The 56,827-nt window shown below is 63.4% G+C and carries 52 protein-coding genes (1 of these 52 running past the window's edge); 27 read left to right on the top strand and 25 right to left on the bottom strand.

The genetic code is table 11. The annotated features are described in order from the left end of the window. The 3 genes from AC1RJW_RS04580 to tssK all read right to left on the bottom strand — a co-directional run. Positions 1-1,901 carry the 5' portion of a sensor histidine kinase gene (locus tag AC1RJW_RS04580; RefSeq protein ID WP_493043802.1) on the bottom strand. It extends 265 nt beyond the left edge of the window, so only the first 1,901 of its 2,166 coding nucleotides appear in the window; its start codon is at positions 1,899-1,901; its stop codon lies beyond the left edge, outside the window. After that, positions 1,898-4,948, bottom strand: coding sequence for an ATP-binding protein (locus tag AC1RJW_RS04575; RefSeq protein ID WP_493043800.1), 3,051 nt, complete (start codon positions 4,946-4,948; stop codon positions 1,898-1,900). The genes AC1RJW_RS04580 and AC1RJW_RS04575 overlap by 4 nt, the downstream gene beginning before the upstream one ends. Positions 4,949-5,113: 165 nt before the next feature. Beyond that, positions 5,114-6,460 carry a type VI secretion system baseplate subunit TssK gene (tssK, locus tag AC1RJW_RS04570; RefSeq protein WP_493043798.1) on the bottom strand — a complete coding sequence of 449 codons (1,347 nt, stop codon included), beginning with the start codon at positions 6,458-6,460 and terminating at the stop codon, positions 5,114-5,116. 175 nt (positions 6,461-6,635) lie between these two features. Here tssK and tssF point away from each other — a divergent pair, with 175 nt between their 5' ends. The 7 genes from tssF to AC1RJW_RS04535 all read left to right on the top strand — a co-directional run bounded on the left by tssF (position 6,636) and on the right by AC1RJW_RS04535 (position 15,866). Next, entirely contained in the window at positions 6,636-8,441 is a 1,806-nt protein-coding gene (gene tssF, locus AC1RJW_RS04565; RefSeq protein ID WP_493043796.1) for a type VI secretion system baseplate subunit TssF, read from the top strand. Next, positions 8,405-9,430, top strand: coding sequence for a type VI secretion system baseplate subunit TssG (gene tssG / locus AC1RJW_RS04560; RefSeq protein ID WP_493043794.1), 1,026 nt, complete (start codon positions 8,405-8,407; stop codon positions 9,428-9,430). The genes tssF and tssG overlap by 37 nt, the downstream gene beginning before the upstream one ends. Before the next feature lie 29 nt (positions 9,431-9,459). Further along, entirely contained in the window at positions 9,460-9,714 is a 255-nt protein-coding gene (locus AC1RJW_RS04555; protein WP_070289305.1) for a PAAR domain-containing protein, read from the top strand. Positions 9,715-9,726: 12 nt separating this feature from the next. Then, positions 9,727-12,321, top strand: a complete 2,595-nt coding sequence (locus AC1RJW_RS04550) for a type VI secretion system Vgr family protein (protein ID WP_493043791.1) — start codon at positions 9,727-9,729, stop codon at positions 12,319-12,321. Further along, positions 12,318-13,775 carry an esterase/lipase family protein gene (locus AC1RJW_RS04545; RefSeq protein ID WP_493043789.1) on the top strand — a complete coding sequence of 486 codons (1,458 nt, stop codon included), beginning with the start codon at positions 12,318-12,320 and terminating at the stop codon, positions 13,773-13,775. Before AC1RJW_RS04550 ends, AC1RJW_RS04545 begins: the two co-directional genes overlap by 4 nt. 400 nt (positions 13,776-14,175) lie before the next feature. Continuing rightward, positions 14,176-15,303: a T6SS immunity protein Tli4 family protein gene (locus tag AC1RJW_RS04540; protein ID WP_493043787.1), complete on the top strand. Its 1,128-nt coding sequence runs from the start codon at positions 14,176-14,178 to the stop codon at positions 15,301-15,303. Positions 15,304-15,386: 83 nt separating this feature from the next. After that, complete coding sequence (locus AC1RJW_RS04535) at positions 15,387-15,866, top strand: GNAT family N-acetyltransferase (RefSeq protein ID WP_493043785.1); 480 nt, start codon at positions 15,387-15,389, stop codon at positions 15,864-15,866. Between the two features lie 4 nt (positions 15,867-15,870). Here the strand turns inward: AC1RJW_RS04535 and AC1RJW_RS04530 are convergent, their stop codons facing one another. The 6 genes from AC1RJW_RS04530 to AC1RJW_RS04505 all read right to left on the bottom strand — a co-directional run bounded on the left by AC1RJW_RS04530 (position 15,871) and on the right by AC1RJW_RS04505 (position 19,363). Further along, positions 15,871-16,053, bottom strand: a complete 183-nt coding sequence (locus AC1RJW_RS04530) for a hypothetical protein (RefSeq protein WP_493043783.1) — start codon at positions 16,051-16,053, stop codon at positions 15,871-15,873. After that, positions 16,046-16,423: a DUF2750 domain-containing protein gene (locus AC1RJW_RS04525; protein WP_493043781.1), complete on the bottom strand. Its 378-nt coding sequence runs from the start codon at positions 16,421-16,423 to the stop codon at positions 16,046-16,048. The genes AC1RJW_RS04530 and AC1RJW_RS04525 overlap by 8 nt, the downstream gene beginning before the upstream one ends. Continuing rightward, positions 16,413-16,697, bottom strand: coding sequence for a hypothetical protein (locus AC1RJW_RS04520; protein ID WP_493043779.1), 285 nt, complete (start codon positions 16,695-16,697; stop codon positions 16,413-16,415). Before AC1RJW_RS04520 ends, AC1RJW_RS04525 begins: the two co-directional genes overlap by 11 nt. Position 16,698: 1 nt before the next feature. After that, positions 16,699-17,088, bottom strand: coding sequence for an Imm1 family immunity protein (locus AC1RJW_RS04515; protein ID WP_493043777.1), 390 nt, complete (start codon positions 17,086-17,088; stop codon positions 16,699-16,701). Next, positions 17,085-18,725 (bottom strand): SulP family inorganic anion transporter, encoded by a 1,641-nt coding sequence (locus AC1RJW_RS04510; protein WP_493043775.1) that lies wholly within the window; start codon positions 18,723-18,725, stop codon positions 17,085-17,087. The genes AC1RJW_RS04515 and AC1RJW_RS04510 overlap by 4 nt, the downstream gene beginning before the upstream one ends. A gap of 68 nt (positions 18,726-18,793) precedes the next feature. Then, the gene (locus AC1RJW_RS04505) at positions 18,794-19,363 is read right to left on the bottom strand and encodes a TetR/AcrR family transcriptional regulator (RefSeq protein WP_493043773.1); all 570 of its coding nucleotides are present in this window, start codon (positions 19,361-19,363) and stop codon (positions 18,794-18,796) included. Between the two features lie 126 nt (positions 19,364-19,489). Here AC1RJW_RS04505 and AC1RJW_RS04500 point away from each other — a divergent pair, with 126 nt between their 5' ends. The 3 genes from AC1RJW_RS04500 (at position 19,490) to AC1RJW_RS04490 (ending at position 23,776) form a co-directional block, all read left to right on the top strand. Next, positions 19,490-20,464, top strand: coding sequence for an SDR family oxidoreductase (locus tag AC1RJW_RS04500; protein WP_493043771.1), 975 nt, complete (start codon positions 19,490-19,492; stop codon positions 20,462-20,464). A gap of 3 nt (positions 20,465-20,467) precedes the next feature. Next, entirely contained in the window at positions 20,468-21,343 is an 876-nt protein-coding gene (gene ku, locus AC1RJW_RS04495) for a non-homologous end joining protein Ku (RefSeq protein WP_493043769.1), read from the top strand. Between the two features lie 120 nt (positions 21,344-21,463). After that, positions 21,464-23,776 (top strand): PAS domain S-box protein, encoded by a 2,313-nt coding sequence (locus tag AC1RJW_RS04490; protein ID WP_493043767.1) that lies wholly within the window; start codon positions 21,464-21,466, stop codon positions 23,774-23,776. Here AC1RJW_RS04490 and ligD read toward each other — a convergent pair. Next, positions 23,760-26,258, bottom strand: a complete 2,499-nt coding sequence (gene ligD / locus AC1RJW_RS04485) for a DNA ligase D (protein WP_493043765.1) — start codon at positions 26,256-26,258, stop codon at positions 23,760-23,762. The genes AC1RJW_RS04490 and ligD overlap by 17 nt on opposite strands. A gap of 210 nt (positions 26,259-26,468) precedes the next feature. Between ligD and AC1RJW_RS04480 the strand changes: the two genes are divergently transcribed. The 8 genes from AC1RJW_RS04480 to AC1RJW_RS04445 all read left to right on the top strand — a co-directional run bounded on the left by AC1RJW_RS04480 (position 26,469) and on the right by AC1RJW_RS04445 (position 33,302). After that, positions 26,469-26,780 carry a hypothetical protein gene (locus tag AC1RJW_RS04480; RefSeq protein WP_077406305.1) on the top strand — a complete coding sequence of 104 codons (312 nt, stop codon included), beginning with the start codon at positions 26,469-26,471 and terminating at the stop codon, positions 26,778-26,780. A gap of 223 nt (positions 26,781-27,003) precedes the next feature. After that, complete coding sequence (locus AC1RJW_RS04475; RefSeq protein WP_493043762.1) at positions 27,004-27,345, top strand: hypothetical protein; 342 nt, start codon at positions 27,004-27,006, stop codon at positions 27,343-27,345. Between the two features lie 41 nt (positions 27,346-27,386). Beyond that, the gene (locus AC1RJW_RS04470) at positions 27,387-27,725 is read left to right on the top strand and encodes a hypothetical protein (RefSeq protein ID WP_070289292.1); all 339 of its coding nucleotides are present in this window, start codon (positions 27,387-27,389) and stop codon (positions 27,723-27,725) included. 278 nt (positions 27,726-28,003) lie between these two features. Further along, on the top strand, positions 28,004-30,172 hold the full coding sequence (locus AC1RJW_RS04465; protein ID WP_493043760.1) for a TonB-dependent siderophore receptor: 2,169 nt from the start codon (positions 28,004-28,006) through the stop codon (positions 30,170-30,172). Between the two features lie 15 nt (positions 30,173-30,187). Then, positions 30,188-31,423, top strand: a complete 1,236-nt coding sequence (locus tag AC1RJW_RS04460) for a PepSY-associated TM helix domain-containing protein (protein WP_493044205.1) — start codon at positions 30,188-30,190, stop codon at positions 31,421-31,423. 63 nt (positions 31,424-31,486) lie between these two features. Further along, positions 31,487-32,503, top strand: coding sequence for a serine hydrolase domain-containing protein (locus tag AC1RJW_RS04455; protein ID WP_493043759.1), 1,017 nt, complete (start codon positions 31,487-31,489; stop codon positions 32,501-32,503). A gap of 121 nt (positions 32,504-32,624) precedes the next feature. Beyond that, positions 32,625-32,978, top strand: a complete 354-nt coding sequence (locus AC1RJW_RS04450) for a hypothetical protein (RefSeq protein WP_493043757.1) — start codon at positions 32,625-32,627, stop codon at positions 32,976-32,978. A 54-nt stretch (positions 32,979-33,032) separates the two neighbouring features. Further along, positions 33,033-33,302, top strand: coding sequence for a hypothetical protein (locus AC1RJW_RS04445; RefSeq protein ID WP_474291878.1), 270 nt, complete (start codon positions 33,033-33,035; stop codon positions 33,300-33,302). Between the two features lie 65 nt (positions 33,303-33,367). On the opposite strand, the gene AC1RJW_RS04440 is transcribed toward AC1RJW_RS04445, so the two are convergent. From AC1RJW_RS04440 to AC1RJW_RS04415, 6 genes are all read right to left on the bottom strand, one after another. Next, entirely contained in the window at positions 33,368-33,925 is a 558-nt protein-coding gene (locus AC1RJW_RS04440) for a fasciclin domain-containing protein (protein WP_493043755.1), read from the bottom strand. Positions 33,926-34,103: 178 nt separating this feature from the next. After that, positions 34,104-35,546 carry an efflux transporter outer membrane subunit gene (locus AC1RJW_RS04435; RefSeq protein ID WP_493044204.1) on the bottom strand — a complete coding sequence of 481 codons (1,443 nt, stop codon included), beginning with the start codon at positions 35,544-35,546 and terminating at the stop codon, positions 34,104-34,106. 44 nt (positions 35,547-35,590) lie between these two features. Beyond that, a complete protein-coding gene (locus AC1RJW_RS04430; protein ID WP_070219500.1) occupies positions 35,591-38,791 on the bottom strand; it encodes an efflux RND transporter permease subunit in 3,201 nt (1,066 codons plus the stop codon). A 2-nt stretch (positions 38,792-38,793) separates the two neighbouring features. Next, entirely contained in the window at positions 38,794-40,038 is a 1,245-nt protein-coding gene (locus tag AC1RJW_RS04425; protein WP_070289289.1) for an efflux RND transporter periplasmic adaptor subunit, read from the bottom strand. Positions 40,039-40,309: 271 nt separating this feature from the next. Further along, the gene (locus AC1RJW_RS04420) at positions 40,310-41,170 is read right to left on the bottom strand and encodes an alpha/beta hydrolase (RefSeq protein WP_176376031.1); all 861 of its coding nucleotides are present in this window, start codon (positions 41,168-41,170) and stop codon (positions 40,310-40,312) included. Further along, complete coding sequence (locus AC1RJW_RS04415) at positions 41,167-41,352, bottom strand: hypothetical protein (protein ID WP_176376032.1); 186 nt, start codon at positions 41,350-41,352, stop codon at positions 41,167-41,169. The genes AC1RJW_RS04420 and AC1RJW_RS04415 overlap by 4 nt, the downstream gene beginning before the upstream one ends. Positions 41,353-41,527: 175 nt before the next feature. Here AC1RJW_RS04415 and AC1RJW_RS04410 point away from each other — a divergent pair, with 175 nt between their 5' ends. The 3 genes from AC1RJW_RS04410 to AC1RJW_RS04400 are packed head-to-tail and all read left to right on the top strand — an operon-like array spanning position 41,528 to position 43,916. After that, complete coding sequence (locus tag AC1RJW_RS04410) at positions 41,528-42,487, top strand: LysR family transcriptional regulator (protein ID WP_493043752.1); 960 nt, start codon at positions 41,528-41,530, stop codon at positions 42,485-42,487. Beyond that, positions 42,484-43,461 (top strand): D-2-hydroxyacid dehydrogenase, encoded by a 978-nt coding sequence (locus AC1RJW_RS04405; protein ID WP_493043750.1) that lies wholly within the window; start codon positions 42,484-42,486, stop codon positions 43,459-43,461. Before AC1RJW_RS04410 ends, AC1RJW_RS04405 begins: the two co-directional genes overlap by 4 nt. After that, positions 43,458-43,916 carry a hypothetical protein gene (locus AC1RJW_RS04400; RefSeq protein WP_493043748.1) on the top strand — a complete coding sequence of 153 codons (459 nt, stop codon included), beginning with the start codon at positions 43,458-43,460 and terminating at the stop codon, positions 43,914-43,916. The genes AC1RJW_RS04405 and AC1RJW_RS04400 overlap by 4 nt, the downstream gene beginning before the upstream one ends. A 3-nt stretch (positions 43,917-43,919) precedes the next feature. On the opposite strand, the gene AC1RJW_RS04395 is transcribed toward AC1RJW_RS04400, so the two are convergent. The 7 genes from AC1RJW_RS04395 to AC1RJW_RS04365 form a co-directional block, all read right to left on the bottom strand. Then, positions 43,920-44,423: a DUF1993 family protein gene (locus tag AC1RJW_RS04395; protein ID WP_493043746.1), complete on the bottom strand. Its 504-nt coding sequence runs from the start codon at positions 44,421-44,423 to the stop codon at positions 43,920-43,922. Between the two features lie 60 nt (positions 44,424-44,483). Further along, the gene (locus tag AC1RJW_RS04390; protein ID WP_493043744.1) at positions 44,484-45,365 is read right to left on the bottom strand and encodes a CE1 family esterase; all 882 of its coding nucleotides are present in this window, start codon (positions 45,363-45,365) and stop codon (positions 44,484-44,486) included. 75 nt (positions 45,366-45,440) lie between these two features. Then, positions 45,441-46,664 (bottom strand): sensor histidine kinase, encoded by a 1,224-nt coding sequence (locus AC1RJW_RS04385; protein ID WP_493043742.1) that lies wholly within the window; start codon positions 46,662-46,664, stop codon positions 45,441-45,443. After that, the gene (locus AC1RJW_RS04380; RefSeq protein ID WP_493043740.1) at positions 46,657-47,361 is read right to left on the bottom strand and encodes a response regulator transcription factor; all 705 of its coding nucleotides are present in this window, start codon (positions 47,359-47,361) and stop codon (positions 46,657-46,659) included. Before AC1RJW_RS04380 ends, AC1RJW_RS04385 begins: the two co-directional genes overlap by 8 nt. Continuing rightward, entirely contained in the window at positions 47,358-47,897 is a 540-nt protein-coding gene (locus AC1RJW_RS04375; RefSeq protein ID WP_493043738.1) for a GNAT family N-acetyltransferase, read from the bottom strand. The genes AC1RJW_RS04380 and AC1RJW_RS04375 overlap by 4 nt, the downstream gene beginning before the upstream one ends. Before the next feature lie 18 nt (positions 47,898-47,915). Further along, a complete protein-coding gene (locus tag AC1RJW_RS04370; RefSeq protein WP_176376040.1) occupies positions 47,916-48,263 on the bottom strand; it encodes an SMI1/KNR4 family protein in 348 nt (115 codons plus the stop codon). Then, the gene (locus tag AC1RJW_RS04365; protein ID WP_493043735.1) at positions 48,260-48,823 is read right to left on the bottom strand and encodes a GNAT family N-acetyltransferase; all 564 of its coding nucleotides are present in this window, start codon (positions 48,821-48,823) and stop codon (positions 48,260-48,262) included. The genes AC1RJW_RS04370 and AC1RJW_RS04365 overlap by 4 nt, the downstream gene beginning before the upstream one ends. Before the next feature lie 139 nt (positions 48,824-48,962). Between AC1RJW_RS04365 and AC1RJW_RS04360 the strand changes: the two genes are divergently transcribed. The 5 genes from AC1RJW_RS04360 to AC1RJW_RS04340 all read left to right on the top strand — a co-directional run bounded on the left by AC1RJW_RS04360 (position 48,963) and on the right by AC1RJW_RS04340 (position 53,520). After that, positions 48,963-50,546: a diguanylate cyclase gene (locus AC1RJW_RS04360; RefSeq protein WP_493043733.1), complete on the top strand. Its 1,584-nt coding sequence runs from the start codon at positions 48,963-48,965 to the stop codon at positions 50,544-50,546. A gap of 14 nt (positions 50,547-50,560) precedes the next feature. Beyond that, positions 50,561-51,322 carry a CPBP family intramembrane glutamic endopeptidase gene (locus AC1RJW_RS04355; RefSeq protein WP_493043731.1) on the top strand — a complete coding sequence of 254 codons (762 nt, stop codon included), beginning with the start codon at positions 50,561-50,563 and terminating at the stop codon, positions 51,320-51,322. Between the two features lie 9 nt (positions 51,323-51,331). Next, positions 51,332-51,997 carry a hypothetical protein gene (locus AC1RJW_RS04350; protein WP_493043729.1) on the top strand — a complete coding sequence of 222 codons (666 nt, stop codon included), beginning with the start codon at positions 51,332-51,334 and terminating at the stop codon, positions 51,995-51,997. A gap of 10 nt (positions 51,998-52,007) precedes the next feature. Continuing rightward, positions 52,008-52,805, top strand: coding sequence for a DUF6624 domain-containing protein (locus AC1RJW_RS04345; RefSeq protein ID WP_493043727.1), 798 nt, complete (start codon positions 52,008-52,010; stop codon positions 52,803-52,805). Positions 52,806-53,013: 208 nt separating this feature from the next. Then, positions 53,014-53,520 carry a P-loop nucleotide/nucleoside kinase family protein gene (locus tag AC1RJW_RS04340; protein WP_493043725.1) on the top strand — a complete coding sequence of 169 codons (507 nt, stop codon included), beginning with the start codon at positions 53,014-53,016 and terminating at the stop codon, positions 53,518-53,520. Here the strand turns inward: AC1RJW_RS04340 and AC1RJW_RS04335 are convergent. Next, positions 53,517-54,662 (bottom strand): alpha-hydroxy acid oxidase, encoded by a 1,146-nt coding sequence (locus AC1RJW_RS04335; protein WP_493043723.1) that lies wholly within the window; start codon positions 54,660-54,662, stop codon positions 53,517-53,519. The two genes, AC1RJW_RS04340 and AC1RJW_RS04335, sit on opposite strands and share 4 nt — an antisense overlap. Before the next feature lie 80 nt (positions 54,663-54,742). Further along, the gene (locus AC1RJW_RS04330; protein ID WP_493043721.1) at positions 54,743-55,711 is read right to left on the bottom strand and encodes a phytanoyl-CoA dioxygenase family protein; all 969 of its coding nucleotides are present in this window, start codon (positions 55,709-55,711) and stop codon (positions 54,743-54,745) included. Between the two features lie 115 nt (positions 55,712-55,826). Here AC1RJW_RS04330 and AC1RJW_RS04325 point away from each other — a divergent pair, with 115 nt between their 5' ends. After that, positions 55,827-56,699, top strand: a complete 873-nt coding sequence (locus tag AC1RJW_RS04325) for a helix-turn-helix domain-containing protein (protein ID WP_493043719.1) — start codon at positions 55,827-55,829, stop codon at positions 56,697-56,699. The last annotated feature ends 128 nt before the right edge of the window (positions 56,700-56,827 follow it).

Below are 56,827 nucleotides of genomic sequence, written 5' to 3'. Positions count from 1 at the left end.
GCCTGCACGGGCGCCTCGGCCGCCTGCGCGGGGATGCAGAAACGGAAGGTGGCACCCTGCCCGGGCGTCGACTCCAGCGTCAGTTCGCCTTTCATCAGCTGCACGAATTCGCGCGAGATGGCCAGGCCCAGGCCCGTGCCATCCTTCGGTCCCGCGCTGTCGGCCTGCACGAAGGGCTCGAAGATGCGCTGCTGGTCTTCCGGGGCGATGCCGATGCCCGTGTCGCTGACGGCGAACGACAGCATCCATTCATCGCCGGCGCGCGGCGCGCCGCGCACGCGCAAGGTCACCTCGCCGCCGCCGGCGAACTTGACGGCGTTCGACATCAGATTCAGCAGCACCTGGCGCAGGCGCGTCGCGTCGAGCAGCACGGCCGCCGGCAGGTCCGCGCAATCGAGGCGCAGGGCCAGCCCCTGCTGCTCGGCGCGCATGCCCAGCATGTCCATCACTTCCTGCAGCAGGGGCGCCAGCGCCACCACGGCCGTCTGCGCCTGCAGGCGCCCCGCCTCGCCCTTCGACAGTTCGAGGATTTCATTGATCAACGTCAATAAATGATTGCCGGAACGGTGGATGATGGCCAGGTTGCGCTTTTCATCGTCCTGCATGTTGGGCGAGGCGGCCATCAGGCGCGAAAAGCCGATCACGGAATTGAGGGGCGTGCGCAGTTCATGGCTCATGTTGGCCAGGAAGGTGCTCTTGGCGCGGTTCGCCGCCTGCGCCTGGCTGACGGCCACCGACAGGGCGCTCGTGCGCTCGGCCACCAGTTCTTCCAGGTGATGGCGGTGGCGCAGCAGTTCCAGTTCCGCCTCGCGGTGCGCCGTGATGTCGTAGTTCGAGCCCACCAGGCGCATGGGCCGGCCCTGCCCGTCGCGGAAGATCACGGCATCGGCCTTGATGTAGCGGATGGCGCCATCGGGCCACAGGATGCGGTACTCGTGCGTAAACGCCTGGCCGGCGCCCAGCGCGGCGCGCAGGGCCTCCTTGGCGGCCGGCACGTCGTCCGGCATCAGCGCCGCGCGCCAGATCGCCGCCGGCGCCATGCCGCTGCCAGGATCGGCCTTGAACTGCGCATACATCTGCTCATCCCACTGCAAGGCATCGCTGCGGACGTTCCAGTCCCAGATGCCGATGCTGGCCGCGCCGGTGGCCATCTGCACGCGCTCCTCGCTGCGCTGCAGGGCGCGGTAGCGGCTGTCGAGCAGCGCCACCATGTCGCGGATGGAGCGGTACAAGGTGCGCAGCTCGCCCAGGAACCACGCTTTCGGCGGCGTGCCGAACGCTTCGCCCTGCCCTGCCTGGATGCCGGCCGCATACTGGCCGATGGCTTTCAAGGGCTTGAGCATCAGACACCACATGAGCAGCCAGATGCTGGCCACCAGGATCACGTCGAGCGCCACGATCATGGCGCCGATGCCCAGCGCGCGCTGGCGCAGCTGCGCGTGCAGCAGGGCCGGCGTCGCATACACGGCAACGCTGCCGATGACCTGTCCGCCCATCGTCACGGGGCGCCGCTGCACCAGCCAGCCGGGTTCCGCGGACAGCGAGGAAAAGCTGCCGATGGTGCCGGACGCAGTGCGGCGCAGCACCAGCGCTTCCTTGCCGATGCCCGGCGTGAGGGAGCTGGCCACCAGGTCGCGCTTGCCCAGCATGCTGCGCATGATGGCCTGCATCTGCTTTTCATCGAGATTCCACAATGGCAGTTCGATGGCCACGGCCAGCTGGTCCGCGCTCACGGACAGGCTGCGCTGCAGCTGCTGCCAGCGCTGCTCGCGTTCGGACTGGTAAAACAGCACGGCAAACACCAGCAGCAGCGCGGTGACGACAAAGGTCAGCGCCACGCTGACGGCCAGCACGATGGACACGCCGCCCAGGCGCGCGCCCTTGGATGCGTGCAAAGTCATGCGTCTTCGCCCTGCGGCTCGCTGGCCGGCTGCGCCAGCAAGGCGCACAGCGGCTGGTACTGGTGCTGTTCCAGCATGGCGGCGATGTGCGCGGTCAGCTGCGGCAGGCTGGTCGCCACGCCGGCCAGCACGATGGCGCTGCGCCGCAAATCGAGGGCTTGCACGGATTCGAGCAGCGCCTGCCGCTCGGCCCCGCCCAGCTGGCCCAGCGCCTGTTGCAGATCGAAGGCGGCGGCCGGCACGCGCGGCGCCGGGGCGGCAGCGCGCTGGAAGCGCAGGCCCAGCTGCTGCTCCAGCATGGCGTACAGGTGTTCCTGCTCGATCGGCTTGCGCAGGAAGCCGTCGGCGCCGGCCGCCAGCGCCTCCTGCTTTTCCTCCTCGAAGGCGGAAGCGGTCATGATCACCAGGCGCGGCTGCACCAGCGCCGGCTGCGCGCGCAGCCAGCGCGTCAGCGCCAGGCCGTCCAGGTCCGGCATGCGCCAGTCGCTGAGCACCATGTCGTAGCGCTGCGCCGCCAGCATGGCTTGCGCCTGCACACCGCCCGCTGCCTCGTGCAGCTGGAAGCCCAGCGGCGCCAGCAAACCGGCCAGCAGCTTGCGGCAATTGTCGTCATCGTCGACCAGCAGCACCATGCGCCCGCGCTGGGACGGCGGCAGGCGCGCCACGCGGCCCGGCGCCAGCGCCGCGATGGCCGGCTGCTGCAGCAGCGGCGCGTGCAGCGCGAAACTGAAGCGGGAACCGGCGCCCAAGGTCGATTCGACGCGCAGCTCGCCGCCCATCAGGCGCACGAATTCGCGCGAAATGGTCAGCCCCAGTCCCGTGCCGGCCTGCGCCACGGCGCTGTCGGCCTGCACGAACGGTTCAAAGATGCGTTCCAGGTCCTCTTCCGCGATGCCGCTGCCCGTATCGCGCACGGCAAACACCAGCGCGACTTGCCCATCGTCGCCCGCCTGGCAGGCCAGCGACAGGGTCACGCTGCCCTGCTCGATGAACTTGAGCGCGTTCGACAGCAAATTGAGCAGCACCTGGCGCAGCTTGGCGCCGTCGAGGCGCACCAGCGGCGGCACGCCGGAACGCTCGAGCCGCAGCGCGATGCCCTGGTCGCCCGAACGCATGCGCACCATCTCGAGCACCTCGTCGAGCAAGCCATTCAAGTCCACGGGCCCCGCCTGCAGCTGCATGCGGCCCGCCTCGATTTTCGACAGTTCCAGGATATCGTTGATCAAGGTCAACAAGTGGTGGCCGGCGCGGTTGATGATGGCCAGGTTATGCTTTTCTTCCTCGAACATGCTGCTCGAGTCGGCCATCATCTGCGAAAAGCCGATCACGGAATTGAGGGGCGTGCGCAATTCGTGGCTCATGTTGGCAAGAAAAACGCTTTTCGCGCGGTTCGCCGATTCGGCCTCGGTGACGGCCACCGACAGCGCCGCCGTGCGCTGCTGCACCAGTTCTTCCAGGTGATCGCGGTAGCCGAGCAATTCCTGCTCGCTTTGCTTGCGCTCGGAAATGTCGACGATGCCGCTGCGTACCAGGCGCCGCCCTTCCATCGGCAAGCGCACCAGCCGCACCTCGCAGGGAAAAATGCTGCCGTCGGCGCGCCGCACATGGCGCTCGACCAGGATGGGTTCGCCCAGCATGGCGCGGCGCAGATGCTCTTCCACCATCAGGCCCAAAGGCAGGCCGTCGGGCTGCTCCGTGCTGTACAGGTCGAACGGCCCGCGCGCCAGCAGCGCTTCGCGCGACATGCCCAGCATGCGCTGCGCGCTGCTGTTGGCGTCGATGAAGCGGTCCTGGTCCAGGTCATACACGACGATGGCCTCGGGCGCATGCTCGACCAGGATGCGGAAGCGCTGTTCGCTCTCGCGCGCCTCGCGCTCGGCACGGCGCAAACGCCGCCGCTGCAGCAGCAAGGCGCTCAGCAAGCCGGCCATGACGATGAAGACGCCACCCGCCAGCAGTACTGCGGCGCGGTGTTCGTGCCACAGCTGCGGCGGGCGGTTGAAGAACAGGGTGTGCGGCGGCAGCTGGCTGATGTCGGCATCCCAGCGCTGCAGCTGCTCCCAGTCGTACATCGGCACCGGACGGACCGGCGGCAGCAAGGCGCCCGGCGCGGCAGGCGCCTTGCCGTCCAGCACGACCAGCGACATCTGCGCCACCTGCTGCGCGGCCCGTTCGATGTGCAGGATGGAGCCGCCCAGGATGCCCTTGCCGACCGTCGCGTTATACATGCCGAAGGACGGCACATTGGCCAGCCGCGCCAGCTGCACGGAAAACTGCACGGGCGTGGCGATGTTGCCGTCCACGTCGCGGTTGACATTGCCCGCCACCAGCAGCGTATTGGCGGGCAAATGCGCCACCGCCGCGCGCATCTGCTCCAGGGACAGGTTGTCGAGATACCGCATGGCCACCTTGCCCTGCCACGCCAGCGCCGCCTGCTGCATGCTGCGCTTCAAGGCCTGGTCGGCCTCGCTGGTGCCGACGGCCATGACGATGGTTTTGGTCTCCGGGAACAGCGCCATGGCTTGCGCCAGGGTGCCGGGAAAATCGACATTCGCCTTTTGCTGCCAGATGGAAGCCGGGCTGCCGGCCGGCAAGGCCTTGCCCGAGGTGTTAATCGCCAGCACGGGCACGCCGCGCGCCAGCGGCGCCAGGTCCGACAGCAAGAAATCGAGCGCCGGCTGCTGCATCGCGATGATCAGGTCCGCCTTGCGCCCCATCATCTGGGTGTATCTTAAAAGCAACAAATCACGCATCTCATTGCGCAGCGCCGGGTCGCCCTGGGTATTCAGGTTCAGGTGCTCGACCATGATGTCTTCGCTGGCCAGGCCCGCGGCGGCCATGGCGGCCACATAGGTGCGCGTGTACGATTCCACGCCGGCGCGGCCGTAATCGTAGGCGTTGAGGAACAGCACGCGCTGCCCCTGGTGGGCCGGCGTCGCGGCCTGAACGGCGGCAGGCGCCGCGGCGGCACAGAACGCCAGCAGCAATGCGCGGCCGCAGCGGCGCACCGCTGCCCCGCCCATCCCGCCGCCTGGCACTTCACGCATCACTCGCCATGCCCATGCTCACCCTCGCCTGTCACCATGTTTCAACCATGCGCCGACGATTCAGCCACCGACACTTACAAAAACATGATAACGTCAACTGCGGGGGCAAGTCTATTGCTTAGGGCAATCATTTGTCACTACACCCGCTCGCAAAGCCCACCATCGTTACGCGGCGGTGCCGCTGATACCGAACAATTCCAGCTTCAGCCCTTTTATGCCAGACGGCACATAGATCGCAATCGCCTGTGCCTTGATCATGCTGTCATAAATACTGCCCTTGCTTTCGATCGAAAAGTAATACGTATTGGGCCGCACCGGCACCTCGGCGGGAACCTGCGCCATATGGCGCAATTCGGCTCCCGGCAGCGCTCTGCCCAGTAGCAGTTCAATATTGTCCGGAGATGAAATCTTGAACTGCAACGGCACCGTGGCGACCAGTTCCAGCGCCGGCATATCGGCATTTACCGCAAGACAGAGTTCGGTCTGACGATCGATGCGCGTGGCATCGAGCAAACCGTGATAGTGGGTGTTTTGTTGCGCGTCGTTCGATAGCGCGATCGGGAAGTAACGCGACAGGAGCACAGTATCGATCAGGTCGCGAATGATGCCATCGAGCTTGCCGAAACCGGGAGCCGCGTCATCGTGACAATAAGACGGCAAGTCGCTCAGCGTGTATTTCTTCGAAAACGTCATCAATCCACCGGCCAATGCCATCAATTTTTCAAACAAATGCACGGGATGGTGGCGCCGGTAACTGGCGCAATGACTGAGCGTGGCGCTGGCCGCGCTCAAGGTATGGAGCATCCAGAACGAGGAAACATCCCCGCCATGAAATTCCACCATATTGTTACCGGGTTGACGATGGCGGCTGTACAGCGCCTCAATTTTCGCGCCCATGCGGTCGATCAGCGAATCGAGCATTTTCTGCAGCGAAGACTCGGCACTGATGGTCAGGCTTGGCGGAATGAAGGAGGCATCGATTTCAAAGCCGCCGTTGCCAGCGCGGTACAAACGGATCAGCGGGATGGCAAGGTAATCATGCAGAGGGTCCAGTTGGGACAGCAGATACACGCGTTTCTTCAGGTAGGCCACGTCTATGCTGACTGCCTCGCTGTACAGATCCGGTGTTTCGATATCCGCCTGGACATAGCGAGCGCCGGCAGAATGCAAATTGCCGCCATGTGCCTGCAGCGCAGGCAGCGCGGCATAAAAAGTAAAACCATGTTCGCTCGAAGGCAGCTTGGACAGGTCAACCGCACTGGGCAATACATCGCCCAGCGGCGCTTCAAACAGTTCGCCATCCTGAAAGACGAGCGACATGGCATCCGCCCGCAGGCTATTGTTGGCCAGTGCATCCATATTCCAGCTGACGCCATGCACGCCCCATAAATGTGGATTGATTAATGAAGCCAGACGCTGCAGGCGCGCTTCATGGTAGCGGTCCAGCTGCTGGAATTGCTGGGGACCGATGGCCAGGCCTTCGGACCAAAGTAATTTGGATGGCAATGTCATTGCGTTCTCCATGTTAACCGTCGGAATCTTTCTGCCTTGCCAGTCTGATGTTGCCAGCGTGGGAGTCCTTGATGTTGCGCAGCAAGCTTGCTCAATTATTTGCGCAAACGCAATTTACCCTTGAGCAAACGCTCGGATACTGGCCATTCCACCGCCAGGACACAGGAAAAGAGAGATGGAGGACTTGCTGCCGTATTTCGAACGCGAGCTGGTGATGCTGCGGCGACATTGCCGTGAGTTCTCCGAACGCTATCCGAGAATCGCCGGCAAATTGCACATGTCCGGCGAGTCGTGCGAAGACCCGCACGTGGAACATTTGATCGAATCGGTGGCCATGCTGGCGGCACGTATTTCAAAACGGCTCGATGACGACTATCCGCAATTTACCGAAGCCTTGTTCGAAGCCCTGTTCCCGCATTATCTGCGTCCATTCCCGTCTTGCAGCATCGTGTGCCAGTCCGCCCCGGCGGCTGGCGCGGGCGTATTGCACCTGCCGGCCGGCAGTGAAATGGACGCTACGCCTGTACGTGGCGTGCGCTGCCGCTTCAAGACGGTCTACGACATGACGACCGGTGCATCGGTACTGGACAGCGCGGTTTTCGATGCGATGATCAAGGCGCCGCAAGGCGTACGCCTGCCAGCATCAGTCAGCTGCTCGCTGAACATCGGCATCCGGCATCTCGATGCGGCGCCCGCATCGCTGCGCGTTTTCATCGATGGCGAAGCTTCTTTTTCCGCTGCATTGCGCGATGCCTTGTTCATGCAGACAGTCTGCGCTTTTGTGTCGACCGACGCGGTGCAATGGATGGCATTGCCCGCCGTGCCCTTGACGCCCGTCGGCTTCGCCGACACGGATGCATTGATACCTTTCGGCGCCCGTTCGCAGCCGGCATACCGCATCCTGAGCGAGTATTTTGCGTATCCGGAAAAATTCAATTTCTTTGACATCGATATCGCGGCGCTGGGCACCGCCCTGCCGTCCGGCAGCCAGCGCCTTACCCTGCATCTGTGCATGGCCGGTTTGCGGCCCGATTCCCCTAGGGCGCGCATGTTGTCCAGCATTTCCAGCGACAACTTAAGACTGGGCTGCAGTCCGGCAGTCAATCTCTTCCGCCAGGAAGGCGTGCCGATCTCCGTCACCCGGCAGAAAACCGACTATTCCGTGCTGGCCCATGCTACCCATGCGCATGGCTACGAAGTCGTCACTGTCGACGCGGTGCGTTTGCTGCGCCAATGCGGCAGCGAAAGCACGCTGACCGAATTTCGCCCGCTGTACAGCCTGCGCCATGGCGAGGGTACGTCTCAACAGGGCCATTACTGGGTCATGCGCCACGATACGGCTTTGGCCATCAAAAGTCCTGGCCACGAAAAGAAAATCACGCTGGTCGACAGCGATTTCAATCCCCTGATCCATGAAAAGGCCAGCCTGTCGCTGTCGCTGACATGCAGCAACCGCGATCTCCCGCTATCGCTCAAATACGGCCAGCCGCAAGGAGACCTGCAGCCATGCGCTGGCGGCCCCATGCTGCGATTGCTGCGGCGCCCCAGCCGGCCGCGACGCTTTTCGCCGGGCGCGGGCCTGCACTGGCGCCTGATTTCGCATCTGGCGCTGAATCATCACGCGCTGGTCCAGGAGGGTCTGCCGGCGCTGCGCGAAATGCTGACACTGTATGACCTGTCCCAATCGGCCACCTCGCAGCGCCAGATCGGCGGCATCGTCGCACTGGCGCACTCGCCGACCACGACATGGCTGCGGCACCGGCGCGGCACCTCTCTGGCGCATGGCGTGGAGGTGCGGATCACGCTTGACGAGGAAGCCTTTATTGGCAGCGGCATGCACCTGTTTGTGCAGGTGATCGATCACTTCCTCGGGCTGTATGTACAAATCAACAGTTTCATCGAACTGGTGGTGCTGTCACTGCAAAGCGGAGAGGAGCTGATCCGATGCAAACCAAGAAGCGGATTGCAGAGTCTGGTGTAATCCACCACTTGCTCGCCGAACCTTACCGCTATCAGTTCGTGCAGGCGGTGCATATTCTGCTGTGCTGGCTACGTCGGCAGAACGTGTCCCATGCGCAAGCCTTCAGCCAGGTGCTGCGCTTCAAGAACAGCTTGTCGCTGAGCTTTCCAGCCAGTGAAATCGAGCGACTCTCGCTCGACGAGCATGAACAACTGATCCTGATACCAACTTTCATGCGGTTTCTGGGCGTCGGCGGCACTTTGCCCTTGCACCACTCGGAACGCATCGCCGCCTACCGCTTGTCGGGCAAGGACGCTGGCGTCTCGGCCTTCCTCGATATCTTTTCGCACCGCATGCTCACGCTGTATTACGAGGCGTGTGAAAAGTATCGGCTGGAATCCATGCTCCAGACCCAGGCAAGAGATGCGCAACTGCCTTTGTTGACGGCACTGGCCGGTGTGCAGCGCAATGCGCTGCCGTCGAGCGCTGAACCTGATGCCGTGACGCAGGACGTCGCGGCCTGGTACGCGGGTCTGCTGCGCTGCCGCCCCGTCTCCGCGCAAGCAATTGCCCCCGTGCTGGCCGAATACTGTGGCGTACCAGTCGCCCTGCAACAATTTGTCGGGGGCTGGGACTATCTGGAAAAAAACCGGCGCAGCCTGCTGGGCAGTGCCAACTTCACCCTGGCGCGCGGCGCAACGCTTGGCCTGCGGCTGTGGCGTCAGGACATGCGCATCTGCCTGCATATCGGCCCGCTGGATCCCGCCGGCCTGCAACGCTTCCTGCCGCGCAGTGCAGGTGCGGCGGCTTTGGCAAAGATGCTGGCGCTGTTTGGCGTACCGGATTTGCAATATGAAGTGCGGCTGATACTGAGTCCGCCATGCATCAGGCCCCTGCTCCTGAGCGCCAGCCCTTCAGACAGGCGGCGCCTGGGCTGGACGACGTTCTTGCAGACGCCACAAGGCAAGGTACGCGGCGCCGAGGTGCGCTATTTGCTGCAGCTGGACTGAACAGTTCATCCCTGGAAAGCGAGGCTAGCATGAAACATGCGGGACGCGGCGTCATCCGGCTCGGAGACGCGACCGATCACGGCGGCAAGGTCACCAGCGCATCGTCGGGCAGCACCGTGATGGGAAAGACGGCGGCGCTGGCCGATGACACAACCTTCTGCCCCAAGTGCAAGGGCAGCTTTCCCATCACGCCGGACGGCGCCGGCGCAAAACACATGGGCAAGCCGTACGCCTATGACGGCGATGCCACCGCCTGCGGCGCCCGCCTGATCACATCGCTATAAGGGAGGCAGGACATGCATGCAAGCATCCAGGCGGCCCTATCGGCCTTCGACCTCGCCGCGCAAGAGCGGCGCCTGCTGAAGATCGAATTCCCCCATGCAGATGGACCGGCAGGCGCCATCCTGCTGGTCAATTCGCTGACCGCCAGGGAAGAGGTGTCGCGCGACTTCCGTTTCGAAGCCGAGCTGCTGTCGGACGACGCGCACATCGCGCTCAAGGCCATGATGGGCCGCATGGTGACCATTTCCATGGTGCGCGACGATGGCACGCTGCGCCACTTTAACGGCTATGTGGGCGAATTCTGCCTGCTGCGCGCCGACGGCGGCTTCGCCTGGTACGGGATGGTGCTGCAACCTTGGCTGGCCTTTGCCCGGCTGCGCCAGGACAACGTCTCCTTTCATGGCCAAAGCGTCATGCAGCTGACCGAAACAACGTTTGCGCACTACGGGCAGCGCGACTGGAAAACCAGCATCCATGGCGACGATCCACAGATCACCTGCGCCAACCAGCACAATGAAACCGACTACAACCACCTGCACCGGCGCTGGGAAGCGCTCGGCTGGCATTACTGGTACGAGCACCGTGCCGATGGCCATACCTTGTGGCTCGCGGACAACAGCACCCTGGCGGACATGATCGCCACGGCATCCGGCGACGGCGCCATGCGCTTTCACTCCGAATCGGGCTCCCTGGCAGACGATGGCCTGCAGCAATGGCAAGCCATACGCCGGATCGGCTCCGGACAGCTGACCTTGGCCAGTTTCGACTATAAGAATCCGCAGCCACGCCTTGCCAGCGGCTACTCCCTGAATCGCCAGGGCGATGTCTTTGCCCACGAGTTGCATGAAGATACGGGCGCCTATGGCTATAGGAATATCGATGACGGGGAATCCCTGGCACAGCGCCGCATGGAAGAAAACGACCATCTGCGCCAGTATTTCGAGGCGGCAGGCAATCACCGCGGCGCGCAGCCCGGCCTTTGTTTCCGGCTCGATGGCCATTTCAGCGCCGAGGAAAAGCGCTATCAGCCTGGCCAGGAACGCCCGGACAGTATTGCCGAACGCGAGTACCTGATCCTGTCAGTGGTGCATAGCGCCAGCAATAACTATCAGGCGGGCCCCAGCGCGCCATCGGATTATGCGAACACGCTGGTGTGCGTGCGGCGGGACATCCGCTGGCGACCCGGGCGCGGCTACAACAGCACACCGTGCGTGGTTGCCGGCGTGCAGACGGCCCTGGTGGTCGGGCCGGCCGGGGAAGAAATCCATACCGATGCCCTGGGACGCATCCGCCTGCAATTTCACTGGGACCGCCTGGGCAAATTCGATGAGCGCAGCTCGCCATGGATACGGGTCATGATGCCGATGGCGGGACCGCAAATGGGACAGATCACCTTGCCCCGCGTGGGCCAGGAAGTGGTCGTGCAATTTCAGGATGGCAATATCGACCACCCCATCGTCATCGGCGTCGTCTACAACAGCGCCAATCCGCCGCCGTGGCAACTGCCGCAGCAGCGCGCCCTGTCCGGCGTGCGCAGCCGCGAACTTGGCGCCCGCAGCGCCAACCACCTGGTACTCGACGATACCAAGGGGGCGATCCAGGCACAGCTGCGCAGCGAGCACCAGGACAGCCGGCTTTCATTGGGCAACATCACGCGCATCGACGACAATGCCGGCCGCACGGAAGCGCGCGGCGCGGGCTTTGAATTGGCCAGCAACGCCTGGGGCGCCCTGCGCGCTGCCAAAGGCATGCTGATCACCACAGAAACACCGGCAGGAACGGGATCGGTCAAACAGCTCGACGAAACGCAGTCCCGCCTGGCGCAGGCACGCCAACTGCATGAGGGACTGGCCGGCATGGCCGTCGACGCAGGCGCGCAGGACAGTACCGCACAACAGGGCTCCGTGGCAGACGCCATCCAGCGGCAAAACACCGCCATCAAGGGCAGCGGCGGCGATTTCCCGGAATTATCGGAACCACATCTGCTGCTGGCCAGCCCGGCCGGCATCGAACTGAGCACTGCCCAGTCCATCCACCTGGCCGCCAGCGAGCACGTGGCGCTCACCAGCAGCAAGCATATTTCACTCGCCAGCGGCGACAGCATGTTTGCCAGCATCGCCAAAACCTTCAGCCTGTTCGTGCACAAGGCCGGCATGAAACTGATCGCCGCCAGCGGCAAGGTGGCCATCCAGGCCCAGAGCGACGAGGTGGAAATCATCGCCCGGAAAGTGCTGTCGCTGATCAGCGAAGCGGACTGGGTCAACATCAAGGGCAAGAAAGGCGTACGCCTGCATGGCGCCAGCCACATGCTGGAAATCAGCGACAAGGTGCAGTTCTTCACCTCCTCCCCCGTGCTCTTCAACGGCAACCTGGAAACCCTGGCGCCGAAGAGCGTGTCGCAGGAATTTAATGAGAGGCCACACAGCAGTTTTGATCAGGAAGTGTTGCTGGTGAATGCCGACGATACGCCGGCTGTTGGCCTTGCTTTTGAAATCCTGCGTGATGACGGCAACATGGCCGGCAAAAGCGCGGAAGACGGTTCCACGCAACTACAAAAATCCACGGGCATGGACAGCTACATCATTCGCTATAAGGGAGAACTGCCATGAGCAAATGTGAGGACTTGAATAACCGCGGCAATCATCCTGCCAAGTTTAGTCAGGGCGTGGGAGGGTGGGCGGAACTCGCTGTTTCGATGACGGAAACAAAAGATACTGTTCGGCATGACGTCACCGTGCCGCCAGGCAAAGTCATTCCTGTCATTTTCCTGCCAGGCGTGATGGGTAGCAATCTAAGGATGAGCAAGGTTCGCCAAGAAGAATTGCGCCGTCCAGACAATCGGGCTTGGCGACCAGACGATATGATGGGTGCGGGAGGCAAGACGGCGGTCCTCACAGGCAACGGCTTGGGTGGCTGGTTCAAAGATGCATCGCCACGGCAGCGTCAATTGGTGTTTGATCCCACAGAAACCGAAGTCGAGTATTACCACTATACCGAGAGCAATAGCCGCTTCGATCCAGATGGTGCGGAAACCAAAGCTGCAGATGCACGGCATCAAAATGTGCCAGATAGTCTTTTCCCCATCCCACCCTTGATTGGATCCTTTGGGATATCTCCAGGAACGGGACCATTGCAAGCTCAAGCACGCGCCCGTCAAAGTCCCGCCCAAATAGCACGCTGGCGCGGGTGGAGTGAGGTGCTTTTCGACGGCGCATACGGAACCATGTTGCGCACCACAGAGCAGCATCTCAACAATATGATTTCCAACGGAGAAGTACATCCGTTCTGGCACAGGAGAAGTGGCCTTGGTGCCATGCTAATGCAAGACCCAACAGCTTTTGGTGCGTCATCTGGCAAGGCCATTAATGTCAACGACTTGAAGAAAATTTCGCCCTGTTGGTATCCCGTGCACGCGATGGGCTACAACTTCATAAAGAGCAATGGTGAATCTGCTATCACCATTGCAGAGAGAATACGCGGCCTAGTCAAAGGCTACAAAAAACGCGGATTCAAATGTAGTGAAGTCATTCTCGTCACGCACAGCATGGGTGGTTTGCTGGCCAGGGCGTTGATACACCCCTGCTATGGAAATATGCTTGACGATAAGGATGTGAAAATCCTCGGCATTTATCACAACGTGATGCCGACCATTGGCGCCGCAGGAGCGTATAAACGAATGCGTTTTGGCTTTCAGGAAAGAGAAGGTTCAATAGCAGAAATAGAAGCCAGCATTCTAGGTATCGACGGTATACATGCCACGGCCATTCTAGCAAATGCACCAGCGCCACTGGAAATGTTGCCAGGTGCGGCATATGGCCAGCATTGGCTGAAAATTGTAGATGCACAGGATAAAGTTTTATGGAGCTGGCCTCGCGACAAAGCCACTGCACTGGAGAGCATTTACCTTCAGCCACCCACTGCATGGTGGCGACTAATCAATCCAAACTGGGTAAATCCGGCACGCATATCATCCGATAATGGAGGCGGCTTAGAAATGGCAATGAACCGATTAAAATTAGCCGCAGAATTTCTATCATCCATAGAAAAAAACGTTTCACCCTAACACTTATGCAAGCTATTGCGCATCGAGGAATTTCTTAAGTTATGGTGATGTCGTATTTAAATTAATTGACGGTCTTCGCAGCGGCTCTAACGATCCATGGAATAAATTTGAGCCGCTACCTGAAAAATGGAAATTACTTGAAGATAATGCAAAGGGACAACTCCTGGTCCAAGCCGGAGGGAAACGCTTAAAATTGCAGCTACAGCCAGCTAGTGCACGCGGTGACGGAACCGTACCATCAGATCGTTCTGCTCAACACATCACGGGTACATTGTTCGTACACGGCATGGCAGCAGAGACTGGTTATGAACACCAGAATAGTTACGCCGATTTAAATGTACTCGCATCTATGCTTTATTCTATCGTGCAAATTTCCAAAAAAGCAAAGTGGGATTAAATCATGGGGAATAAAACAAAAATGAAGGAAATTTCAATCATCACATTTGTGATAATCACATTTATTTCCGGATGCACACAAAAAAATTTAGATAAGGAACCCCAGATGCCTGACAATTTAAAAATCAGCAAACGTCTTGAAGTACTTTTTCTAAAAACAAAAATTGTCTGTTTCGGACGTTACGCTATAGAAATCCCAAAGGAGGCTGAATTGATATACGGAAACATATCATTCCCGTCAAGAATTGAAGTTATAAAAGGCGGAATTTTTGCAAAAGATGAAAAAATAGCAGAAGACATAAGAAAAATAAAGATGAATAGCCAGTCTTCTGAAATCATATCCAACGGAAATGGCCCCATAGAAAATAGCTGGCAATTTCGCTATTTTGACAATAAATTTTCCAAAGAAGATGGCAATGTTTTATTCAGTACGTATGTCAACAAAGGAGATATCACATTCGTTCTTACCGGCTCCATCCCCAGAAATGGAACGGTTAAAAGTGCGGCCACCACACAGTTAATGCGCGCGAATAGTCTGCGCCTGCGTCACCAAGATGAAATTCCTACCGAACCCGGTCATTGCTTAGAAGGTGGTTTCATGAGCGACAATAAGTATGACAATCAAGAAATGGCGGACGCAGGTCTGTATTTTCCCAGCCTGCCAGACGTGACATTTTCCATCACTGCGAATAAAGACGCCTACGGCGATTATCCTCCTGCCGAATATGATGCAAAAGTACGCGGGAAATTATCATTACTTGCTCGCATCCAGGAAGCAAAAGACCAGCAAGGCAAGAACTACCCCCCTCGTACTCTGCTACGCGAAGGCAAGCGTGACGTGCAGCATTGGCATGGCGAGGAATCGTTGATACGGCGTACCGATGGCGTGCATGATTTTGAATGGACACTGGTGGGTACGCCGCGCGATATCGCTTATCCAGCGGTATTGGAAGCATCCATGTACACCAAAGTCGCCCACAACATGGTCGGCGCCGCCGAAGCCGCGTCGCTGACGGACGAAGAGGCCATCGCCTTGTGGGACAAGCTGCTGTCCGGCCTGAAGTTCCGGGTGAAGGTGCCGGGGGCGCCGCCGGGTTCGTATTACATCGATCCGGACAAGCCGGCGCAGTGATGGACGCACGACCCCGGCAGTAGGCCATGCTGGCGTGCTGCAGTCTATTGCGCTAGCATGCTCCTTTTGCCCGGAATGCCCCCATGCCCATCACCCTGCGCCCCGCCCTGCCCTCTGATATCGACGCCCTGTGGACCCTGCGCACGGTGGCCGTGCGCGTCAGTTGCGCCACGCACTATGCGCCGGAACAGATCGCCGCGTGGACGGCCTCGCCCGTGCCGCCGGCGTATGGCGCCATGCTGGCTGCCGGCGGCGGCATCGTGGCGATGCAGGACGAGGCCATCGCCGGCTATGCCATGCTCGATGCGGACAAGCAGGAAGTCGATGCCGTCTTCGTCGATCCCGCGCGCGCGGGACTCGGTATCGGCAAGCGCCTGCTGGCGGCGCTGGAGCAGCTGGCGCGCCAGCGCGGCATTGCCCATTTACACCTGTCCGCCTCGCTCAATGCAGAGCCGTTTTACCGGGCCGCCGGTTTTGTTGCCTTGCGCGCGGAAGCGTATGCGCATCCCAGCGGCATCAGCCTGGCCAGCGTGGCGATGGAAAAGGCGCTGGCGGCGGCCTGAGCCTTCAGTCTGCTGCCGCAGCAGCGCCGGCCTCGGACTCGGCCAGGCATTGCTGCAGCTTCGCGATCAGGGCGCGCACCTCGTCGTCGCCCAGGTCCAGCGGATCGCCGTGCGCACCGACGGCGATCAGGCAGATGGCCGAGCCGTCATACCAGGCATCCAGGCGTTCATCCTTGCCTTCACTCATATTGTTCTGCCTCACGTTGCAAATCCATCAATAGATCAGCCGGCGCCGCGATGGCGCCCGGTCCTTGCGGCACGGGGAACACGGACGCCAGCTGGCCGTTGCCTGCCATGCCCGGCAGCCACTTGCTCAAAAAATCGTCGAGCGCGATGGCGCGCGGCTGGAAATGTTCCCACTCGCCGCTGGCGCACGCTTGCGCGTATGCCGCTTCCGGCCAGAACGGTATCGCCACCTTGGCGCCAGCTTGCGCCGTGGCCCAGCCGTCGTCGTGCAAGCCCCACACTTCTTGCGTATCAGCTACCTTGCGCACAAAATAGCCATGGCGTTCGGCGAACGGCAGGCCCATCACCTGCTTGAACTTTTCAGGATGCACGGTTTTCCCCTAGCTCGTCCCATACCCGCAGCTGCGGCGTGCACCAGCCCGTCACCATGTCGAGGGCATCCAGTATCACGTCTTCCCGCGCCTCATCCTGCGCGCCGTCCTGCGCAGACGCGCGCAATTCCTGCAGCAAGCCGGCCACTTGCGCCGCCGTCACGCCGCTGGTCTTGTAGCGCAGCAGGATGGCGCGCAGCGTCAATAAACCTGCCCGGGCATCGAGCGCCGCCAGCAAGTCTCTGTCGATCTCGGCGATGATGGTGTGCGCCATATCAATCCGCCTCCCAGGCGATGGCGGCCGGCCGCGCGCCGCCCGTCCTGAAAAAATCGGCAAAGGCACGCCGGCAGTGTTCCACGTCCACGCTCCAGGCTTCCGGATATTCGTCCACCTGGCCATTTGCCAGCAGATAGCTGCAAACGCCGTCCGCCTCCTCGTCGCCCAGCGAGTGAAAACTCCGGTCATCCTGGCCCGACAGATACATCAGCCAGGCGTTGCCGCCATTGCGCAGCATGCACAGGGCCGGGCCCTGCTCCGCATCGGTTGCCATGGTCAGCCACAGCTCGCACTGGGCCGGGGCGCGCGCTTCCTGCAGCATTTGTTCCAGCGCAAGGATATCGTCGACGGCACGCGCCTCGCCATGCAGATTCAATTCCATCGTCATGTTGTGCTCCCGCTCAAATCGTTCGTCGCCAGCGCCGTGCTCAGATACAGCTTGCCGCTCAGGTCTTGCAGCAGGCTGCTCTGGCGCAGGCGGTCCATCACTGGGCCCTTCACTTCGGCCAGGTTCAGGCTGATGCCGCGCTTGGCCAGCGTGCTGTTGAGCTCGATCAAGCCCAGCAGGGCCGTGCTGTCGATCTGATTGACGGCAGACAACACCAGCACCAGGTGGCGCGCCGTCGGGTGGCCGCGCAGCTCGTCTTCCACGCGCTCCGTGACGGCTTCCACGTTGCCGAAGAACAGGCCCGCATCGATGCGCAGCAGCAAGACGTCAGGCAAGGTTTGCGCTTCGTAGCGCTCCACGTTGCGGAAGTGCTCGCTGTTCGGAATACGCCCCAGCACGGCGATATGGGGACGGCTGGCGCGCCAGATCAGCGTCCCCATCGACAGCAGCACCCCGATCACCACGCCCGCTTCCACGCCCAGCACCAGCACGCCGGCCGTCGTCGCCAGCAGGGCCAGCGCATCGCTGCGGTCGTAGCGCCACGACAGTTTCAAGGTATCCCAGTCCAGCAGGCTGCTGACGGCAAAGATGATGGTGGCGGCCAGCACGGGCAGCGGCAGCAGGGCCAGCCAGCCCGTGGGCGCCACCAGCGCCAGCGCCAGCAGGCCCGCCGTGATGATGCTGGCCAGGGGCGTGTTCGCGCCCGCCTGGAAATTGACGGCCGAGCGGGAAATCGAGCCCGTGACGGGAAAGCCGCCCGACAGCGCGCTGGCCACGTTGGCCGCGCCCAGGCCCAGCAGTTCGCGGTTCGTATGCAGCTTTTCACCGCGCTTCTGCGCCAGGGTCTGGGCGGCGGACATGCTCATCAGAAAGATGATGAAGGCGATCAGGAGCGCCGGCGACAGCAAGGTACGCCAATGGGCGCCGGAGGTGGCCAGGTTCAGCCCGGGCAAGCCGCTGGGCACGTGACCCGTCGTCTGCACGCCCATCGCTGCCAGGCCGCCATAGGCGACGAGCGCGATGCCGGCCAGCACCAGCGCCATCGGCGCCAGGCGCGCGCCCACATCGGCCGCCACCTTGTTCAGCCCGCAGCGATGCAGCAGGCGAGACGCATAGCGCTTGGCCAGCCACAGGAACAGCAGGCCGGACAGCCCCAGCACGAGGCTAGGCGCATGCCAGTGGGGAAGCGTTGCGCCCAGCAGGGGCGTGATCTGGCCCCAGATGATCAGGATGGCGGCGCCGTTGCTGAAACCGCTGATCACGGGACGCGACAAAAAGCTGGCCATGAAGCCGAGGCGCAGCACGCCGCACAGCAGCAGGACCAGGCCGCTGATGAAGGCCAGCTGGGCGGCCAGCACGATATACAGGGAGGAGCCGGGGTCGGCCAGCGGCGCCAGGGCGGCGGCCGTCATCAGGGAAACGATGGCCATCGGGCCCACCGATTGCGTCATGCTGCTGCCGAACAAGGCGTACAGCACGGGCGGCAAGATGCTGGCATAGATGCCGACCACGGGCGGCAAGCCCGCCACCAGCGCGTAAGCCATGCCTTGCGGCACCATCATCATGGCGACAACGATACCGGCGGTGATGTCCCCGGCCAACAGAGGACGCCGGTATTGCCTGAGCCAAAGCAGCATGATGTGTTCCCAAAATCTGAAAACCGAAGCCTATCATGCGACGAGGCCGGCTGACAGGGGGAAAGCCATCAGTCTGGCAGCAATTGCGCCTTCACGGCATCGAGGATTTCTTGCGACAGCGCTTCGTCATCGACGGAGCGGGCCAGCACCATGGCGCCCACCATGGCGGCAAACGTGGCGATCGCCTGCTGGCGCCGTTCTGCCGACGCGCCTTCCGGCAACAAGCCTTCCAGCAGCGCGAACTGCTGCCGCGTGGCTTGCGTAAACACGGGGCGCGCGCCGGGCGACATGCGCGCCACGTCGACGCCCATGGCCGCCGCCGGGCAACCTCCGCCGGGCTGGTCGCGGTGCCGGGTGGTCAGATAGCTGTCGATAATCGCCGGCAGCGCCCGCTGCGGGTCGCTGGCAACCTTCGCCCGCCAGCCTTCCAGCGATTTCTCCAGGGCATGCTGGCACGCCTCGATCATCAAGTCTTCCTTGGACGCGAAATGGCCATAGAAGCCGCCATGCGTGAGGCCCGCGTTCTTCATCAGGTCGGCCACGCCGATGCCGTCATAGCCTTTTTCGCGGAACAATCTTGCCGCTACGTCAACGATGCGCTCGCGGTTCAGCGCCGCCTGCTCCCTGCTCACTTTCATGTTGCCTCCTACATTTATGTCAATCATCATATAACTTTACGCCCGTTTGCGCCACTCTGTTAGCAAGCGCACCGTTTGATGCCGGCGCCGCGCCGATACTGGATCTTCGTTTCCAGGGAGGCCAGCATGAACGAAAACAAGGACCAGTCCGCCGGCAACTTGCAGCGCGCCATCCAGCAGGAGCAGGATGGCCGCGATGCCGCCAAGCCAGGCAAGGAAAGCAAGCAGCCCGTGCAGACGGGCCACCGCAGCCAGCCGGCGCCTCCCCTGCCTGCCCAGCACCTGGCCAAGCCGGGCATCGAAGCGCAGATGGCATTGAAACCGCGCTTCCTGGCGCCTGATTATTGCGGCAGCGGCAAGCTGGCCGGCATGGTGGCCATCATCACGGGCGGAGATTCGGGCATCGGCCGCGCCGTGGCCGTGCTGTATGCGCGCGAAGGGGCCGATGTCGCCATCATTTACCTGAACGAACATGCGGACGCCAACGAAACGAAGCGCTACGTGGAAGCGGAAGGCCAGAGCTGCCTCTTGATTCCCGGCGACGTGCGCGACCAGGGCTTTTGCCAGCAAGCCGTCAGCCAGGTGCTGGAGAGGTTCACGCACATCGACGTGCTGGTGAACAACGCCGCCTTCCAGGAACACGCCGAATCCCTGCTGGAACTGAGCGAAGAGCGCTTCGACCTCACCATGAAAACCAATGTGTACGGCTACTTTCACATGGCCAAGGCCGTGCTGCCCCATTTGCAGCGGGGCGCGTCCATCATCAACACAGGTTCCGTGACGGGCTTGCAGGGCTCGAAACACCTGCTCGACTATTCCACCACCAAGGGCGCCATCCATGCGTTTACCATGGCGCTGGCCGGCAACCTGCTGGACAAGGGCATCCGCGTCAACGCCATCGCACCCGGCCCCGTCTGGACGCCGCTCAATCCGGCCGACAAGTCGCCCGAGGAGATCCAGAAATTCGGCCAGGACACCGACATGCGCCGCCCGGCCCAGCCCGAGGAACTGTCGCCCGCCTACGTCTTCCTGGCCTCGCCCGCCTGTTCCAGCTACATCAGCGGCATCGTCCTGCCCGTCACCGGCACGGTAGGAGACTAGGCGATGGCGCGCGCACTGTGGAAAGGCGCCATCAGCTTCGGCCTCGTGCACATCCCCGTCGAGCTGATTTCTGCCAGCCTCGACCATGAACTGGATTTGTCCATGCTGGACCGGCGCGACTTCGCCCCCATCGGCTACAAGCGCTACAACAAGCAGACGGGCAAGGAAGTCGAGTGGGACGACATCATCAAGGGCTATGAATACAAGACGGATGAATACGTGGTGCTGTCCGACGAGGATTTAAGGCAGGCGAACGTGAAGGCCACGCAAACCATCGACATCCTCACCTTCGTCGATGCGGCGGAGGTGCCGCTGACCTTTTACGAGCACCCGTATTACTTGCTGCCGGCCAAGGGCGGCGAGAAAGTCTATGCGCTGCTGCGCGAAACCTTGCGCAAGGCCAATAAAGTGGGTATCGCCAGCGTAGTCATGCGTACCAAGCAGCATTTGTGCGCGCTCGTCTGCGTGGGCGACGCCATCGTGCTCAACACGTTGCGCTACGCCGATGAGCTCCGGCCCACGGATGACCTGGACTTGCCCGCCAGCCCCCTGAAGGCGGCCGGCATTTCCGAAAAGGAACTCAAGATGGCCCTGTCGCTCGTGGAAGGCATGAGCGAAGCGTGGAAACCGGAGCAATACCACGACAGCTACCGCGAAGACGTGCTGGCGCTGGTCAAGAAGAAAATCAAGGCGAAACAGACCAAGACCATCACGCCGCCCGCCCCCGAGCAGGAAGTAGAGCACGGCAGCAATGTGATCGACCTGGTCGCCCTGCTGCAGCAAAGCCTGGGCAAGAAGGCGCCCGCCGCGCCGGCCCGCAAGCGGACGGCCTCGGCCACCGCCCGCAAAGGGGCGCCCGCCAGGCGCAAGGCAGCCTGAGCCGCAAGACCCGGCCCGGAGGCAGCGTCAATAATATAAATGCATTGACTTTGATCAGGCTTCTCGCTACGTTATGCACAGGCCTGCCAGCCGGCAAGCCCTGTCACGCGTGCGGAAAAAATGGATGCCGAGTTAGATCAGCTTATCCTCAGCGGCGCCCCTGGCGGCGTTGTCATCACGAACGAAGAGCATGCCGTCGTGCGCTGGACGGTGGGTGCCCAGCGCATCTTCGGCTATGCCAGCGACGAAGCGCTGGGCCGCACGCTGTGGGAACTGATCTCCCTGCCCGGACAAGCCGAAGCGGCCCTGCTGATCGACGAACAGCTGACCCTGCACGGCAGCTACGACCGCGAATCGCTGCGGCGGCGCAAGGATGGCGAACTCATCCATGTTGACGTGGCGTGCCAGGCCGCACAGGCCGGGGCGGATGCCCCCCGCTACCTGATTTCCACCATGAAGGACACGACCTTGCTGAAGGCGGCGCGCGACGCCCAGTTCGTCGAGGTGCGCTACCGCGTGCTGTTCGAATCGACGCCGGACAGCGTCATCATGGTCAATGCCACGGGCGCCATCGTGCTGGCGAACCAGCAGGCGCAGCGCCTGTTCGGCTACGCGGAAGGCGAATTGAACGGCAGGCAAATCGATAGCCTGCTGCCGCAACGCCTGCGCCATTCACACGTGGCGCACCGCGCGCGCTATTTCGACCAGCCCCGCACGCGCACCATGGGCGCCGACCTGGAGTTGCTGGGTTTGCGCAAGGACAACGTCGAGTTCCCCGTCGAAATCAGCCTGTCACCCATCCAGACGGAAATCGGCACCTTCGTCATCAGCGCCATCCGCGACGTCAGCGACCGCCGCCGGGCCGAGCAAAAGTTCCGCGGCCTGCTCGAATCGGCGCCGGACGCCATCGTCATCGTCAACGGCGATGGCGAGATCGTGCTCGTCAACTCGCAGACGGAGCGCCTGTTCGGCTACTCGCGCGCGGAGTTGCTCGGGCGCAATGTCGAAGTGCTGATCCCGGCCCGCTACGCGATGGATCATCCGCAACACCGGCAAGCCTTTTCCACGGCACCGCGCGCCCGCTCCATGGGCGCAGGACTGGAACTGTACGGCTTGCGCCGCGATGGCACCGAATTTCCCGTCGAAATCAGCCTGTCGCCGCTGGAAACGGACGAAGGCGTGCTCGTCTCGTCGGCCATCCGCGACATCTCCGAGCGCAAGCGCATCGAACGCACGCTCAACGAACAGAAAGTCGAGTTGGAGCGGGCCAGCCAGGCGAAGGACCGTTTTCTCACCAGCATGTCGCACGAGCTGCGCACGCCGCTGAACGCCATCCTCGGCTTTGCCCAGCTGCTGGCCAACGAAGCGCTGCCCGCGACCGTGCTGCAAAAACGTACTTTCGTGCAAAACATCGTCACCTCGGGCCGCCACCTGCTGACCCTGATCAATGAAATCCTCGACCTGGCGAAGATCGAATCAGGCAGCCTGAGCCTGTCGATGGAAGCGGTGACGCTGCCCACGCTGATCGAGGAAGTGCGCGTGATGGTGGAAGAACAGGCGCAGCAGCGCCAGATCCACCTGATTTTTCCCGCCTGCGACGCGCTGACGCTCAGGGCCGACCATACGCGCCTCAAGCAAGTGTTGCTGAACCTGCTGTCGAACGCCATCAAGTACAACCGTCCTGCCGGCAAGGTGGAGCTGGAAATCTCGCAGCCCGATGCGCTGTGCGTGCGCATCGCCATCCGCGACACGGGCAAGGGGCTCGATGACGCGCAGATGGCCGAACTGTTCCAGCCGTTTAACCGCCTGGGGCAGGAGGCCGGCAGCGAAGAAGGCACGGGCATCGGCCTGGTCGTCACCAAGCGCCTGGTCGAACTGATGGGCGGGCGCATGGGCGTGCACAGCTGCCTCGGCGTGGGCAGCGTGTTCTGGATCGAACTCGACACCATGGACGCGCCGCCCGACAGCATGCCGCCGGACACGGAAGGGCCGTCCGAGCCTGCCGGCGACGCCGCGGACGATGCCAGCGGCCAGGCCCTGCTGCTGTACGTGGAAGACAATCCGGCCAGCCTGCGCCTGGTGGAAGACATCGTCAGCTTCCTGCCCCACCTGCGCATGATCTCGGCCACCGACGCGCGCCAGGGTATCGCGCTGGCGCTGGAACGCCATCCCGATGTCATCTTGATGGATATCAACCTGCCCGGCATGAATGGCAACCAGGCGCAACGCATCCTGCGCAACGATCCGCGCACGGCGCACATCCCCGTCATCGCCCTGACGGCCAACGCCATGAAGGGCGACATCCGGCATGGCCTGGCCGCGGGCTTCTTCCGCTACCTGACCAAACCCGTCGAGATTCCCCAGCTCAACGCCGCCATCGACGAAGCCCTGCAGCTGGCGCGCGCCACCTTGCCATTCAAGCCGGGGGCGTAAAGGCCAGCTTTTTCATCGCCGCATCGAGCCCTTTCGCGCTGCGCGCATAGCCAGCCCACGGCGCGTTGCCCACGTCGAGGCGGCTGTGGACGTTGCCCACGTTCCATTGATCGCCCGCCTTCAGCTTGTCGAGCTCATCCCAGGCCAGCGGCACGGAAATGCCCAGTCCCGAACGCGTGCGGGCCGACCACGCACACACGGTGGTGGCGCCCCGCCCATTGCGCAAATAATCGATGAAGATCTTGCCGACCCGGTTCGACGGTCCGCTTTTCAGCACAAAACGCTGGGGTATCAGCTGCGCCATATGCGCCACGATGGCTTGCGAAAACGCCTTGACCGTATCCCAGTCGTGTTTCGGGCGGATCGGCACGACCACGTGCAAGCCCTTGCCGCCGCTGGTTTTCAGCCAGGCGGGCAAACCCAGTTCCGTCAGGAAGGCGCGCAGCAGCACGGCCGCTTCGCGGATGGCGGGCCAGGCCACGCCCTTGCCCGGGTCGAGGTCGAACACCAGGCGGTTCGGTGTGTCGTAGGCGCTGGCCAGCGCGTTTTGCGTGTGAAATTCCACCACATTCCACTGCGCCGCCGACAACAGGCCCTGTACGCTGGCCACTTCCAGCATGGAAGCATGCTCGGCATCGAGGCCGGGATCGAGCTGCCTGACGCCGGGCATGGTCGACGTGTCCGCATGCTTCTGGAAAAACAGCTCGCCGCCCACGCCGGCCGGCGCGCGCACCAGCGACACGGGCCGGCCCCGCAAATGCACGAGCATCAGCTTGCCCACCAGCGCGTAATAACGCACCAGGTCGATCTTCCTGGCGCCGCTGTCCTGGTCGATCACCCTGTCCGCATGGCTGACCTTGAAACTGGCCGGCAAGACGCTGTCCGGCGTGGCTTGATGTTGCATCGTCTTCTCCCTGTCGATTTGCTGTGGCCGCTCGCGCACGATGGCGGCCGGCTGTTTGTCCTGGCGCAAGCCGTGAAACACGGCGTGGCGCACGGCGCCGCCGCTGGTCCATTGCGCAAAACCGACCTCGGCCACCAGCTGCGGCTGGACCCAGATGGGCTGGCGCACGCCGCCCGCCTTGCCCGCGAACGGGCTCGCCTCGATGGCCAAGGCGTCGAGGCGGCGCCGCAAGTCGCGCAAGGCCGCATCGTCAAAGCCGCTGCCCACATTGCCCGCATAGCGCAGCTTGCCCTGTGCATCGTGCACGCCCAGCAGCAGCGAACCGATGCCTTCGCGCGCGCCCTGCGGCGCCGTGTAGCCGCCGATGACGAATTCCTGGCGCAGCCCGCATTTGAGCTTGATCCAGTCGCCGGAACGCCGCGTGACGTAGGGCGAACCGCGGCGCTTGCCGATCACGCCTTCCAGCCCCAGGCGGCAGGCATGGGCCAGCAGTTGCCGGGGCCTGGCGTCAAGCGCACCGCTGAAGCGCACCAACGGCGAGGCCGGCAAACTCTGCAGCAACTGTTCCAGCAAGGCCCGGCGCGCCTCGACGGGCTGGCCCCGCAGATCATGGCCGTCGAAAAACGGCACGTCGAACAGGTAATACACGATCTCGCTGCTCGTGTCAGCCTCGAAGGCGCGCTGCAAGGCGCCGAAATCCGGGTGGCCGCCGGCGTCGTTGACGACGATTTCACCGTCATACCAGCCTTGCGGCAAGCCCAGCTGCTCCAGCGCCTGGCGCAGCTTCGGCAGTTTGGCCGTCCAGTCATTGCCATTGCGCGTGATCAAACTGACCCGTTCGCCATCGCAGCGCGCGAGGATGCGGTAGCCGTCGAATTTCACCTCGAAAATCCAGTCTTGCGCGTCCGGCGGCGGCGCATCGACGAGGGTGGCCAGCTGCGGCGACAGGGTGGCGGGCAGCCTGACGGCGGGCGCTGCCGCCTGCTGCGCGCTTTGTTTGCGCTTGGGCATGGCCTTGTGCTTGACGCTGTCCGGGAACTCGTCGACGACAGAAAATTCCAGCGCCGGCCGGGCATATTCGTCTTTTTCCTTGATCAGCAGCCAGGCGGGCTGCTTTTCGCTGCGTTTATCGCCCTTGCCCTTCATGCGCACCAGCACCCACTTGCCATGCATCTTGTGGCCGTACAGGGTGAATTTCAGCTCGCCGGACGCCAGCGCAGCGCGCGCATCGGGCGTGGCCGGCTGCGGCTGCCACGTGCCCTTGTCCCAGATGATGACCTTGCCCGCGCCATACTGTTTTTCCGGAATCGTACCTTCAAAACCGGCGTAGGCAAGGGGATGGTCTTCCACCTGCACCGCCATGCGCTTGTCGCGCGGGTCGTAGCTGGGCCCTTTCGGCACGGCCCAGCTTTTCATCGTGCCGTCCAGTTCCAGGCGAAAATCGTAGTGCAGGCGGCTGGCCCAGTGCTTCTGGATGACGAAGGCGAGCCCCTCGCCCGCCGCCTCGCCGCCCTCCGCAGGCTCGGGCGTGACGGCAAAATTGCGCTTGGCTTGATAGGTTTTCAAGGCGGCTTTCATGGCGGACCCATGCGGTGACGATGGCATCGAGTCTAGGCCGCCAGGGGCTGGGGCGCGGTACGCCAGCTAACAGAGTGCCTGCCCCGGCAAATGTAAGTGTTTGTAATTGAGAGAAAACGTGTCAACGCAATTGCCCTACGGCGCGTTTTTGCCTCAGTGACAGGGGATTGATCTCCTGAACTACAACCCCACTTCTCGAGGAACTGCACCATGAAAAAAGTAATCGCTACTCTGATCGCCGGCTTGTTCGCTACCGCAGCCTTTGCTCAAACGCCAGCCGTGCCTGCCAAGGCCGAAGCCAAGCACACCAAGGAAGTGGCTAAAGCAGAAGCAAAAGAAACCAAGGCCGTCGTGAAAGCCGATGCCAAGGAAGCCGCCGTCGCCGCCGATGCGAAAGCCGATGTAGCCAGCGCCAAGGCCGATGCCGCCGCCACCAAGGCCAAAGCCCATCACAAAGCGAAAAAAGCCAAGGCCAAGGCTGACGAAGCCAAAACTGAAGCGACCGCAGCAGCAGCCAAGTAATCCCTTCCGCGCATTTTTTGCGCCACACAAAAAAGACAGCTTCGGCTGTCTTTTTTCGTTTTCATGCCGGCATCACACAGCAACATCCGATAAAACACCTGATTGTAAGAAAGTGTAAACAAGGTCAACGACAAGCTTCCGGGGCGCGTTTTATGCTCAGTGACACGGGAATCATCCCGGCACCAACAGACGTACCAGACAAACCACCACTGAGGACTGCACCATGAAAAAAGCAATTGTTACCCTGATCGCCGGCCTGTTCGCTACCGCTGCCTTCGCCCAAACGCCTGCAGCCCCAGCAGCTCCGGCAGTGCCCGCCAAAGTGGAAGCGGCCCACACCAAGGCCGTCGTGAAAGCCGATGCCAAGGAAGCGCAAGCCGTCGGGAAAGCGGACGCGAAAGAAGCGAAAGCCGTCGTCGCCGCGAAAACGGAAGTCGCCAGCGCCAAAGCGGAAACAGCCACCACGAAAGCCAAGGCCCATCACAAGGCCAAGCACACGAAAGCCAAGGCTGACGCCAAGCTGGCTTCGGCCACCGCTGAAGCAGCACCGGCAGCAGCCAAGTAATCATCGACACACCTTCGCTTACCAGTCACCAGGACAATACAATGAAAAAAGTTATCGCCACCCTCGTCGCCAGCCTGTTCGCTACCGCAGCCTTCGCCCAAACCCCTGCCGCCCCGGCAGCGCCGGTTCCCGCCAAAGCGGAAGCGGCCCATACGAAAGCCGTAGCCAAAGCGGAAGCCAAGGAAACCAAGGCGGTCGTGAAAGCCGACGCCAAGGAAGCGGCCGTCGTCGCCGATGCGAAAGCCGACGTGGCCAGCGCCAAGGCCGACGCCAAGGTCAGCAAGGCCAAGGCCCATCACAAGGCCAGCAAAGCCAAAGTGAAAGCGGATGCAACGAAAGCGGCAGAGGCCGTTCCGGCAGCGCCAGCGCCAGCGAAGTAATCGCGGCAATCGCCACAGGAGCGGGTCCGCCGGGTCTGCGCTTCCGTGGCGGCTTCGCCCGCAGTACCAAAGACAGCTTCGGCTGTCTTTTTTTTCGCGTCCGGCACTGGCGGCGCATGACCGATACTTACGCTCGCAAGCAGAAGCTTTCGACGTAAAACCATGTAAAGATGTAAAAAAACAACGCTTTTCAGTCACAAAAATTTCCCATCCTGACGGCCGCTCAAATAGAATTGAGAATTATTCTCATTCTCATCTTTGATTCAGGAGCCGTTTCAATGCCAGGTCGCACCGTTCTTTCCGCCGCACCGTCCACCCCATCCTCCCCCGCCGCGCTGTCGTTGCGCCCGCTGGCCCTGGCCATTTCGCTGGCGCTCGGCGCCGGCATGGCGCATGGCGCCGACGGCGCCCCCGCCGATGACGCTGGCGAAGAGACGCCCGTGATGCAAACCATTACCGTCACGGGCAGCAGCGACGCGACCGCCTACACGGCGCGCAAAAGCGCCTCGGCCAGCAAGTTCGACCTGTCGCTGCGCGAGACGCCGCAGGCCGTTTCCGTGGTCACGCGCGCGCAAATGGACGATTTCAGGCTCGACAACGCCAGCAAGGTGCTGGCGCAAACGACGGGCGTGACGGTGGAAGCGGTGGAAACGGACCGCAGCTATTACACGGCGCGCGGCTACGACATCACCAACTTCCAGTTCGACGGCGTGGGCCTTCCTTTCGTCTTCGGCAATGTGATGGGCGACCTCGATACGGCGCTGTTCGAGCGCGTCGACATCGTGCGCGGCGCGAATGGCCTGATTTCCTCGACCGGCAATCCGTCGGCCACCGTCAACTTCGTGCGCAAGCGCCCGACCCAGGGCCTGGCCGCTGCCGCCGGCGTCACGCTGGGCTCCTGGAACACGCGCCGCCTCGATGCCGACGTATCGACGCCGCTCGGCGCCGATGGCAAGGTGGCGGCCCGCTTCGTCGTCGCGCATGAAGAAGGCGATTCCCATCTGGACCGCTACTCGCCGCGCAAGGATGTCGCCTACGCCATCGTCGAAGCGAAGCTGACGCCGGACACCAGCCTGGCCGTGGGCCACAGCTATCAGAACAACCTGGCCAGGGGCGGCATGTGGGGCGCCCTGCCCGTCGCGTACACAGATGGCACGCCGACCGACTACCCGGTTTCCGCCTCGACGTCGGCCGACTGGTCGCGCTGGAGCATCCTCAACAACAGCACCTTCGCCGAACTGGCGCACCAGTTCAATGCCGACTGGCGCGTGACGGCCACCGCCACCTACAACCGCTCCACCTCCGATTCCAAACTGTTCTACGTCTACGGCACGCCGGACAAGGCCACGGGCGACGGCTTGTTCAGCTACCCTTCGCGCTATGCCTCGGCCAACAAGCAGCGCCTGCTCGATGTCGCCGCCACGGGCAAATTTGCGCTGGCCGGGCGCCGGCATGACCTCAGCATGGGCCTGGCCTGGTCGAAATCCACGCTCGACGACGTGTCGTATTATGGCCGCGGCATCGGCACGGCCCTGCCGAACGGCACGGCCTTCGACGGCTCCTACCCGGAACCGCTCTTCGACGCCTCGACCGATGGCAGCGCCTACAAGGACGAACGCAAGAACGCCTACCTGGCCGCCCGTTTCAACCTGGCCGACAATGCCAAGCTGCTGGCGGGCGTGAACACCGTCAAGGCCGACAGCACGGGCAGCGCGTATGGCGTCAGCCAGGCCAAGTCGCAGAGCGACACCACGCCCTACGTGGGCCTGGTGTACGACATCGGCCGCCATGTGTCCGCCTACGGCAGCTACACGGAGATCTTCAACCCGCAAAGCAGCATCGACCGCACGGGCCAGACCCTGGCGGCGGCTACCGGCAAGAGCCTGGAAGCGGGCTTGAAAAGCGACTGGTTCGACGGCCGCCTGAACCTGTCCGGCGCCCTGTTCAAGACGCGCCAGAAGAACGTGGCCGAAGCGGCCGGCACCACGCCCGACCTCAAGACGTTCTACAAGGGCGTCGATTCGGAGTCGCAGGGTTTCGAGCTCGACGCCTCGGGCGAACTGGCGAAAGGCTGGCAGGCGAACGCCGGCTACGCGCAGCTGCGGATCCAGGGCGACGACGGCCAGGATGCGCGCACCTTCATCCCGCGCAAGCGCTTCCACCTGGCCACCACCTACCACGTCCCGGCCGTACCGGCGCTGAAGGTGGGCGCCAGCCTGACCTGGCAGGACGCCATCTACAACAAGGTCGATGACAGCACCACCCTGCACCAGGGCGCCTACGCGCAACTGGGACTGATGGCCAGCTATGCCATCAGCCGCAACGTCAGCCTGTCGCTGAACCTGAACAATGTGACGGACAAGAAGCACCTGACCAGCCTGTACTGGACCCAGTCGCTGTACGCGGCCGGCCGCAATGGCAGCGCCACCCTGAGCTGGAAGTACTAGGGAGCCGCCATGCGACTGCGTCCTCCCATGGTTGTTCTGCACCGCTGGTTCGGCCTGGCGGCGGCGCTCTTCCTGTTCATTTCCGGCCTGACGGGCGCCGTGATCTCGTGGGATCACGAGCTCGACGCCTGGCTCAACCCGCAGCTGTTCCACGCCGCCGGCACCGCCGGTGACGGCCCCGCAAAATCGGGACTGGAGCTGGCGCGCCAGCTCGAGGTGCAGGACCGGCGCCTGCGCGTGAACTACACGCTCACGGCGATCGAGCCTGGCCACACGGCGCTGATCTCGGTGGAAGGCCGGCCCGACCCGGCCACCGGCAAGCCGTTTGAGCCGGGCTTCAACCAGGTGGCCGTCGACCCGGCCACGGGCGCCATCCAGGGCACGCGCCAGTGGGGCGTGGTCTCGCTGACGCGCGAAAACCTGCTGCCCTTCCTGTATAAACTGCACTACACCATGCACATTCCCGATGGCTGGGGCATCGAACTGGGCGTGTGGTTCATGGGCATCATCGGCATCGTATGGGTCGTTGACTGCGGCATCGCCCTGTACCTGTCGTTTCCGAACTGGCGCAGCTGGCGCAAGTCGCTGGCCTTCCGCTGGCGCGAAGGGGGCCACAGGCTGAACTTCGACCTGCACCGCTCGGGCGGCGTGTGGGTCTGGTTGCTGCTGCTGGTACTGGCCGTCACCTCCGTGTCGATGAATCTGCAAACCCAGGTGATGCGTCCCCTGGTGGCGAAGTTGTCCACGCTCAGCCCGAACGCCTTCGACAGCCGCACGCCGCAGCCGCCGGAACACCCCATCGAGCCGCTGCTGACGCGCGAACAGGTTGTCGCGCTGGCGAAGACGGAAGCGGCAAGGCGGGGCTGGACGCTGCCGGCCGGCGGCGTGTTCTATTCTTCCGCCTACGGCCTGTATGGCGTCGGTTTCTTCGCGGCGGACAACGACCATGGCGACGGTGGCCTGGGCAATGCGTGGCTGTACTTCGACGGGCGCGACGGCAAGCCGGCCGGCGGCGTGGTGCCCGGCACGGGCAGCGCGGGCGACATCTTCCTGCAGGCGCAATTCCCCCTGCATTCGGGCCGCATCCTGGGCCTGCCCGGGCGCATCCTGATTTCCGCCATGGGCCTGGTAGTGGCCATGCTGAGCGCGACGGGCCTGATCATCTGGTTGAGAAAACGCCGTGCCCGCGCGGCGCAGACCGGCAAGGCGGCGGCGCCGCTGCATGCCAACTTCAGCAAGCAGGTGCAGTAAAAGGCCACAAAACGGCGCAACTGGGCGACACTGGCAATCCGACCATCGCCACGAAAGCTGTCCATGCGCCGCCTGCCCTTGTCCTTGCTGAGTACCCTCCTCCTGTCCTGCGCCGCCCTGGCGCAGGACAGCGCCCCCGGCACCATCGCGCAAGTCCTGCAAGCCCAGGACCGCGACAGCCATGGCGACCTGCGCGCCGTCGTCGTGCTGCGCGACGGCGCCATCGTCGCCGAGCGCTATTACAACGGCGAGACGGCCGACACCCTGCACGACATCCGCTCGGCCGGCAAGAGCATCACCGCCCTGCTGGCCGGTGCCGCCGTGGCGCGCGGCCAGCTGGCGACAACCAGAACGGTGGGCGACTACTGGCCCGAAGTGGCCGGCAGCCCGGCGGGCAAGGTCGTCCTCGACGACTTGCTGACCATGCGTTCGGGCCTGGCCGCCTTCGATGAAGACGAACAGTCGCCCGGCAATGAAGACAAGCTCGATGAAGCGCCCGACCCCGCCGCCTTCGTGCGCGGCGTGCCGGCCGCAACAAAGCCGGGCAGCGCCTACCGCTACAACTCGCTGGGGGCGTACATCGCCGGCAGAGTGGTGGAAAACGCCAGCGGCGCCAACCTGGAAGACTATGCCGCCAAGGTGCTGTTCGCGCCACTGGGCATCACGCGCTGGAGCTGGGGCCGCGACGTAACCAGCCATCCGAAGGGCCAGGGCAATCTGTCGCTGCGCGCGCGCGACACGGCAAAGATCGGGCAGATGGTGCTGGACAAGGGCATGGCCGATGGACGGAGGATCATCGACGCCGCCTGGCTGCACGCGGCGCTGGCGCCGCGCGTGGCCATCGGCGCCGTGGACCGCTACGCCGACAGCTACGGCTATTTCTGGTATGCGAAGACGCAGGATATCGGAGGGCAGCAGATTGGCGTGCATTTCGCCTCGGGCAATGGGGGCAACAAGATCTATGTGATACCGACGCGCCGCATGGTCGTGAGCATCGCTTCCAGCGCATACGGCAAGGGTTACGGACAGCGCCGTTCGGAAGACATCCTGAAGGCCATCCTGAAGGCGGATACGCGGTAGTTGTAAGCGTTTGTAATGACCGTCAACGCAAGCGTCCGGGGGCGCGTTTTATGCTCAGTGACACGGGAATCATCCCGGCACCAACAGACATACCAGACAAACCACCACTGAGGACTGCACCATGAAAAAAGCAATTGTTACCCTGATCGCCGGCCTGTTCGCAACCGCTGCCTTTGCTCAAACGCCTGCAGCTCCTGCAGCCACCCCGGCAGCCTCGGTTCCCGCCAAAGTGGAAGCGGCGCACACCAAGGCCGTCGTGAAAGCGGACGCCAAGGAAGCCCAAACGACCGTCAAAGCGGACGCGAAAGAAGCGAAAGCCGTCGTCGCCGCAAAAACGGAAGTCGCCAGCGCCAAAACGGAAGCGGCCGCCACCAAGGCCAAGGCGCACCACGCTGCGAAAAAAACCAAAGCCAAGGCAGATGCGAAACTGGCATCGGCCACCGCCGCCGCACCAGCTCCGGCACCAGCCAAGTAATCCAGTCCGTCAGCACCCGAATTCATTAGCCACTCTACCTTATAGGATTTCATCATGAAAAAAGTTATCGCCACCCTGATCGCCACCCTGTTCGCCACCGCCGCTTTCGCACAGACGCCAGCCGCGCCAGCAGCGCCGGCCGCTCCAGCAGCTTCCGCCGCAGCCGTTGCACCTGCAGCCAAAGCCGAAGCGCCAGCCGCCGCCGTCAAGCCAGCGACGCACAAGAAAGCCAAGCATCACAAGGCGAAGAAAGCCGCTACTGGAGAAAAGGCAGTTCCAGCGACGCCGGCAGCTTCCGCACCGGCAGCCGCACCAGCCAAGTAATCGAGGCCGCAACAACAAAAAGACAGGGCACGCCCTGTCTTTTTTTCGTCCGCTTTTTCGTATATTTATTTCGGCATCAGCACTGTATCGATGACATTGATCACGCCATTCGATTGATACACATCATAGGTGCTGATGTTGGCGCTGTTGCCGCCTTCATCCATCACGACGATGTTGTGCATGCCGTTCATGGCGAACATCAGCTTGCCCCCGCTGGCCGTAGGCAAGGTGGCTTTACCGTCATGCATCTTGATTTCCTTGGCCAGCGCCTTGAAGTCGTATTTGCCGGGCACCACGTGGTAGGTGAGGATTTTCGTCAGGGTCGCCTTGTTTTCCGGCTTGACCAGGGTTTCGACCGTGCCTGCCGGCAGCTTGCCGAAGGCCGCATTCGTCGGCGCGAATACGGTGAACGGCCCCTTGCCTTTCAGGGTGTCGACCAGGCCGGCCGCCTTGACGGCGGCGACCAGGGTCGTATGGTCGGCCGAATTGACGGCGTTGTCGACGATGTCCTTGCTCGGGTACATGCTCTGGCCGCCCACCATGGTCGTCATGTCGGCGGCAAAGGGGGCGCTGGCGGCCAGCATGGAGGTGATGAACAGAGCTGCGGGAACGATGATGCGCATGATGATCTCCTGATCGGTTATGAACTGCGGTGCGTGTTTGCACAGTCATTTACGCGGCCAGGCAGAAATCGGATTCAACTGGTTTTCAAAAAAAAACGGCGCCGTGCAGATGCACGACGCCGTTTTCGCGATGTTTTCCTTGCCGCGGGCCGGGGATGCCAGCCCGCGATGCCGGAAATCAGTTGGCCGCCACCTGCGGCTCCGTCTCGCCCCAGCCGCCGCCCAGGGCGCGGATCAGCGCCACCGTGGTGACGGCGCGGTTGCCGCGCAGTTGCACGGCGTTGCGCTCGATGGCCGCCAGGTTGCGCTGCGCGTCCAGCAGATCGAGATAGCTGGAACGGCCCGCGTCGTACAGCTTTTGCGCCAGGTCGGCCGAACGGCGCGCCGAGACGACGGCTTCGTCGATCTGCTGCGTCTGGCCCGACAGGATGCGCAGGCCGGCCAGGTTGTCTTCCACCTCGGCGAAGGCCACCAGCACGCTCTGGCGATACGTCGCCACCGACTCTTCCAGCTGCGCTTCGCTGCGGCTCACGGCCGCCTTGTTGCGGCCGCCGTCGATGATAGGCATCGACATCAGGGCACCCAGCAGCCAGGAGCGGCTGCTCCACTTGAAGATGTCCGAGAAGGTATCGGACGCGCCGCCGCCGGAAGCGTTCAGGCTCAAGGCGGGGAACATGGCCGACTTGGCCACGCCGATGCGCGCATTCGACGCTTCCATGGTGCGCTGCGCCGAGGCGATGTCGGGACGGCGTTCCAGCAGCGACGACGGCATGCCGGCCGGGATCACGGGCAGGAAGCCGCTGTCCTGCAGCGGGTTGACGCCCGCCGTGAAGCTGGCGGCAGGTTTGCCCAGCAGGACGGCCAGCGCATGCTCGCTGGTGGCGCGCTGGCGCTGCAGGCCGATGGCTTCGGCGCGCACGGTCGACAGCTCCGTGCGGGCACGGGACAGGTCGAATTCGCCGATGTCGCCCAGGTCGTAGCGGCGCTGGTTCACATGCACGCTTTCCTCGCGCAGGCGCACCGTCTGCTCCAGGGTCGCCAGTTCGGCATCCGTGGCGCGCAGCTGGAAGTAGGTTTGCGCCACGTCAGCCTGCAGCGACAGCAGCACCGAGCGGTAAGTCGCTTCCACGGCCAGCGCATCGCTGCGCGAGGCGCTGACGTTGGCAGCCACCCTGCCGAACAGATCGACTTCGTAGCTGGCCGTCAGGTTGGCCTGATAGACGTTGGTCGCCGCCACCGGCGCGCCGTTCGGCAAGCCGAGCGACACGGCGGAGGCGCGGTTGCGCTGGCCGCCCACGTTGACGCCCACTTGCGGGATGCGGTCCGCTTCGGCGATGCCGGCAATGGCCCTCGCCTGCTTGACGCGGGCGGCGGCCACGGCCAGGTTGGCGTTGGCTTGCGTGGCCTCGCTGATCAAGCCAGTCAAAGCCGGATCATTGAACGCCAGCCACCACTCGCCGCGCGCCTGGCGCTCGGCCGGCACGCCCTGCTTCCAGCGCGTGCCGTCGGCTGCGGTCTGCACGGCAGGCGCTTGCGCTTCCTTGAACGCTGCCGGCGTCTCGATCTGCGGCTGCCTGAACTCGGGCGCCGCGCAGGCGGCCAGCAAGACTGCGGCGGCCATGGCGCTCAAGACGGGCGCCGCGCGCCGGATGATTGCATTGGTTTTCAATATATATCTCCTTCCAGGTCCAGCGCTGGCGCGGCGACAGGCTTGGCGGCAGCGGCGGCTGGTTTTTTCTCAAAACGCTGCGCCAGGGTGCGCAGCAGTACGTAGAACACGGGCGTCAGGAACAGGCCGAAGAAGGTCACGCCCAGCATGCCGGCGAATACCGCCACGCCCATCGCATGGCGCATTTCCGAACCGGCGCCGTGCGAGAACACCAGGGGCACCACGCCCATGATGAAGGCGATCGACGTCATCAGGATCGGACGCAGACGCAGACGGCACGCTTCCAGCGCCGCTTGCACGACGGTGCGGCCATGCTCTTCCAGTTCGCGGGCAAATTCCACGATCAGGATGGCATTCTTCGAGGCCAGCCCCACCAGCACGAACAGCGCGATCTGGGTAAACACATTGTTGTCGCCACCGGTCAATTTGACGCCCAACAAGGCGCAGAGGATCGACATCGGCACGATCAGGATCACGGCCAGCGGCAGGGTCCAGCTTTCATACTGGGCAGCGAGTACCAGGAACACCAGCAGCACGCACAGCGGGAACACGTAGATCATCGTATTGCCGGACAAGATGTCCTGGTAGGTCAGCTCCGTCCACTCATACGAAATCCCCTGCGGCAGCACTTCCTTGGCGATGCGTTCCAGCGCGACTTGCGCCTGGCCGCTCGATACGCCAGGTGCGGCGCCGCCGTTGAAATCGGCTGCTGCATACGCGTTGTAGCGCTGCACGCGGTCAGGACCGTAACTATCCTTGACGCGCATCAACGACGACAGCGGGATCATTTCGCCTTTGTCATTGCGTACCTTCAGCTGCGCGATATCCTGGGCATGTGAACGGAAGGCCGCATCGGCTTGCACGCGCACCTGGTAGGTGCGGCCAAACTGGTTGAAGTCATTCACGTACAGCGAACCGAGGTTGATCTGCAAGGTCTGGTAGATCGTTTGCAGCTGCACGCCCATCTGCTTGGCTTTTACACGGTCGACGTCGGCGAACAGCTGCGGTACGTTGATCTGGTAGCCCGAGAACACGCCCGCCAGTTCCGGCGTCTGGTAGGCCTTGGCGGCCAGTGCCTGGGTGGCGTTGTACAGCGCGTCGTAACCGAGGTTGCCGCGGTCTTCGATCATCATCTTGAAGCCGCCGATGGTGCCCAGGCCATTCACAGGCGGCGGCGGGAAGACCATGATGAAGGCATCCTGGATGCCGCCCAGGCGCTTGTTGATCTCGGCCGCGATGGCACCGCCGGACAATTCCTTGGTGGTGCGTTCGTCGAACGGCTTCAGGGTGGCGAAGACGATGCCAGCGTTCGGCGCATTGGTAAAGTCGTTGATCGACAAGCCGGGGAAGGCGATGGTCGATTCGACGCCGGGCACCGACTTGATGACGTCGGACATGCGGCGCACGACATCTTCCGTGCGGTCCAGCGAAGCGGCGTCGGGCAATTGCGCAAAGCCCACCAGGTATTGCTTGTCCTGCGCCGGCACGAAGCCGGCCGGCACGGACTTGAAGGTGAAGATGGCGGCAACGACCAGCAGCGCATACACGCCCAGCGAGGCGCTCTTGCGGCCCAACACGCCCTTCACGCCCGCTTCATAGCGGTGCGAGGCGCGGCCGAAGAAGCGGTTGAACCAGGCGAAGAAGCGGCCGAAGACCATGTCCATGCCGCGCGTCAGCGCGTCTTTCGGCGCATCGTGCGGTTTCAGGAGAGCGGCCGACAGGGCCGGCGCCAGGGTCAGCGAGCTGAAAGCGGAGATCACGGTCGAAATGGCGATCGTCAGCGCGAACTGGCGGTAGAACTCGCCCGACAGGCCGGGCACGAAGGCGATCGGCACGAACACGGCGCACAGCACCAGGGCGATGGCGACGATGGGACCGCTGACCTCTTTCATGGCCTGGATGGTGGCGTCGCGCGGCGAGAGGCCTTCCTCGATGTTGCGCTCGACGTTTTCCACCACGACGATGGCGTCATCGACGACGATACCGATGGCCAGCACGAGGCCGAACAGCGACAGGGTGTTGATCGAGAAGCCAAAGCCCAGCATCACGGCAAAGGTACCGACAATCGACACGGGAACGGCCAGCAGCGGGATGATCGATGCGCGCCAGGTTTGCAGGAAGATGATCACCACCAGCACCACCAGGGCAATGGCTTCGAGCAGGGTATGGATCACGGCTTCGATGGACGAGCGCACGAATTGCGTCGGGTCGTACTCGATGCGGTATTCCACGCCTTGCGGGAAGTCTTTTTTCAGTTCGTCCATCTTGGCGCGCACGTCGGAAGACAATTGCAGCGCGTTGGCATTCGGCGCCTCGAAAATACCCATGCCGACGGCAGGATTATTGTTCAGCAGCGAACGCAGCGAGTAGCTGTTGGCGCCCATTTCCACGCGCGCCACGTCCTTCAGGTGCGTCACGGCGCCGTCGGCATTGGTGCGCACGATGATGGCGCCGAATTCCTCGGGCGTCTGCAGGCGGCCCTGGGTGTTGACGGTCAGCTGGAAGTCCGAGTTCTTCGCTGGCGAGGCGCCGATCACGCCGGCAGCCACCTGCACGTTCTGCTCGCGGATCGCGTCGACGACGTCATTGGCCGTCATGCCGCGCGCCGCTACCTTTTGCGGGTCGAGCCAGATGCGCATGGCGTAGTCGCCGGCGCCGAAGATCTGGATGTCGCCCATGCCGGGCAAACGGGCCAATTGGTCCTTGACGTTCAGCACCGCGTAGTTACGCAGGTACATGTCGTCATAGCGCTTGTTGGGCGACACCAGATGCACGACCATGGTCAGGTTGGGCGACGACTTGACGGTCGTCACGCCGATCTGGCGCACTTCCTCGGGCAGGCGCGGCAAGGCGCGCTGCACGCGGTTCTGCACCTGCGTCTCGGCCTGCTCGACGTTGGTGCCGATCTTGAAGGTCACGGTCAGCATCATCGCGCCATCGGACGTGTTTTGCGAGGACATGTAGAGCATGTTCTCGACGCCGTTGATCTGCTCTTCGAGCGGCGCGGCCACGGTTTCGGCGATCACTTTCGGGTTGGCGCCCGGGTATTGCGCGCGCACCACCACGGATGGCGGCACGACGTCGGGATATTCGGAGATGGGCAGGCCGAATATCGACAGCAGCCCGGCCACGAATATGACAATCGACAGCACCGCCGCGAAAATCGGCTTGTCGATGAAAAAGCGGGAAAAATTCATGTTTATTCCTTGGAAGTCGATGCTGCTTTCGCGGCGATCTTGGCGTCTTTTGCTTCAGGTTTCGCGGGGGCGACGGGCGCGGTCGGGTCGAAATCCATCGCCACCATCTGCGGCGTCACGGGCGCGCCGGGGCGCACGCGCTGCAAGCCGTTGACGACGATTTTTTCGCCCGCCTTCAAGCCTTCGCGCACCACGCGCAAGCCGTCCGAGGTCGGACCCAGCTTGACGGCGCGGTATTCGGCCTTGTTGTCGGCACCCACCACGTACACGTATTTGCGGCTTTGATCCGTGCCGACGGCGCGGTCGGAGATCAACAGGGCCGTGCTTTGCGCGTGCGGGCCATTGCCGCCATCGAGCTGGATGCGTGCGAACAGGCCCGGCACCAGCTGGCGCTCGGCGTTGGCGAAGGTGGCGCGCATGCGCACGCTGCCCGTGGCCGGGTCGAGCTGGTTGTCGACGAATTCCAGCTTGCCTTCGTGCGGGAAGCCCGTTTCATTGGCCAGGCCTACCTTGACGGTGACGGGCGTGCCCTTTTGCGCCGTGCCGGCCACGCGCAGATACGTATCTTCATCGCCGTCGAAGCTGGCGTAGATGCGGTCCGTCGACACCACGGAGGTGAGGATGGCGGAAGCGTCGATCAGGTTGCCGACGGTGATTTCCGCCTTGCTGACGCGGCCGCTGATCGGCGCCTGCACCTGCGTGTACGACAGGTTCAGCCTGGCCGCTTCATACGCGGCTTGCGCCGAGCGGACATTCGCGTCCAGCTCTTTCAGGCCCGAGGCTTTTTCATCGAATTCGCGCTGGGCGATGGCTTTTTCGGCCAGCAGCTTTTCAGCGCGCGACAGTTCCAGCTTGGCCAGTTCCGCCTTGGCGCGAGCCGATGCGGCCGTGCCTTCGGCGCGCGACACTTCGGCCTGGAACGGGCGCGGATCGATGACGAACAGCACATCGCCCTTTTTGACTTCGCTGCCCGGCTTGAAGTTGACGGCAGTGATGAAGCCGCCGACCCGCGAGCGGATTTCCACGCGCTCGATCGCTTCCAGGCGGCCCGAGAATTCCTGCGTTTCCGTGATCTGTTTTTCAACGACGGCGGCGGCCGAGATGGGCGGGCCGCCGGCCGCTGGCGCGTCGGGCACCTTGCTGTTGGCCGAATCGCAGCCGGCCAGGCTCACGGCCACCAGTCCCGCCAGCGCGAGCGAGGCAGCCAGGGGCTTGAGCAGAGTGGAAAATTGTTGAACGTTTTTCATTTTATTTCCCTGTTTTATGAAAATTTCTAATGGTATGGGCGGCAGGAAGCAACCCAGCTGAAAAAGTGAATGGTGGTGCCATGGCGCCCGACGGCGCTCGATCAAAGGTAAACAGGCCGCCAGCTGTTTAAAAGCGGACGGGGACGACGAAGCTGGCTGTGCGAGCGCACAACGCAGACAGGAAGGGAACTACACTGCGTAGTGTAGCAACCGAAACTCAAAAAGTAAACTGATTAGTGTAAGTTTTTTTGCAGTGCCGCAAATGGCGGCTTTATGACTCGGGCTCCTGCCCCAGTCCGGCGACGAAACTGCTAATTTCGCTCAATACCTGCACCTTGCAGGCGCATTCATTACGGGCGGTAGCGTCTTGCAGCGGCGCGGCGGCCATGCGCCGCACGGTGGTCTTGATGCCGCAGGCGATCAATTTGCTGCCGTATTGTTCAGCCTCGTCGCGCAATGGGTCGTCTTCGCTGGACAAGATCAAGGCTGGCGGCAGGTTCTTCAGGCGGCTCGACTGCAATGGCGACGCGTACGGATGGGTACGGTCAGCAGCATTCGGCAGGTAGCCGCGATAGGCGGCGGCGCACTGGTCGGCCACTTCGGCCAGGTCCGGACAGGTCGGCAAGTGGCGCATCGAACACGTCGACAGGCCGGGGTCGAGCATGGGCATGATCAGCACCTGGCCCGCGAGGGGCGGTCCGCCCCGGTCGCGCGACATCATGGCGCACACGGCAGCCAGGTTGGCGCCCGCTTCGATGCCCGACACCACCATCTGCTTGCCCGTCCAGCCCAGCTTGGACTTGTTCTTTTTCGCCCACAGCAGCACGGCATGCGCGTCTTCGACGGCGGCGGGAAATGGCCGCACCTTCGCCAGCGTGTAGTTCGCGGCCAGCACCACGTGGTCGGGGTTGCTCAGCACGAGGCAGCGCAGGAAGTCGTCCGCGTCGTCCAGGTCGCCGTCGACGAAGCCGCCGCCATGGAAGAAGACCATCAGGTTCGGCTGCTTGGCGCCCGGCACGCCAGCCGTGTAGACGCGCGCGCCGAGCGCATCCTGCGCGCCCTGCACCTGGATGTCGCGTATCTTCAGCGCCAGGCCAGGTGCCAGTTCGGCCGCGGTGTCGGCAACGCTCATTGCGCCACCACCGGCTGCACCGCAACATCGAGTACCGCGTCGTTCAGGCACAACAGGGCGACGCCGCCCACTTCATGGGTCAGGGCGCTATAACCGCTGGCTTCGCTTTGCGCCGCCAGCGAGTAGGCATCCGTCGATACCATCGCGGCCAGCGCAAGCGAGCTCACAGCGAGAGCAAGCACTGCAAAGATTCCATTCCGATATGCCATGATGTTTCTCCTGTTGTCCTTCCTGCGGCATCACATTTATGCTGCAGTACAACAACTATAGACTTGATCTACAATCTGATAAAGAGTGCAATGCCGAATTGATTGTTCAGGATTCTGAATAATCACGCGGAAAGTGATAGGAAATCAAGTGAACAAGCTGCAAGCCATGGAAGTCTTCATCCAAGTCGTCGATGCGGGCGGCTTCACGCGCGCGGCGGAAAACATGCAGCTGCCGAAAGCCACCGTCTCGACCCTGATCCAGTCGCTGGAAAGCAGCCTGTCGGTCAAGTTGCTCAACCGCACCACGCGCCACGTCAGCATCACCTCCGACGGCGCCGCGTATTACGAACGCTGCGTGCGCATCCTGTCGGACGTGCGCGAAGCCGAGGAATCGCTGTCGCGCACGCGCCTGAGCCCCAGCGGACGGCTGCGCGTGGATGCGCCCACGGCCCTTGCCAGCGAACTGATCATCCCCGCCCTGCCCGATTTCTTCGCCCGCTACCCCGATATCTCGCTGGAACTCGGCTGCAGCGACCGCCCCGTCGACCTGATCGAGGAAGGCGTCGACTGCGCCGTGCGCGGCGGCGAACTGGGCGACCTGAACCTGATCGCGCGCCGCGTGGGCGTGCTGCATTTCATCACCTGCGCCGCGCCCGGCTACCTGGCGCGCCATGGCACGCCGCAGCACCCGAGCGACCTGGCGCAGCACCGGGGCGTGAATTTCTTCTCCGCCAAGACCGGCAAGACGTTTGACTGGGATTTCACGCGCGCCGGCGAACGCATCCAGATGTCCATGCCCAGCCATATCGCCCTGAACGACTCGAACGCCTACGCAGCCGCCGGCCTGGCGGGCCTGGGCATCGTGCAAATGACGCATTTCATGCTTGCGCCCCTGCTGGAACAGGGCAAAATGGTGGAATTGCTGGGCGATTGGGAATCCGACCCGCTGCCCATCCACGTGATCTATCCGCCCAACCGCCACCTGTCCGCCAAGGTGCGCGTGTTCGTCGAATGGGTCGCCGACATGTTTACCAACCACCCGGCCACGCAGCTGAAGGGCAAGAGCACCCTGCCCGCGCGTGCCACCCTGACCGAGGCCCAGCCATGACCGCAGCAAGCACACCGCCGCCCCCGCACCGCATCGTCTTTCTCGACCGCGACAGCCTGATCGCCACCGTGCGCCCGCCCGCCTTCACCCACAGCTGGGAAGAGTTTGCGCACACCAAGGGCAGCGAACAGACGGTAGCCCGCCTGCAAGGCGCCAGCATCGGCATCACCAATAAAGTGCCGCTGCGCGCGGCCGAGCTGGCGCAGCTGCCCGACCTGAAAATGATCGCCGTGGCCGCCACGGGCACGGACATCCTCGACCTGGCCGCCTGCCGCGAACGGGGCATTATCGTCGCGAATATCCGCGACTATGCGCGCGCCACCGTGCCCGAGCATACCCTGGCGCTGATGCTGGCCCTGCGCCGCCAGCTCGTCGCCTACCGCGCGGACGTGGAAGCGGGCCTGTGGCAGGCGTCGGACCGTTTCTGCCTGTTCGGCCACCCGATCCGCGACCTGACCGGCAGCCGCCTGGGTCTGCTCGGCTACGGTGCGCTGGGCAAGTCCGTGGCCCGGCTGGGACGCGCCTTCGGCATGCAGGTGATCGTGCACAACCGTTCCCCGATCCAGGAAGACGGCGTGCAGGAAGTGGGTTTTGACGAATTGCTGGCCACGTCCGACGTGCTGAGCCTGCACCTGCCCCTGACGGACAAGACGCGCAACATCATCGGAGAGCAAGAACTGGCGCGCATGCAGCCCACGTCCCTGCTGATCAACACGGCGCGGGGCGGCCTCGTCGACGAGGCGGCCCTGGCGCAGGCATTGACGCAGGGCGTGATCGCCGGCGCCGGCTTCGACGTGCTGTCGAAGGAACCGCCGCCGCCCGACAATCCGCTGTTGAACTTACGCCTGCCCAACTTCATCCTCACGCCCCATACGGCCTGGGCCAGCGGCGAAGCCATGCAAAAGCTGGCTGACATATTGATCGGCAATATCGAAGCGTTCGAACGCGGCGCACCCGTGAACGTGGTGGCATGAGCGTCTTGCAGGAGCTCGATGAACTGCTGGGGCTGGACGGCGAGGAGTACGACCGCCTCGACCTGTTTCAGGAGGCGGATGAGCTGATCGGGCAACTGCAAGCGGCCGACGTGCCCGCGCTGCTGGCCCTGTGGCAGGCGCGCAACCTGTGCTGGCAGCAGCGTTTCACGCAAGCGAGCAGCAACATCGACGGCGCCGTGCTGCGCGCCCTGCTGGCCGGTTTGCTGCAGATCAAGGAGACGTGCCACGGCGTGTTCGAACTGATGAGCCGCCTGCCGCCCATGGCCGACCATTCCCCGCTCAGCGACGCGCTGCTCGATTATGCCGAACAAGCCTGGCATGCGCAGGGGCCGGCAAGCCACCGGCAAATCCAGATCAGTTGCTGGAGCTGCGGGCTGTCGGGCCGGCTGCTGAAGCGGCTGGGGCTATCTGCTTGGAAGGAAGCGGGGCTGTAGCCGCTACGGCGCGGCGGGACGCTCAAAGCTGAAACCCGGCGCATACGCATGATAGCCATCGAAATCGCCCTTGCCGATGGCCGCGCCAGCGCTGCGCGCAATTGCATACGCCATGCTGAAGTGAAAGTAGAAATTCGGCAGGATGTACAGATTCAAGTACTCGCCGGCCGGCAGCGCGATGTCGGCAAAGCCGGCGCGGTCGCGGCAGATGCGCTCAAGCGGTCCGTCAAAGCGCTCCACGGGAATCGCCTTGAGGTAGCGCATGGTCTGCGCGATCTGTTCCTGCAGGCTGGCGGCAGCGCTGAAATCGGCCACGTCCAGCCCCGCCAGCGGGCAGCAGCCGCGCAGGGAAAAGCTCACGGCCGCGCGCACCTGCTGGGCGAACGGCAGCATGTCCGGGTGCAGCCGCGCCGCCAGCAACTGCGGCTGGGCATCGAGCTTGTCCAGCATGGCCGACAACTGGCCCAGCGAGCGGCAAAAGATGGCGACGGGGTGGCTGTTCATCATTTCCTTGTGCAAGATTCAAAATGACAAGAGTGTGCCACAGGCACCCGCGTCCCCGCAGCGTTATCGCCGGTGCTGGCTGAAAAATTCCCACATCACCTCATTTGCATCGATGGCGCGCGTGGTCTTGCCGATGGGCAGGCCAACATTGAAGGCATCGGCGCCCGGCCACGTGTGGCCGCCATCCTTGACGGTGAGCAAGGCCACGCCGGCGCCGCCCGTACCACTGCCCTGCTCCACATGCGTCACTTGCGTATCGTCACCTGGCGCGGTGGGTAGCAGGCGCGCCGCGGGTACGGCGCCGTCGATGCCGTTGTGCCTGCGCCAGTAGGCAAACGTATCTTCCGCCGACAGGTAGCTGGCAGCCTTGCCCTCATACAGCACCACCTTGTCGGCCGTGCCCTGTATCAGCAGCATGCCCACCTTGTCCTTCTGCTGGTGATGCTGCAGCACGGGTTCCGGCATGGGCGCGCCCACCGAGGCGACGGCGGCGAACTGCTGGGGCAGCTCGGCCGCCAGGCGCAGGGCAAAGAAGCCACCGCGCGACAGGCCCGTCGCATACACGCGCTTGTCATCGATGCGGTAATCCTGCTTGAGCTTGCTCAATATCGCCTGCGTAAAACCGACATCATCGGTGCCGGCCAGGTAATCCATGCCGAAGCCCACGTTCCAGTCCTGCTTGATACCTTGCGGATACACGACGATGAACTGGTGCCGCTCGGCCGTCTTGTTCATCTGCGTGTACAGCATCTGTTCCGCCATGCTCATGCCGCCGCCATGGAAATTGAAGACGACGGGAAACGCCTGCCGCGGCGCCTGGTCGTAGGCGGCGGGCGTGTAGACGATGTAGCGGCGTTTTTCCTCTTTGTGGACGAGGCTAGTCACTTGCGCCAGAACAGGGATGCTGGTGCACGCCAGCACCAGCAGGCTGATAAGACATTTCATGCGGTTTTCTCCGTTAATCAAGAGCTTGCAGCTTATGCAGGCGCCGGTGAAATCGCGGTGAAATCTTCCTGTTTTTTATTGTGTCCGGTGGGGAATGATGTCGACGCGGTAGTGCGCCTCGCCCGGATGGAAACGGATATCCCAGCGCATGGCCTGCGCCACGCGCCCAAGCAAACTTTGTCCGTGCGCAAAGCCGTGGATGCGCCGCGACTGCCCCGCCGGCAGCGTATTGCCGATGCTCAGGCGGCCTTGCGCAAACGCAATGTTGATGCGGCAAGCGGCGCCGCCATGGAACAGGGCATTCGCCAGGCAGTTATTGATGAGCAACATCGTCAGCTGCGGGTTGCCGACGACCTCCAGGCGCTCGGGCAAGTCCAGCGCCAGCAGGCTGGCGTCCCACGGATGTTCGTCGAGCAGGCGCAGCAGGCATTGCTCGATGCAACCACGCAACTCCACCACGTCGCCCGGCAGCTGCTCGGCCCGCGCCAGCGCGAATAGCACCTCGATGGTGGCGCGCATCTCATTGACACCCTGGCGCAGCTGCGTCTGTCCCTCTGCCGCCAGGGGCTGTGCGCCGGCCAGCGCCAGGCTGTTGTGCATCAAAGTGAGCGGCGTGCGCAGTTCGTGGCTGACGTCGCGCGCGAATGCCTGTTCGCGCTGCAACACCGTTTGCAGTTCGGTAAACGTGGTTTCCAGGCGGCGCGCCAGGAAACCGATCTCGTCGGGGCGGTCGCGCTCGCTGAAATGGACGGCGCCGCCGGGCGCCAGCTGGCGCGCTTCCCGGGCCAGGCGCTGCAAGGGCAGCACGAGGCGCCGCGCCAGCCAGTACGCCAGCAGCAAGGCCAGGGCGATCAGTGTCAGGGCCACGCCAGCGACGACACCGCCCACCTCCCGCGCCAGGCGCTGCACCACCAGCACGGGTGCCACGTCGGCCAGCAGATAGCTGCGCTGCGGCTTGCCCGCGGCAACGAGGTCCAGCGCCAGCACGTGATAATGCTGACCCGTCGTCGTGAACACTTCGCCGCGCGGGGCGGACGGCGGCACTTGCGCGCGCACGGCTTGAGGCAAATCAAGGTAACTGCCATGAACCGTGATGAGGTCGCGGCCAGACGGCGTAAGCTCACCGTGCTGGCGCAAACGTTGGCTGACCACCGCCGCTTCGCGTTCGAGCAGGCGCTGCACCAGCATGTCTTCCGTCACGTAGGCGATCACCAGCGCCAGGCCCGTGTAGCACAGGCACAGCACGACGGTGAAGCCGGCCAGGGCCGCGAACAGCCGGCGGCGGATCGACCTAGCCATCGCCGGCCGCCGCATCGAAGACCAGGCGGTAGCCCAGTTGCGGGATGGTGACCAGCACGCCTGTCGCACCAAGCAACTCCAGCTGCTTGCGCAGCGCATAGATATGCGATTTGAGGGCGTCGCTGTCGGGCGGCTGGCTGCCCCACAGGGCTTGCAGCAAGGCCGAGCGCGATACGGCATGCGGATGCTCGCGGCACAGCAGCAGCAATATCTTGAAACCCGTCTGCGTCAGCGGCAGGGGTGCGTCACGGTACAGGGCGCGTCCTGCGCGCGTCTGCAAGGTGAATGGCCCCACGCGCATTTCCTGGTGCACGTGCAGCTGCTGCCGGCGCGCCAGCGCTTCGCAGCGCAAGGCCACTTCGCGCAAGTCGAAGGGCTTGGTCAGATAGTCGTCCGCGCCGTCGCGAAAACCGCGTGCCTTGTCTTCATAAGAGTCGCGTGCCGTCAGCATCAGGATCGGCACATTGCTGGGCGCGCCCGCCTTGATGGCGCGGCACACTTGCAAGCCATCGATGTCGGGCAGGTTCAGGTCCAGCAGCACCACGTCATAGGCGTTGCGCGTGGCCAGCGCGACACCGAGCGCGCCCGTGCCCGCATGGTCGGTCTGCCAGCCCAGGCCGTCGAGGAAGTCAAGCACCTGGCGCGCGATGCCCAGGTGGTCTTCCAGCAGCAGGATGCTCAAGGGTGCTTTGCTCATGGCACGCCGGCAAGGCGCGCATACAGCCAGAAGTTGCCCGATCTTCCACGGATTTGCCGGTAGCTGCGCAAATAGCCTTCCCGCTCGAAAGCGCAACGTTCGAGCACGCGCAGCGAACGTGCATTGCTTTCCAGCACGGTCGCCTGGATGCGCAGCAAGCCCAGGCGCTGGAAGGCCCAGTCCACGACAGCGTCCACGATGGACGTGGCCACGCCCTGCCCCCACACGGCGGGAGAAAGGTCGTAGGCGATTTCGGCCGTGCGGTGCTGCGGAGAAATCGCATTCAAGCCGATGGTGCCCACCAGCTGGCCGCCCTCGCGCAGCACCACGGCCAGACGCATGGGCGACGCCGGCTGGGCCGACGCGTAGTCATCGAAATTGGCCTGCAGGTCGTCGATGCTGCGCAAGTCCCAGCTCGTGTGTTCGATGACGGCAGGGTCGGCCAGGCAGGCATACCAGGCTGGCGCGTCGCTGCGTTCCAGGTGGCGCAAGGTCACGAGGGGATGGGTGGAACGGGGCAAGTCGGCCGGCTTCATCGTTGGCTCCTGGAATAGTCAATCGACGGGGCAATCGGCGGCCAGCCAGGCGGCGAAATCATCGGCGACCCGCTCGAAATCGTCGCGCTGCATCGAGCCATGCCCCACCAGATACACGGCGCGCTCGGCGCCATCAAGCGCCAGCATGACGGCGCGCCCGCCGCTGTCGTCGCCGATGGTGAGGTAGCCGGGGCAGGATTGCTGCGTGTCATATGTTTCGTTGCGCTCCATCAAACTTTCTGCGCCGTACAGCAATACCTGCTCGCCCCGCATGCCCTCTTGCCAGTGCTGCAGAAAGCCCTTGTAGTACGCCGGCAAGGCGTGGCCCAGCCAGCGTTCAAGCACGTCGATCACTTGCCCGCTCACGCGGCGCCCTTGCGCCGCGCTTCCCACTCGCGCCGCAGCAAGCCGTACAGTGCCGAATCGCTGACGTGGCCGCCCACGATCCAGCGCTCCGGCAAAAAGCCTTCCCTGTTGAAACCCTGGCGCTCGAGGGCGCTGGCCGAACCGGTGTTGAGCGGGTCGATATCGGCTTCCAGGCGGTTCAGGTCGCGCTCGACGAAGGCGTACTCGATCAGCGCCGACAGCGCTTCGTGCATATAGCCACGGCCCCAGTGCGGACGCGCCAGCGCGTAGCCGATCTCGGCGCGGCGGTTCTGGCGGTGCACGGAAAACAGCGTGCAGCTGCCCAGGTATTCGCCCGTCTCCTGCAGTTCGATGGCGAAGCGGAAGAACTCTTCGTTCTCGAAGGCGGCGCTGTCCTCGGCAATCTGGCGCGCGGCGCGGCCGGCATCGTCCCAGGGCGGTTCGCTGAAATAGCGCATCACTTCAGGGTCGGCATGCATGGCGAACAGGGCCGCCTCATCGGATGGCTGCGGCTTGCGCAGGATCAGGCGTTCGGTGGTAAGGATTTTCGTGTAGGCCATGCAACTCCAATCGAAGGTTCAAACGGACGATGCTTATTATTCCATGCAACTATAGTGATGTGGCAACTTTGCAAGCTTGCTTTTTAATGTAGTATGGCAATGTTTTATCATATCATTGATGCAACTTCATAATCCGCTTATGCACGCAGTAAAGAATATCCCCGACACCGACGCCCTCGCGGCGCAGCCCGAGATCTTGAGCCGGCACAAGCGGCCGGTGACCGCCTGGGCCAGCATCGCCTTTTTCTGCATGTGCGCCATCTTGCTCGGCATGACGGTGTGGATCGTCTGGTCTTCGCGCGACGTGCGCTTGCGCGAAGCGCGGGCGACGACGGAAAACATGGCGCGCACCCTGGCCACGCAAGCGTACATGGAACTGGAAATCGCCGATGTGATGCTGGAAGATATTGCCGAACACGTCAGGAACGAAGGCAATAACGACCATACCGGCGAACGGCTGCAGTCGCATCTGCAGCAATTGTCGAAGAATATCGTGGAAATTGCCGGCGTCTTCATCTTCGACGCACAGGGAGAGCGGCTGGCCGCCTCCTCCGGCGCCGGGCACGATGGCAACAATGCCGAACGTAATTACTTTATCTACCACCAGACGCACGCGCAGCTGGGCAGCCATATCAGTGCGCCCGTGCGCAGCAAATCCAGCGGGCAATGGGTATTGCCCGTTTCGCGCCGGGTCGAAGCAAAGGATGGCACGTTTGCCGGCGTGGTGCTCGTCACCCTGGGGCTGAACTCCTTCGAACGCATCTACGCCACGCTCAACCTGGGCAATACGGGCACGGCCTTCTTTGCCCTCGATGACGGCACCCTGATCTACCGGCGGCCATTCCAGCCCGAGGTGATCGGCATGGATATTTCCTCGGGCGCCATCTTGCAGGCCTACCGCGACCAAGGGCCCGTCGGCACGGCGATGATGACGGCGAAAGTGGACGAAATCGAACGGCTGTACAGCTATCGCCATCTGCAGCGCTTTCCCGTCATCGTGGCGGCAGGCTTGTCGAAGGACGACATTTTTGCCGAATGGCAATGGTTGAGCACGCAAATCGTACTGGCCTCGCTGGCGGCGGGGGCGCTGCTGCTGTACCTGTTCCGCAAGCTGATGCGGCAAATTGCCATACGCGACCGTATCGAGGCCAGCCTGCGCCTGGCCAGCACGCAGTTGCAGCGCGCCAATGCGGACCTGGCGGCGCGGGCGTCGCAAGACGGCTTGACGGGGCTGGCCAACCGCCGCTGTTTCGATGAAACGCTGGCGCATGAACTCAATCGCGCCCAGCGCAGCGGGCATCCGGTGTCGCTGATCATGCTGGACGTGGATTTCTTTAAAAAATTTAACGACCAGTACGGCCATGTGGCCGGCGATGCCTGCCTGCAGGCGGTCGCCAGCGCCGTGGCGCGCAGCGTGGGCCGGGCCGAAGACCTGCCGGCGCGCTATGGCGGCGAAGAGTTCGCCGTGATCATGCCCGCCACCGATGCCGCGGGCGCGCTGGAAGTGGCCGAAGCCATCCGCTCGGCCGTCGAGGCGCTGCAAGTCCCCCACGCGGCCAGCGCGAACGGTGTCGTGACCGTCAGCCTGGGCGCGGCCACGCTCCAGCCCGGCCAGGAGCGGCGCGCGGACAGCAGCGAACTGATACGCCAGGCCGATGCCTTGCTGTACCAGTCGAAAAACAGCGGCCGCAACCGCGTCACCATCCATGCGCCAGCAACATGACACAGACATTTTCCATGAAAAAAATTCACATCACCATGCCGCTTGCCCTGGGTGCACTGGCCGTCTGGCTGGGCTTGAGCATGGGCGGCCGCTGGCTGGAATCCGCCGGCTACGCCTTGCCGGGCGCAGCCGTCACCGGCCGTATCGGCCTGTCGTGGGCGCTGGCCGCCCTGTTCGCGCTGGCGCTGCTGCTGGCATCCAGCCAGCGCCGCGAAGCGGGCCTGTGCGCGCCGCATCCGTGGAAAAGCACGTGGCTGGTCTGGCCGCCCCTGCTGTATGCGCTGCTGATGCTGTTGCTGGCCTGGGCCGGCGGCTGGCCGCAACCGCGCGTGCTGCTGATCGTCGCTTGCAATGCGGCGCTGGTGGCCATCTCGGAAGAGCTGATGTTCCGCGCCATCTTGCTGCAAGGCATGCTGGACCGCTACGCCGTCTGGCCCGCCGTGCTGATGTCTTCGGCGCTGTTCGGCCTGGCCCATACGGCCAACGGCCTGGCCACGGGCGACGTCAGCGGCGCCCTGTGGCAAGCCGTGGCCGCCACCTTGCAGGGCGTCGGCTATGCGGCCATCCGCCTGCGCACCCGCTCCATCTGGCCCATGGTGCTCGTGCATGGACTGTGGGATTACGCGCTGGTAACGGCCACCTTGCCGCACCCGGCCGAGGATGGCGCGTCCATCCTGCCATATATCGCCCTGCTGGCCGTGCTGCCCCTGTGCCTGTACGGCGTCTACCTGCTGCGCCCCAGCCAGCGGGCGGTCATCTCTCAACTGCAACGATAAGGACTGTGCATGGCGTTTTTTTCACGTGATTACGAGGTATTCCTGCTGCTGGCCGCGCCCGATGCCGCACCGCTATGGGACGCGGCGCAATGGACGCCGTTCGCCGCCAGCCTCGACGGCCTCGTGGCGCAAGCGCGGACGAGGGGCCAGGCCGGCGTGCGCAGCCATCAATACAATCCCAAGGGCAAGTCGATTCCCTTTGGCCGCCTGGGCTGGGACGCCAAATCGCACGCCAAGTGGACGCACACGCCGGCCACGACGGAAGCGCGCTTCATGAGCCTGGAAGCGTGGGCGCCCACCTGGACCGTCTGCGAAAAGGACAACCGGGCGCCCGATGTGTTCCTCGCCCTGGCCAATGAATCGCTGCTGGGACTGGCAGGCAAGCGCTTGCAGTTCAGCCAGCGCCTGGTGTGCGCCATCGCCACGGACATGGGCCCGGAAGCGGCCGCCACCCTGCGGCAAGCGCTGGCGCAACTGGCCGCGCAGCAAGGTGCCGTCGTCTTCGCCCATACGCACCGCCAGTGGGGCCGCGCCTCGTCGTACGGCGGTTTCACGGGTGCCGTCCAGGACATGCTGATCGGCGGCCTGTTCCAGGCAGACGACCCGCATGCGCGACCGCTCGATGACGCCGCGTTCCAAGATGTGTGGAGCAAACTCGACATCCACCACGCATGAACGGACTCCCATGCCACGCCTGAGCTTTGCCATCCTGCTGTGCTGGAGCCTCCATGCGGGCGCCTTCGAACTGAGCGGCACCATCCGCAGCAACGGCCCGCCGCTGCCGCAAGCCATCAGCATCGTGGCCGAGCGCATGCACGGCGAGCCGCAGATACATGGCACGGTCGAAAATGGCCGCTACCGCATCGATGTACCGGAAGGCGGCACACTGGCACTGCTTCTGCAATCGCCCGGCTGGGAAGCGGAACCCAAGCTCATCTTCAGCGCGGCCACGGCGGGCGCACTGGACTTCCTGCTGTATCCGGCCGCGGTGCCCGAAGCGGCGCTGGCAGCCGAATTGCGGACCATGGAACAGGAAGACCAGGCCCTGCGCGCGGGATTTCCGCCAACGGGGCCGGACCTGGCCACACGCCAGCGCATGCTGGCTACGGACAAGGCACGCGAGCAACGCTTGCGGCAAATCATCGCCAGCAAGGGCTGGCCCACGCAAACGATGGTCGGCTACAAGGCGGCGGCCAGCGCCTGGCTGATCGCCCAGCATGGATCCAATACCTTCCTCAAAAGCAGCCTACCGCTGATGCGCGCAGCAGCGGCACGGGGAGAGATCACGCCCTCGAAGCTGGCACTGGCGATCGACCGCGACTTGAGCAATGACAAGCTGCCGCAGCTGTACGGCAGCCAGTTCCAGACTGGCAGCGACGGCAAGAGCGTTGCCTTTCCCATCGCGGATCCACTGCATCTGGAACAGCGCCGCGCCAGCATGGGGCTGGAGCCGTATGCGCAGTACCGGCGATTCTTCGAGTAAAGACCAAGTATTGACAACGCCATCCATCGCATGGCATCGTTGCGCCATGCCATCGCCATTCCCGCCCCTGCCATCGATTATTGCCGCCATTTCAAGCATGGTGGCTGGACAGGAATGACATTGACCAAGCCGCCTGCAAGGCGGCTTTGATCGGCAACAAACAATCAAGACGTCTCGCAGGCTTTGTTTTCACTTTCAGCGAGCGACCATGCACACCACTTCCAGCACCCCGGTTATCCCCACCCTGCACCTCGTGTGCGGCAAGATTGCCTCGGGCAAATCCACCTTGACCAGCCAGCTTGCGCAAGCGCCGCATACCGTGCGCATCAGCGAAGACACCCTGCTGGCGCAGCTGTATCCGGGCCAGATCGCCAGCCTGGCCGACTATGTCGCGTGCGCGGCGCGGCTGCGCGCGGCCATCGCGCCGCTCTGCCTGCAGATGCTGAAGGCGGGCGTGTCCGTCGTGCTCGATTTCCCCGCGAATACACCCGCCAGCCGGGCCTGGATGCGCGAGCTGTTCCAGCAGGCGGGCGTGCCGCACGTGCTGCATTACCTCGACGTGACGGATGAGGAATGCAAGGCGCGCTTGCGCCAGCGCAATGACAGCGGCTTGCACCCGTTCTCCACCAGCGACGCGCAATTTGATGAAATCACGCGCCACTTCGTGCCGCCCGACGCATCGGAAGGCTTTGATATTGTGCGGATTGCCGCTTAAAACGTCCCCGGCAGCAGTATCTTTTTATCCACCTGCTGCAGATCGCGCAAGCCGCAAAAGGCCATCGTCAGGTCCAGTTCGTTGCGGATGATGTCCAGGCATTTGGTCACGCCCGGGCCGCCCATGGCGCCCAGGCCGTACAAGAATGGACGGCCGATGTAGACGCCCTTGGCGCCCAGCGCCACGGCCTTGATCACGTCCTGGCCCGAGCGGATGCCGCCATCCATGTGCACTTCGATCTGGCTGCCGACGGCGTCGACGATGGCGGGCAAGGCTTCGATCGACGATTGCGCGCCGTCGAGCTGGCGCCCGCCGTGGTTCGAGACGATCAGCGCGTCGGCGCCGCTGCTTACTGCCAGGCGCGCGTCTTCCGGGTCCATGATGCCCTTGATAATGAGTTTGCCGCCCCAGCGCTGCTTGATCCATTCCACGTCCGCCCACGACAGGCTCAGGTCGAACTGCTGCTGCGTCCAGGCCGACAGCGACGACATGTCCGACACGGACGTGGCGTGGCCGACGATGTTGCCGAAACCGCGGCGTTTCGTGCCCAGCATGCCCGCTACCCAGCGCGGCTTGGTGGCCATGTTGAGGATGTTCGGTATGGTGAGTTTCGGCGGCGCCGACAGGCCGTTGCGCAAGTCCTTGTGGCGCTGGCCCAGCACCTGCAAGTCCAGCGTCAATACGAGCGCGCCGCATTTGGCCGCCTTGGCGCGGTCGATCAGGCGATTGATGAATTCGCGGTCTTTCATCACGTACAGCTGGAACCAGAACGGTTTGCTCGTGTTCGCCGCCACGTCCTCGATCGAGCAGATGCTCATGGTCGACAGGGTGAACGGCACGCCAAACTTCTCGGCGGCCTGCGCCGCGAGGATTTCGCCATCCGCATGCTGCATGCCCGTCAAGCCCGTGGGCGACAGGGCCACCGGCATCGATACGGCCTGCCCCACCATGGTCGAGGCCAGGCTGCGGTTTTCCAGGTTGACGGCCACGCGCTGGCGGAACTTGATCTTGGCGAAATCGCTGTTGTTGGCGCGGTACGTCGATTCCGTCCAGGAGCCGGAATCGGCGTAGTCGTAAAACATGCGCGGCACCCGTTTCTGGGCCAGCACGCGCAAGTCTTCGATGCAGGTGATGATACTCATGCGTTTCCTCGGTCGATGGCTAGTCGGACCATGATCGTGCATTTGGCCGCGCTTGTCTATCCGCCGGGCAAGACCAGCGCCTAAGGCGTGGCTTGCCAGTCGCGCGCGCCGAGTATCTGCTCGCCCAGCGCAGTCAGGCGCGCCTGCGGGTAGCGCAGCTTTTCCTTGTCCTCGGGGTCGCCGGGAAACGCGTAGCCCTGCGGCGCGCTGCGCTCGCGCCAGCTTTGCACCCGCCAGTCGCGCAGGGATTGATTATCTTCCTGGGCGGGCGTAAAGGAAATGTATTGCGCCAGGCGCACCTGGTCCGTCGACGTGTTCGGGCGGATGCCGTGCGCCAGCAGGCTGTTGAAGATCAGCAATTCCCCCTTCTTCATGGCGATAAATTCCATCGGGTACGGCACCGTCGCCAGGTCCGGCTGCCATGGATTGCGGTCTTGCGGCACCGTCTTGCGCCAGCTCAATAAGTTATTGAACAATTCCGGATAGCACTGGAAACCGCCGCTCTCGGGCGAGGTGTCGGACAGGGCCAGCACGCCCTGCACGTTGACGGGCAGCGGGTCGAGCGTGGTATCCGCATCCCAGTGGATGAAGCCGCCAAACTTGCGCTTGCCGTTGTTCGGCGTGTTCAGGTTGGCGCGGTCGATCGTCACCCACAGATCCTGGCGGTCCCAGATATCGACGAAGGCGTCGTAGACGCGCTGGGTCTGGCGGTTATCCCACAGCGTCTGGTTGTGATAGGCCTCGACCATGCCGGAGCCGTTGAGCTCTTTCATCGCATGGTCGCGCAGCTGGTCCCGGTTCCAGGTGGAGGGATCATTCTGGTCGAGTCCCTGGAATTCCCACAGGAAATCTGTCGTGCGCCGCACTTGCTCGGGCGACACCGCATCCTTGACGATGACGTAGCCATAGGTTTGCCAGTGCAGGAAATCGCTGTCGGACAGCACGCGCAGGGGCAGCTGTTTGCGGATATCGCGCAACTGGGTCTGTTCCGTGTAGGCCACGGACGGGTTGCCGGGACGGTCTTCGCCGTATTGGTATGGGTTCTGCATCGCTGTCTCCTGTGTGGGTGTGAGACAGATTGTGCGATGACGCGGCCAGTTGAAATGCGCGCCAAGCGGCCAATACTGATACTATCCTGACTATACACTCCACCAAAACGTCACAATGACGCCTTTATTCGAACAAGTCACGATCCCGGCGGGCCACTCCTGGGGCTTGCTGTGGCGCGAACTCGATGCCATTCCCTTCATCTGGCACTACCATCCGCAGTTCGAACTGACCCTGACGGTGAATGCACGGGGGCAGCGCTACATCGGCGACCACCTGGGCGATTTCGAACCGGGCGACCTGGTGCTGCTGGGGCCGAATTTGCCGCACACGTGGTCGGCCAGCGAGCGCATCGACAGCGCACAGCCGATGCTGGCCGTCGTCGTGTGGTTTTCGCTCGAGTGGCTGGAACAGCTGGCGGCCTGTTTTCCGGAATTGCACAGCTTGCGGCAACTGGCGGCCCGCGCCGGGCCTGCCCTGCATTTTTCGCCGCGGACGAGCGCGCGCTGCGCCGGTCAGCTGCTGCGGCTGAACGCCCTGCCCGTGCCGCAGCGCCTGCCGCTGCTGCTCGACGTGCTGCTGGAACTGGCGGGCGATACGGGCGCGCAGCCGCTGGCCTCGACGGCGCAGGCGCCGCTGCCCGATAGCCAGCACAAGCGCATGGCCGGCGTGTTCGATTTCATGCACGCACATTTCCGGGAAGAAATCGCGCTGGAAACCCTGGCACAGCGGGCGGCCCTGTCGCTGGGCGCCTTTCACCGCTGTTTCAAGCGCCACGCGCATTGCACGCCGGGCGAATACCTGGCGCGGCTGCGCATCGGCCGCGCCTGCCAACAGCTGATCGAGAGCAATCTCGCCATCGCCGTCATCGCGCAAGAGGCGGGCTACCGCAACCTCGCGCATTTCAACCGCCAGTTCCGCGCCGCCAAGCACGTCACGCCGCGCGCATTTCGCCTGCAATACCGGCGCGGCGCCAACAGCGCGGCGTAAATCCGTTCGGAAACGAAAAAGGGGATCAGATTTTACAATCTGATCCCCGATATTCTGGTGCGGCTGGCAGGAATTGAACCCACGACCCCTTGGTTCGTAGCCAAGTACTCTATCCAGCTGAGCTACAG

The sequence above is a fragment of the Janthinobacterium sp. GW822-FHT07A03 genome (genome assembly GCF_058798815.1).
Note: the sequence above shows the minus strand (reverse complement) of the source record. Positions and strands in the feature narration are given on the sequence as shown.

Excerpts from the sequence above, each read along its gene's own strand:
- AC1RJW_RS04575 (WP_493043800.1), bottom strand. The coding sequence starts at position 4,948 with ATGCGTGAAGTGCCAGGCGGCGGGATGGGCGGGGCAGCGGTGCGCCGC.
- tssK (WP_493043798.1), bottom strand. The coding sequence starts at position 6,460 with ATGACATTGCCATCCAAATTACTTTGGTCCGAAGGCCTGGCCATCGGT.
- tssF (WP_493043796.1), top strand. The coding sequence starts at position 6,636 with ATGGAGGACTTGCTGCCGTATTTCGAACGCGAGCTGGTGATGCTGCGG.
- tssG (WP_493043794.1), top strand. The coding sequence starts at position 8,405 with ATGCAAACCAAGAAGCGGATTGCAGAGTCTGGTGTAATCCACCACTTG.
- AC1RJW_RS04555 (WP_070289305.1), top strand. The coding sequence starts at position 9,460 with ATGAAACATGCGGGACGCGGCGTCATCCGGCTCGGAGACGCGACCGAT.
- AC1RJW_RS04550 (WP_493043791.1), top strand. The coding sequence starts at position 9,727 with ATGCATGCAAGCATCCAGGCGGCCCTATCGGCCTTCGACCTCGCCGCG.
- AC1RJW_RS04545 (WP_493043789.1), top strand. The coding sequence starts at position 12,318 with ATGAGCAAATGTGAGGACTTGAATAACCGCGGCAATCATCCTGCCAAG.
- AC1RJW_RS04540 (WP_493043787.1), top strand. The coding sequence starts at position 14,176 with ATGGGGAATAAAACAAAAATGAAGGAAATTTCAATCATCACATTTGTG.
- AC1RJW_RS04535 (WP_493043785.1), top strand. The coding sequence starts at position 15,387 with ATGCCCATCACCCTGCGCCCCGCCCTGCCCTCTGATATCGACGCCCTG.
- AC1RJW_RS04530 (WP_493043783.1), bottom strand. The coding sequence starts at position 16,053 with ATGAGTGAAGGCAAGGATGAACGCCTGGATGCCTGGTATGACGGCTCG.
- AC1RJW_RS04520 (WP_493043779.1), bottom strand. The coding sequence starts at position 16,697 with ATGGCGCACACCATCATCGCCGAGATCGACAGAGACTTGCTGGCGGCG.
- AC1RJW_RS04515 (WP_493043777.1), bottom strand. The coding sequence starts at position 17,088 with ATGACGATGGAATTGAATCTGCATGGCGAGGCGCGTGCCGTCGACGAT.
- AC1RJW_RS04510 (WP_493043775.1), bottom strand. The coding sequence starts at position 18,725 with ATGCTGCTTTGGCTCAGGCAATACCGGCGTCCTCTGTTGGCCGGGGAC.
- AC1RJW_RS04505 (WP_493043773.1), bottom strand. The coding sequence starts at position 19,363 with ATGAAAGTGAGCAGGGAGCAGGCGGCGCTGAACCGCGAGCGCATCGTT.
- AC1RJW_RS04500 (WP_493043771.1), top strand. The coding sequence starts at position 19,490 with ATGAACGAAAACAAGGACCAGTCCGCCGGCAACTTGCAGCGCGCCATC.
- ku (WP_493043769.1), top strand. The coding sequence starts at position 20,468 with ATGGCGCGCGCACTGTGGAAAGGCGCCATCAGCTTCGGCCTCGTGCAC.
- AC1RJW_RS04490 (WP_493043767.1), top strand. The coding sequence starts at position 21,464 with ATGGATGCCGAGTTAGATCAGCTTATCCTCAGCGGCGCCCCTGGCGGC.
- ligD (WP_493043765.1), bottom strand. The coding sequence starts at position 26,258 with ATGAAAGCCGCCTTGAAAACCTATCAAGCCAAGCGCAATTTTGCCGTC.
- AC1RJW_RS04480 (WP_077406305.1), top strand. The coding sequence starts at position 26,469 with ATGAAAAAAGTAATCGCTACTCTGATCGCCGGCTTGTTCGCTACCGCA.
- AC1RJW_RS04475 (WP_493043762.1), top strand. The coding sequence starts at position 27,004 with ATGAAAAAAGCAATTGTTACCCTGATCGCCGGCCTGTTCGCTACCGCT.
- AC1RJW_RS04470 (WP_070289292.1), top strand. The coding sequence starts at position 27,387 with ATGAAAAAAGTTATCGCCACCCTCGTCGCCAGCCTGTTCGCTACCGCA.
- AC1RJW_RS04465 (WP_493043760.1), top strand. The coding sequence starts at position 28,004 with ATGCCAGGTCGCACCGTTCTTTCCGCCGCACCGTCCACCCCATCCTCC.
- AC1RJW_RS04455 (WP_493043759.1), top strand. The coding sequence starts at position 31,487 with ATGCGCCGCCTGCCCTTGTCCTTGCTGAGTACCCTCCTCCTGTCCTGC.
- AC1RJW_RS04450 (WP_493043757.1), top strand. The coding sequence starts at position 32,625 with ATGAAAAAAGCAATTGTTACCCTGATCGCCGGCCTGTTCGCAACCGCT.
- AC1RJW_RS04445 (WP_474291878.1), top strand. The coding sequence starts at position 33,033 with ATGAAAAAAGTTATCGCCACCCTGATCGCCACCCTGTTCGCCACCGCC.
- AC1RJW_RS04440 (WP_493043755.1), bottom strand. The coding sequence starts at position 33,925 with ATGCGCATCATCGTTCCCGCAGCTCTGTTCATCACCTCCATGCTGGCC.
- AC1RJW_RS04435 (WP_493044204.1), bottom strand. The coding sequence starts at position 35,546 with ATGGCCGCCGCAGTCTTGCTGGCCGCCTGCGCGGCGCCCGAGTTCAGG.
- AC1RJW_RS04430 (WP_070219500.1), bottom strand. The coding sequence starts at position 38,791 with ATGAATTTTTCCCGCTTTTTCATCGACAAGCCGATTTTCGCGGCGGTG.
- AC1RJW_RS04425 (WP_070289289.1), bottom strand. The coding sequence starts at position 40,038 with ATGAAAAACGTTCAACAATTTTCCACTCTGCTCAAGCCCCTGGCTGCC.
- AC1RJW_RS04420 (WP_176376031.1), bottom strand. The coding sequence starts at position 41,170 with ATGAGCGTTGCCGACACCGCGGCCGAACTGGCACCTGGCCTGGCGCTG.
- AC1RJW_RS04405 (WP_493043750.1), top strand. The coding sequence starts at position 42,484 with ATGACCGCAGCAAGCACACCGCCGCCCCCGCACCGCATCGTCTTTCTC.
- AC1RJW_RS04400 (WP_493043748.1), top strand. The coding sequence starts at position 43,458 with ATGAGCGTCTTGCAGGAGCTCGATGAACTGCTGGGGCTGGACGGCGAG.
- AC1RJW_RS04395 (WP_493043746.1), bottom strand. The coding sequence starts at position 44,423 with ATGATGAACAGCCACCCCGTCGCCATCTTTTGCCGCTCGCTGGGCCAG.
- AC1RJW_RS04390 (WP_493043744.1), bottom strand. The coding sequence starts at position 45,365 with ATGAAATGTCTTATCAGCCTGCTGGTGCTGGCGTGCACCAGCATCCCT.
- AC1RJW_RS04385 (WP_493043742.1), bottom strand. The coding sequence starts at position 46,664 with ATGGCTAGGTCGATCCGCCGCCGGCTGTTCGCGGCCCTGGCCGGCTTC.
- AC1RJW_RS04380 (WP_493043740.1), bottom strand. The coding sequence starts at position 47,361 with ATGAGCAAAGCACCCTTGAGCATCCTGCTGCTGGAAGACCACCTGGGC.
- AC1RJW_RS04375 (WP_493043738.1), bottom strand. The coding sequence starts at position 47,897 with ATGAAGCCGGCCGACTTGCCCCGTTCCACCCATCCCCTCGTGACCTTG.
- AC1RJW_RS04365 (WP_493043735.1), bottom strand. The coding sequence starts at position 48,823 with ATGGCCTACACGAAAATCCTTACCACCGAACGCCTGATCCTGCGCAAG.
- AC1RJW_RS04360 (WP_493043733.1), top strand. The coding sequence starts at position 48,963 with ATGCACGCAGTAAAGAATATCCCCGACACCGACGCCCTCGCGGCGCAG.
- AC1RJW_RS04355 (WP_493043731.1), top strand. The coding sequence starts at position 50,561 with ATGAAAAAAATTCACATCACCATGCCGCTTGCCCTGGGTGCACTGGCC.
- AC1RJW_RS04350 (WP_493043729.1), top strand. The coding sequence starts at position 51,332 with ATGGCGTTTTTTTCACGTGATTACGAGGTATTCCTGCTGCTGGCCGCG.
- AC1RJW_RS04345 (WP_493043727.1), top strand. The coding sequence starts at position 52,008 with ATGCCACGCCTGAGCTTTGCCATCCTGCTGTGCTGGAGCCTCCATGCG.
- AC1RJW_RS04340 (WP_493043725.1), top strand. The coding sequence starts at position 53,014 with ATGCACACCACTTCCAGCACCCCGGTTATCCCCACCCTGCACCTCGTG.
- AC1RJW_RS04335 (WP_493043723.1), bottom strand. The coding sequence starts at position 54,662 with ATGAGTATCATCACCTGCATCGAAGACTTGCGCGTGCTGGCCCAGAAA.
- AC1RJW_RS04330 (WP_493043721.1), bottom strand. The coding sequence starts at position 55,711 with ATGCAGAACCCATACCAATACGGCGAAGACCGTCCCGGCAACCCGTCC.
- AC1RJW_RS04325 (WP_493043719.1), top strand. The coding sequence starts at position 55,827 with ATGACGCCTTTATTCGAACAAGTCACGATCCCGGCGGGCCACTCCTGG.